General features: G+C 72.0%; 53 protein-coding genes (2 of these 53 cut by a window edge). 23 read left to right on the top strand and 30 right to left on the bottom strand.

Features of this window, described 5'->3' with window-relative positions; translation table 11 throughout:
* The 4 genes in view from AB0I81_RS14035 to AB0I81_RS14020 are tightly spaced (at most 5 nt apart) and all read left to right on the top strand, a layout consistent with a single transcriptional unit that may run on beyond the window.
* On the top strand, positions 1–463 hold the 3' end of the coding sequence (locus AB0I81_RS14035; protein WP_360655358.1) for an alpha-galactosidase. It extends 1,739 nt beyond the left edge of the window; 463 of the gene's 2,202 nt are visible here — the last part of the coding sequence; its start codon lies off the left edge, out of view; the stop codon is at positions 461–463.
* Positions 460–1,767: an ABC transporter substrate-binding protein gene (locus AB0I81_RS14030; RefSeq protein ID WP_360655355.1), complete on the top strand. Its 1,308-nt coding sequence runs from the start codon at positions 460–462 to the stop codon at positions 1,765–1,767. Before AB0I81_RS14035 ends, AB0I81_RS14030 begins: the two co-directional genes overlap by 4 nt.
* Positions 1,768–1,772: 5 nt before the next feature.
* Entirely contained in the window at positions 1,773–2,711 is a 939-nt protein-coding gene (locus AB0I81_RS14025) for a sugar ABC transporter permease (RefSeq protein ID WP_360655352.1), read from the top strand.
* Entirely contained in the window at positions 2,708–3,580 is an 873-nt protein-coding gene (locus tag AB0I81_RS14020; RefSeq protein WP_360655349.1) for a carbohydrate ABC transporter permease, read from the top strand. Before AB0I81_RS14025 ends, AB0I81_RS14020 begins: the two co-directional genes overlap by 4 nt.
* 14 nt (positions 3,581–3,594) lie before the next feature.
* On the opposite strand, the gene AB0I81_RS14015 is transcribed toward AB0I81_RS14020, so the two are convergent.
* From AB0I81_RS14015 to AB0I81_RS13995, 5 genes are all read right to left on the bottom strand, one after another.
* Entirely contained in the window at positions 3,595–5,178 is a 1,584-nt protein-coding gene (locus AB0I81_RS14015; protein ID WP_360655346.1) for an ABC-F family ATP-binding cassette domain-containing protein, read from the bottom strand.
* Positions 5,179–5,327: 149 nt separating this feature from the next.
* Positions 5,328–6,152 (bottom strand): hypothetical protein, encoded by an 825-nt coding sequence (locus tag AB0I81_RS14010; RefSeq protein ID WP_360655343.1) that lies wholly within the window; start codon positions 6,150–6,152, stop codon positions 5,328–5,330.
* A gap of 78 nt (positions 6,153–6,230) precedes the next feature.
* Positions 6,231–7,580, bottom strand: a complete 1,350-nt coding sequence (locus AB0I81_RS14005) for a M14 family zinc carboxypeptidase (RefSeq protein ID WP_360655530.1) — start codon at positions 7,578–7,580, stop codon at positions 6,231–6,233.
* A gap of 82 nt (positions 7,581–7,662) precedes the next feature.
* Positions 7,663–8,199 (bottom strand): hypothetical protein, encoded by a 537-nt coding sequence (locus AB0I81_RS14000; protein ID WP_360655340.1) that lies wholly within the window; start codon positions 8,197–8,199, stop codon positions 7,663–7,665.
* Between the two features lie 87 nt (positions 8,200–8,286).
* Positions 8,287–9,777 carry an FAD-dependent monooxygenase gene (locus AB0I81_RS13995; RefSeq protein WP_360655337.1) on the bottom strand — a complete coding sequence of 497 codons (1,491 nt, stop codon included), beginning with the start codon at positions 9,775–9,777 and terminating at the stop codon, positions 8,287–8,289.
* A gap of 295 nt (positions 9,778–10,072) precedes the next feature.
* Between AB0I81_RS13995 and AB0I81_RS13990 the strand changes: the two genes are divergently transcribed.
* Positions 10,073–10,630, top strand: coding sequence for an alpha/beta fold hydrolase (locus AB0I81_RS13990; RefSeq protein WP_360655334.1), 558 nt, complete (start codon positions 10,073–10,075; stop codon positions 10,628–10,630).
* A gap of 3 nt (positions 10,631–10,633) precedes the next feature.
* On the opposite strand, the gene AB0I81_RS13985 is transcribed toward AB0I81_RS13990, so the two are convergent.
* Positions 10,634–13,615: a LuxR family transcriptional regulator gene (locus AB0I81_RS13985; protein ID WP_360655331.1), complete on the bottom strand. Its 2,982-nt coding sequence runs from the start codon at positions 13,613–13,615 to the stop codon at positions 10,634–10,636.
* Between the two features lie 112 nt (positions 13,616–13,727).
* On the opposite strand from AB0I81_RS13985, the gene AB0I81_RS13980 reads away from it, so the two are divergent.
* Complete coding sequence (locus AB0I81_RS13980; RefSeq protein ID WP_360655328.1) at positions 13,728–14,543, top strand: methyltransferase domain-containing protein; 816 nt, start codon at positions 13,728–13,730, stop codon at positions 14,541–14,543.
* Positions 14,544–14,683: 140 nt separating this feature from the next.
* Here the strand turns inward: AB0I81_RS13980 and AB0I81_RS13975 are convergent, their stop codons facing one another.
* Positions 14,684–15,592 (bottom strand): SDR family NAD(P)-dependent oxidoreductase, encoded by a 909-nt coding sequence (locus AB0I81_RS13975; protein ID WP_360655325.1) that lies wholly within the window; start codon positions 15,590–15,592, stop codon positions 14,684–14,686.
* A gap of 36 nt (positions 15,593–15,628) precedes the next feature.
* On the opposite strand from AB0I81_RS13975, the gene AB0I81_RS13970 reads away from it, so the two are divergent.
* Both AB0I81_RS13970 and AB0I81_RS13965 read left to right on the top strand, forming a co-directional pair.
* Positions 15,629–16,237 carry a TetR family transcriptional regulator gene (locus AB0I81_RS13970; RefSeq protein ID WP_360655322.1) on the top strand — a complete coding sequence of 203 codons (609 nt, stop codon included), beginning with the start codon at positions 15,629–15,631 and terminating at the stop codon, positions 16,235–16,237.
* Positions 16,238–16,420: 183 nt separating this feature from the next.
* Positions 16,421–17,527 carry an acyltransferase gene (locus AB0I81_RS13965; RefSeq protein WP_360655319.1) on the top strand — a complete coding sequence of 369 codons (1,107 nt, stop codon included), beginning with the start codon at positions 16,421–16,423 and terminating at the stop codon, positions 17,525–17,527.
* 4 nt (positions 17,528–17,531) lie between these two features.
* Here the strand turns inward: AB0I81_RS13965 and AB0I81_RS13960 are convergent, their stop codons facing one another.
* Genes AB0I81_RS13960 through AB0I81_RS13925 form a run of 8 tightly spaced genes read right to left on the bottom strand, consistent with a single transcriptional unit; the run spans position 17,532 to position 24,792 of the window.
* A complete protein-coding gene (locus tag AB0I81_RS13960) occupies positions 17,532–18,188 on the bottom strand; it encodes a TetR/AcrR family transcriptional regulator (protein WP_360655316.1) in 657 nt (218 codons plus the stop codon).
* Positions 18,189–18,221: 33 nt separating this feature from the next.
* On the bottom strand, positions 18,222–19,424 hold the full coding sequence (gene pcaC / locus AB0I81_RS13955) for a 4-carboxymuconolactone decarboxylase (protein WP_360655313.1): 1,203 nt from the start codon (positions 19,422–19,424) through the stop codon (positions 18,222–18,224).
* Complete coding sequence (locus tag AB0I81_RS13950; protein WP_360655310.1) at positions 19,424–20,947, bottom strand: lyase family protein; 1,524 nt, start codon at positions 20,945–20,947, stop codon at positions 19,424–19,426. The genes pcaC and AB0I81_RS13950 overlap by 1 nt, the downstream gene beginning before the upstream one ends.
* The gene (gene pcaG, locus AB0I81_RS13945) at positions 20,934–21,458 is read right to left on the bottom strand and encodes a protocatechuate 3,4-dioxygenase subunit alpha (protein WP_360655307.1); all 525 of its coding nucleotides are present in this window, start codon (positions 21,456–21,458) and stop codon (positions 20,934–20,936) included. Before pcaG ends, AB0I81_RS13950 begins: the two co-directional genes overlap by 14 nt.
* Positions 21,455–22,195, bottom strand: coding sequence for a protocatechuate 3,4-dioxygenase subunit beta (pcaH, locus tag AB0I81_RS13940; RefSeq protein WP_360655304.1), 741 nt, complete (start codon positions 22,193–22,195; stop codon positions 21,455–21,457). Before pcaH ends, pcaG begins: the two co-directional genes overlap by 4 nt.
* Positions 22,196–22,200: 5 nt before the next feature.
* Positions 22,201–23,349 (bottom strand): thiolase family protein, encoded by a 1,149-nt coding sequence (locus AB0I81_RS13935; protein WP_360655301.1) that lies wholly within the window; start codon positions 23,347–23,349, stop codon positions 22,201–22,203.
* Positions 23,350–23,386: 37 nt separating this feature from the next.
* Entirely contained in the window at positions 23,387–24,016 is a 630-nt protein-coding gene (locus tag AB0I81_RS13930; protein WP_360655298.1) for a CoA transferase subunit B, read from the bottom strand.
* On the bottom strand, positions 24,013–24,792 hold the full coding sequence (locus tag AB0I81_RS13925; protein WP_360655295.1) for a CoA transferase subunit A: 780 nt from the start codon (positions 24,790–24,792) through the stop codon (positions 24,013–24,015). Before AB0I81_RS13925 ends, AB0I81_RS13930 begins: the two co-directional genes overlap by 4 nt.
* Before the next feature lie 112 nt (positions 24,793–24,904).
* On the opposite strand from AB0I81_RS13925, the gene AB0I81_RS13920 reads away from it, so the two are divergent.
* The 5 genes from AB0I81_RS13920 to AB0I81_RS13900 all read left to right on the top strand — a co-directional run bounded on the left by AB0I81_RS13920 (position 24,905) and on the right by AB0I81_RS13900 (position 30,773).
* Positions 24,905–26,506, top strand: coding sequence for an IclR family transcriptional regulator C-terminal domain-containing protein (locus AB0I81_RS13920; protein ID WP_360655292.1), 1,602 nt, complete (start codon positions 24,905–24,907; stop codon positions 26,504–26,506).
* A 9-nt stretch (positions 26,507–26,515) separates the two neighbouring features.
* Positions 26,516–27,484, top strand: coding sequence for an NAD(P)-dependent alcohol dehydrogenase (locus AB0I81_RS13915; RefSeq protein ID WP_360655289.1), 969 nt, complete (start codon positions 26,516–26,518; stop codon positions 27,482–27,484).
* A gap of 66 nt (positions 27,485–27,550) precedes the next feature.
* Positions 27,551–29,011, top strand: a complete 1,461-nt coding sequence (locus tag AB0I81_RS13910) for an alpha/beta fold hydrolase (RefSeq protein ID WP_360655286.1) — start codon at positions 27,551–27,553, stop codon at positions 29,009–29,011.
* Entirely contained in the window at positions 29,008–30,117 is a 1,110-nt protein-coding gene (locus tag AB0I81_RS13905) for a sensor histidine kinase (protein WP_360655283.1), read from the top strand. The genes AB0I81_RS13910 and AB0I81_RS13905 overlap by 4 nt, the downstream gene beginning before the upstream one ends.
* Entirely contained in the window at positions 30,114–30,773 is a 660-nt protein-coding gene (locus tag AB0I81_RS13900) for a response regulator transcription factor (protein ID WP_360655280.1), read from the top strand. The genes AB0I81_RS13905 and AB0I81_RS13900 overlap by 4 nt, the downstream gene beginning before the upstream one ends.
* Before the next feature lie 10 nt (positions 30,774–30,783).
* Here the strand turns inward: AB0I81_RS13900 and AB0I81_RS13895 are convergent, their stop codons facing one another.
* The 3 genes from AB0I81_RS13895 to AB0I81_RS13885 all read right to left on the bottom strand — a co-directional run bounded on the left by AB0I81_RS13895 (position 30,784) and on the right by AB0I81_RS13885 (position 34,086).
* Positions 30,784–31,563 (bottom strand): hypothetical protein, encoded by a 780-nt coding sequence (locus tag AB0I81_RS13895; RefSeq protein ID WP_360655277.1) that lies wholly within the window; start codon positions 31,561–31,563, stop codon positions 30,784–30,786.
* A complete protein-coding gene (locus AB0I81_RS13890) occupies positions 31,560–32,234 on the bottom strand; it encodes a hypothetical protein (RefSeq protein WP_360655274.1) in 675 nt (224 codons plus the stop codon). The genes AB0I81_RS13895 and AB0I81_RS13890 overlap by 4 nt, the downstream gene beginning before the upstream one ends.
* A 181-nt stretch (positions 32,235–32,415) precedes the next feature.
* Positions 32,416–34,086 (bottom strand): metallophosphoesterase family protein, encoded by a 1,671-nt coding sequence (locus tag AB0I81_RS13885; protein ID WP_360655271.1) that lies wholly within the window; start codon positions 34,084–34,086, stop codon positions 32,416–32,418.
* A 217-nt stretch (positions 34,087–34,303) separates the two neighbouring features.
* On the opposite strand from AB0I81_RS13885, the gene AB0I81_RS13880 reads away from it, so the two are divergent.
* Positions 34,304–34,774, top strand: a complete 471-nt coding sequence (locus AB0I81_RS13880) for a hypothetical protein (RefSeq protein WP_360655268.1) — start codon at positions 34,304–34,306, stop codon at positions 34,772–34,774.
* 36 nt (positions 34,775–34,810) lie between these two features.
* On the opposite strand, the gene AB0I81_RS13875 is transcribed toward AB0I81_RS13880, so the two are convergent.
* Positions 34,811–35,524, bottom strand: coding sequence for a winged helix-turn-helix domain-containing protein (locus tag AB0I81_RS13875; protein ID WP_360655265.1), 714 nt, complete (start codon positions 35,522–35,524; stop codon positions 34,811–34,813).
* A 251-nt stretch (positions 35,525–35,775) separates the two neighbouring features.
* On the opposite strand from AB0I81_RS13875, the gene AB0I81_RS13870 reads away from it, so the two are divergent.
* The gene (locus AB0I81_RS13870; RefSeq protein ID WP_360655262.1) at positions 35,776–37,416 is read left to right on the top strand and encodes a serine/threonine-protein kinase; all 1,641 of its coding nucleotides are present in this window, start codon (positions 35,776–35,778) and stop codon (positions 37,414–37,416) included.
* A gap of 24 nt (positions 37,417–37,440) precedes the next feature.
* On the opposite strand, the gene AB0I81_RS13865 is transcribed toward AB0I81_RS13870, so the two are convergent.
* Complete coding sequence (locus tag AB0I81_RS13865; RefSeq protein ID WP_360655259.1) at positions 37,441–37,935, bottom strand: MarR family transcriptional regulator; 495 nt, start codon at positions 37,933–37,935, stop codon at positions 37,441–37,443.
* A 118-nt stretch (positions 37,936–38,053) separates the two neighbouring features.
* Between AB0I81_RS13865 and AB0I81_RS13860 the strand changes: the two genes are divergently transcribed.
* Complete coding sequence (locus AB0I81_RS13860; RefSeq protein WP_360655256.1) at positions 38,054–38,398, top strand: STAS domain-containing protein; 345 nt, start codon at positions 38,054–38,056, stop codon at positions 38,396–38,398.
* Positions 38,399–38,414: 16 nt separating this feature from the next.
* On the opposite strand, the gene AB0I81_RS13855 is transcribed toward AB0I81_RS13860, so the two are convergent.
* From AB0I81_RS13855 to AB0I81_RS13845, 3 genes are all read right to left on the bottom strand, one after another.
* Positions 38,415–41,114 (bottom strand): S8 family serine peptidase, encoded by a 2,700-nt coding sequence (locus AB0I81_RS13855; RefSeq protein WP_360655253.1) that lies wholly within the window; start codon positions 41,112–41,114, stop codon positions 38,415–38,417.
* 94 nt (positions 41,115–41,208) lie between these two features.
* Positions 41,209–42,027 (bottom strand): SAM-dependent methyltransferase, encoded by an 819-nt coding sequence (locus AB0I81_RS13850; protein WP_360655250.1) that lies wholly within the window; start codon positions 42,025–42,027, stop codon positions 41,209–41,211.
* A gap of 64 nt (positions 42,028–42,091) precedes the next feature.
* On the bottom strand, positions 42,092–42,499 hold the full coding sequence (locus tag AB0I81_RS13845; protein WP_360655247.1) for an NUDIX domain-containing protein: 408 nt from the start codon (positions 42,497–42,499) through the stop codon (positions 42,092–42,094).
* 49 nt (positions 42,500–42,548) lie between these two features.
* Here AB0I81_RS13845 and AB0I81_RS13840 point away from each other — a divergent pair, with 49 nt between their 5' ends.
* Complete coding sequence (locus AB0I81_RS13840) at positions 42,549–42,983, top strand: MarR family winged helix-turn-helix transcriptional regulator (RefSeq protein ID WP_360655528.1); 435 nt, start codon at positions 42,549–42,551, stop codon at positions 42,981–42,983.
* A gap of 13 nt (positions 42,984–42,996) precedes the next feature.
* Here the strand turns inward: AB0I81_RS13840 and AB0I81_RS13835 are convergent, their stop codons facing one another.
* The gene (locus AB0I81_RS13835; RefSeq protein WP_360655244.1) at positions 42,997–43,599 is read right to left on the bottom strand and encodes a DJ-1/PfpI family protein; all 603 of its coding nucleotides are present in this window, start codon (positions 43,597–43,599) and stop codon (positions 42,997–42,999) included.
* Positions 43,596–44,579 (bottom strand): GlxA family transcriptional regulator, encoded by a 984-nt coding sequence (locus tag AB0I81_RS13830; RefSeq protein WP_360655241.1) that lies wholly within the window; start codon positions 44,577–44,579, stop codon positions 43,596–43,598. The genes AB0I81_RS13835 and AB0I81_RS13830 overlap by 4 nt, the downstream gene beginning before the upstream one ends.
* Before the next feature lie 135 nt (positions 44,580–44,714).
* On the opposite strand from AB0I81_RS13830, the gene AB0I81_RS13825 reads away from it, so the two are divergent.
* The 3 genes from AB0I81_RS13825 (at position 44,715) to AB0I81_RS13815 (ending at position 46,433) form a co-directional block, all read left to right on the top strand.
* On the top strand, positions 44,715–45,158 hold the full coding sequence (locus AB0I81_RS13825; RefSeq protein ID WP_360655238.1) for a hypothetical protein: 444 nt from the start codon (positions 44,715–44,717) through the stop codon (positions 45,156–45,158).
* Positions 45,155–45,421 (top strand): hypothetical protein, encoded by a 267-nt coding sequence (locus tag AB0I81_RS13820; protein ID WP_360655235.1) that lies wholly within the window; start codon positions 45,155–45,157, stop codon positions 45,419–45,421. The genes AB0I81_RS13825 and AB0I81_RS13820 overlap by 4 nt, the downstream gene beginning before the upstream one ends.
* Before the next feature lie 97 nt (positions 45,422–45,518).
* Complete coding sequence (locus AB0I81_RS13815) at positions 45,519–46,433, top strand: alpha/beta hydrolase (RefSeq protein ID WP_360655232.1); 915 nt, start codon at positions 45,519–45,521, stop codon at positions 46,431–46,433.
* 82 nt (positions 46,434–46,515) lie between these two features.
* On the opposite strand, the gene AB0I81_RS13810 is transcribed toward AB0I81_RS13815, so the two are convergent.
* Together AB0I81_RS13810 and AB0I81_RS13805 are read right to left on the bottom strand one after the other, a co-directional pair.
* On the bottom strand, positions 46,516–46,647 hold the full coding sequence (locus tag AB0I81_RS13810) for a hypothetical protein (protein ID WP_360655229.1): 132 nt from the start codon (positions 46,645–46,647) through the stop codon (positions 46,516–46,518).
* Positions 46,644–48,038: an OFA family MFS transporter gene (locus AB0I81_RS13805; RefSeq protein ID WP_360655226.1), complete on the bottom strand. Its 1,395-nt coding sequence runs from the start codon at positions 48,036–48,038 to the stop codon at positions 46,644–46,646. The genes AB0I81_RS13810 and AB0I81_RS13805 overlap by 4 nt, the downstream gene beginning before the upstream one ends.
* A 126-nt stretch (positions 48,039–48,164) precedes the next feature.
* Here AB0I81_RS13805 and AB0I81_RS13800 point away from each other — a divergent pair, with 126 nt between their 5' ends.
* On the top strand, positions 48,165–48,893 hold the full coding sequence (locus AB0I81_RS13800; protein ID WP_360655223.1) for a maleylpyruvate isomerase family mycothiol-dependent enzyme: 729 nt from the start codon (positions 48,165–48,167) through the stop codon (positions 48,891–48,893).
* A gap of 91 nt (positions 48,894–48,984) precedes the next feature.
* A complete protein-coding gene (locus tag AB0I81_RS13795; RefSeq protein WP_360655220.1) occupies positions 48,985–50,883 on the top strand; it encodes a S41 family peptidase in 1,899 nt (632 codons plus the stop codon).
* Between the two features lie 4 nt (positions 50,884–50,887).
* On the opposite strand, the gene AB0I81_RS13790 is transcribed toward AB0I81_RS13795, so the two are convergent.
* Positions 50,888–52,243 (bottom strand): hypothetical protein, encoded by a 1,356-nt coding sequence (locus AB0I81_RS13790; RefSeq protein WP_360655217.1) that lies wholly within the window; start codon positions 52,241–52,243, stop codon positions 50,888–50,890.
* Positions 52,244–52,389: 146 nt separating this feature from the next.
* Here AB0I81_RS13790 and AB0I81_RS13785 point away from each other — a divergent pair, with 146 nt between their 5' ends.
* Positions 52,390–53,874 (top strand): hypothetical protein, encoded by a 1,485-nt coding sequence (locus AB0I81_RS13785; protein WP_360655214.1) that lies wholly within the window; start codon positions 52,390–52,392, stop codon positions 53,872–53,874.
* Positions 53,875–53,877: 3 nt separating this feature from the next.
* On the opposite strand, the gene AB0I81_RS13780 is transcribed toward AB0I81_RS13785, so the two are convergent.
* Both AB0I81_RS13780 and egtE read right to left on the bottom strand, forming a co-directional pair.
* Positions 53,878–55,098 carry a sialidase family protein gene (locus AB0I81_RS13780; protein WP_360655211.1) on the bottom strand — a complete coding sequence of 407 codons (1,221 nt, stop codon included), beginning with the start codon at positions 55,096–55,098 and terminating at the stop codon, positions 53,878–53,880.
* Between the two features lie 102 nt (positions 55,099–55,200).
* On the bottom strand, positions 55,201–56,028 hold the 3' portion of the coding sequence (gene egtE / locus AB0I81_RS13775; RefSeq protein ID WP_360655208.1) for an ergothioneine biosynthesis PLP-dependent enzyme EgtE. It continues 474 nt past the right edge of the window; 828 of the gene's 1,302 nt are visible here — the last part of the coding sequence; its start codon lies beyond the right edge, outside the window — the gene reads right to left on this strand; its stop codon occupies positions 55,201–55,203.

Raw genomic sequence — 56,028 nt, 5'->3', positions numbered from 1 at the left:
GTTCACGATGTGCACCGGCATCCTGGGCCGCCTGTATCTGTCGGGCAACCTGCACCGGATGAACGACGGCCAGTTCGCCCTGGTCAAGGAGGGTGTCCTGGTCCACCGGGGCCTCCGTCATGACCTGCTGCGCGCCACGCCGTGCTGGCCGCTGGGCCTGCCCGGCCGGCAGGACCCGTGGCTCGCCCTCGGCCTGCGCGCCGGCCGGGACACCCACCTGGGCGTCTGGCGCAGGCCCGGAGCCGCCGAGACCACCGTGTTGTCCCTCCCCCACCTGGCCGGACACGACGACGTGAGCGTGGAGATCGCCTATCCCACGGCGGCGGACGGCTGGTCGTACGCGTGGGACCCCAGGACCGCGCGACTCACCGTCACCGCCACGACCCCCGCACCCACCGCCCGCATCCTGCGCATCAGCCCACTCCAAGAACCCCTCCGAACGACAAAGGACGCCGAACTGTGAAGATCGCACAGCGTGTCGCCGCCGCGTCGGCCCTCGTCCTGGCCGTGACGGCCTGCAGCGACCCTTCCGCCGGGCCCGCCGCCACCTCCGCCGACCCCGCCCAACCCACCGCCTGGCCTTCCCCCACCGCCCGCCTGGACGGGGTGACGCTCACGATCTGGGCCGCCCAGAACAGCAACACCGTGCCCAAGGCCGTCACGGACGCGTTCACGCGGGCCACGGGCGCCAAGGTCGAGATCACCACCATCCCGGACCCGTACGAGCAGGGTGTGCAGACCAAGGTGGCCACCGGCGACAAGCCGGACCTGGCCTTCTGGCAGCCCACCGCGTCCATGCTCACCGCGCTCAACGCCCGCACGAACCTGCAGCCCCTCGACGGCGCCCCGTGGATCGAGTCGTTGTCGCCCGAGCTGCGTGACATGACGGGCCTGCTGGACAAGACCCGCTACGCCGCGCTGATCACCAGCCCGGCCGTCGAGGGCGTCTACTACAACAAGCGGCACGTCAAGGAGCCGGCGAAGAACTTCGACGAGCTGGTCGAGGCCGCCCGCGCGCTCAAGGGCAAGGGCGTCACCCCGTTCTTCGAGATGGCCGGCGACAAGTGGGCCACCCAGTGGTGGGTGCAGGTCCAGCTCGCCGACGCGGCCGGGGACGGGTTGTGGGATCGGGTCAACACCGGCAAGGAGACGTTCGAGGACAGGACGATCCTGGACGCGATCAAGAAGTACAAGGCGCTGGTCGACGAGGGATTGTTCAACTCCGACATCAAGACGGCCACGTTCGAGGACCAGGGCGAGGCGCTGCTGTCGGGCAAGGCGGCGATGGCGATGCAGGTGAACTCGTTCTTCGGCCAGCTCCAGGCCAAGGCCGACACGGCCGAGCTGGATGAGAAGATCGGCTTCTTCCCGGTCTCGCCGTCGGGGAACGTGGGCACGTTCATCCCGGACCAGTCGAACGCCCTCGTCGCCTTCCGCACCGGTGACGCCAGGCGGGAGCAGGCCGCGCGGCAGTTGCTGGCGTACTGGATGGGTCCCGGCTACGCCGGTTTCGTGGCCGATCGCAAGACGGTGTCGCTGCGTACGGACGTGCCCACCCCCGACGGGGTGCCGCAGGCGCTGAAGGACGTGCACGCCTCACTCGGCGGGGCGGTCGGCTCCATGCAGGCGCTGGCCGTGGCCAACCCCGACCTGTACCTGAACCTGGCCGACATGATCACCGGCAGCCTGACGCCCGAGCAGGTGGCCGCCGCCACGCAGAAGCAGTTCGCCCAGCTCGCCAAGGCCGCCGGCGCCACCGGCTTCTGACCGTGATGACCTCTCAGGAGACTCTCACCCGCCGCACCCGCCGCGCCCCTGTCGTCCGGCCGGCGCCCGTCAGGATCACGCCCGGCCGTACGCACCCGATGTGGTTCCTCGTCCCGGCGTTCGCGATCCTGTTCGTCTTCTTCTTCCTGCCCACCGTGTTCAACTTCGTCTACGCCTTCACCGACTGGTCCAGTTTCAAGAGCGAGATCCGCTACGCCGGGTTCGACAACTTCGCCTACCTGCTGTCGGACGGCACGCTGTTCAGCGCCCTGCGCGTCACCGTGCTCTACGCGGTGCTGGTGGCGCTGTTCCAGAATCTGTTCGGCTTCGGCCTGGCGGTGCTGCTGGAGAAGGACACCTGGCTCAACCGCGCGGCCCGGCTGGCCTTCCTCATCCCGGTGCTGATGTCCGCGCTGGCCGTCGGCTACCTCTTCCAGGCCCTGCTCAAGCCGGACGGCAGCCTCAACGACCTGCTCTCGGCGCTGACCGGGCAGCAGGTCGGCGTCGCCTGGCTGGGCAGCACCACCTGGACGCTGGTGCTGGCCGCGGTGATTCACGCCTGGAAGTGGATGGGCCTGTCGATGCTCATCTACCTGGCCGGGCTCAAGACCGTCCCCGAGGACGTCAGCGAGGCCGCCCGCATCGACGGCGCCACCCCGTGGCAGGCGTTCTGGTCGGTACGTTTCCCGCTGCTCGCCCCGGCCGTCACCTTCAACGTGGCCACCGCGCTGCTCGGCTCGATGAACGGCTTCGACATCGTCCAGGCGCTCACCGGCGGCGGCCCGGCCCGCAGCACCGAGATCCTCAACATCTTCATCTACCGCACCTTCGGCCAGGGCCTGTTCGCCCAGGCCACGGCCATGAGCCTGGTGTTGTTCCTGATGGTGGCGGTGCTGGCCTTCCCCGTCATCCGCATCCTGCGCAAGAGGGAGGAGATCCTGTGACCGTCCCCGTCTTCGGCGCGGCCCAACGTCGTGTCCGGCCGCCGGTGGCGCGGGGCCTGGCCGCCCGGCTGCGGCCGTTCGCCGTCGTCGCGCTCGTCGTCCCCGTCATGGGCGTGCCGCTGTGGCTGGTCGTCGCCACCGCCGCCAAGTCCCAGGGCGAGGCCCTGTCGCCTGACCTGTCCCCGCCCGCCGACTGGCAGTTGTGGCAGAACCTGGCCCAGGTCTGGCAGCAGGGCGAGGTGCCGACGGCCTTCCTGGGCAGCCTGCTCGTGGTGGCCCCGTCGGTGGCGCTGGTGCTCACGTTCGGCTCGATGGCGTCCTGGATCCTCGCCCGGCGGGCGAGCAGGCTCAACGCCGTGCTGTACGCGCTGGCCATCAGCGGCATCGTGCTGCCGCCCGCCGTCGTCACCATCGTGCTCCTGCTGCGCCAGCTCGGCCTGGCCGGCAGCCCCACGGGAATGATCGGCGTGTACGTCGGCATCTACCTGTCCACGGTGATCTTCTTCGTCACCGGCTTCGTCCGCACGGTCCCTCTGTCGCTGGAGGAGGCCGCCCGCATGGACGGCGCGGGTCCTGTCCGGGTGTTCTTCTCGGTCATCCTGCCGTTGTTGCGCCCGGTGCTGGCCACCGCGACCATCCTCATCTGCCTGTACGTCTGGAACGACGTCTTCTACGCCTTCTTCGTCATCGGCGGGCGCCTGGACACCCTGCCGCTGAACCTGTTCCAGGTGGCCAACGCCGGACTCTACCTCAACAACTGGCACCTGATCTTCGCCTACATCATCCTGATGAGCCTCCCGCTGCTGATCGTCTTCGCGGTCGCGCAGCGGAAGATCATCTCCGGCATCACCGGCGGCGCCGTCAAATGACCGGCGCCACCGGCTCAGGCCAGCGTGACCAGGTCGGTGTACCCGTCGTGCCACAGGTCCTCGACCCCGTCGGGCAGCACCAGCACCCGGCCGGGCCGCAGCGCCTCGACGGTCTCCCGGTCGTGCGTGACCATCACCACCGCCCCCTCGTACGCCCCCACGGCCGCCAGCACCTCGGCCTTCGAGGCCGGGTCAAGGTTGTTGGTCGGCTCGTCGAGCAGCAGCACGTTGGCCCGGGAACTGACCAGCCCGGCCAGCGCCAGCCGGGTCTTCTCGCCGCCCGACAACACCCCGACGGGCTTGTCCACGTCGTCCCCGCCGAACAGGAACGACCCGAGCACCGCCCTGGCCTCGCCGTCGCTCAGGTGCGGGGCAGCCGAGGACAGATGGCCGCCGACGGTGCCGGCCGGGTCGAGGGTGTCGTGTTCCTGGGCGAAGTAGCCCAGGCGCAGGCCGTGCCCGTGCACGACCCGCCCCGAGTCCGGCCGTTCGTGGCCGGCCAGCAGCTTGAGCAGCGTGGTCTTGCCCGCGCCGTTGAGCCCGAGCACGACGAGCCTGCTGCCCCTGTCGATGGCCAGGTCCACGCCTGACAGGACCGGCAGGGACCCGTAGGACTTGGCCAGGCTGATCGCGCCGAGCGGCGTCCTGCCGCTGGGCGCGGGCTCGGGCAGCCGGATGCGCGCCACCTTGGCGGTGCGGCGTACGGGCTTGGCGCCGGCGAGCATGCGGTCGGCGCGGCGGGCCATGTCCCTGGCCCTGACGGCCGTGGCGGACCTGGCGCGCATACGGTCGGCCTGCGCGTGCAGCGTGGCGGCCTTGCGCTCGGCGGCGGCGCGCAGCCGCGTCCTGCGCCGGTCGTCGGCTTCCCGGTCGGCCAGGTAGGTCCGCCAGCCGGTGTTGTGCGTCTCCAGCTCGCCCTGCTCGACGTGCCAGACCCGGTTGACCACGTCGGCCAGCAGCCTGGTGTCGTGGCTGATCAGGACCAGCCCGCCCGGATACGCGGTCAGGAATGAGCGCAGCCAGGCGATGGAGTCGCCGTCCAGGTGGTTGGTCGGCTCGTCGAGCAGCAGCACGCCCTGCTCGCCGAAGAGCACGCGGGCCAGCTCGACGCGCCGCCGCTGACCGCCGGACAGGGTGCCCAGCGGCCGGTCGAGCACCCGGTCCGGCAGGCCGAGCCCGGCGGTGACCCGGGCGGCCCCGGCCTCGGCCGCGTAGCCGCCACGGGCCTGGAACTCGGCCTCGGCCCGCACGTAGCGGGCCATCGACCGCTCGTCGCCCGACTCGGCCAGTGCCGTCTCGGCCGTACGCAGGTCGTGCAGCGCCCGGTCCAGGTCACGCGCGGACAAGACGCGGTCGATGACCGACAGCTCCGGGTCCGCGGCGGCGGGATCCTGCGGCAGGTAGCCAACGTGGCCGGTGCGGACGATCTCGCCGACCGCGGGCTGGAGCCGGCCGGCCAGCACCCGCATGAGGGTGGTCTTGCCCGCGCCGTTGCGGCCGACCAGGCCGACGCGGTCGCCGGGGGCGACGTGCCCGGCGACGCCGGACATCAGGAGACGGGCGCCGATGAGCACGTCGACGCCACGGAAGGTAAGCATGGAAATACGCTCCGGATCAGATCAAGGGCACAAGGGTGGCGTGGAAGCTGGTCCTTGGCTAAGAGATCCGGGGCGTGGACATGCCCTCAGTGTAGGGAAGCGTCGCGCCGGCCCGCCATTCGATTTTCGCCGGCCGGCGCGCGGGCCCTTTAGTTCCAGATGCCGGGAACGCCGGCGGGCACGTCGTCCGCGACTTCCTTGCGGTCGATGACGTCGCCCTCCAGCGGGAGGTTCACGGTGACCTCACGGCCCCAGTCCGCGAATCGGGTGTCCGACTCGACCCGTACCGAGGTCTTGGCGTAGGACAGGGTGGCGTTGACCGCCACGCGGCGCGGCAGGCCCTTGTCGCCGAACCAGAGGGTGTAGGAGATCTTGCCGCTCTTGAAGGTCCTGCCGTAGCGGGCGGCGAAGGAGTCCGAGGCCGCGGCGAGCTTGGCGGGCTTGATGGCGCCCTTGAGTATGCCGTCCTTCCAGGACGTGCGGGCCGCGACCAGCGCCTTGAGCGTGGCCGGGTCCAGGGCCTCGATGAGCAGGTTGCTGAGCGGCAGCTTGACGCCCTTGTACCGCACCCAGCTCGTGTCCGCGGGCAGCGCCTCGTCCACCACGGGTCCCGCGGCGTAGGTGACGTCGCCGGCGGAGATGAGCCTGACGGGGCCGGCCTGCAGGCCCGCGGTCTCCCCGGGGTTCGACTTCTTCATCTCGCGCAGCAGCTTGTCGTTGTACTGCACGCTCTGGCCCAGGTCGGAGGCGGCGGGGCCGCGCGTGCCGAACCCGATCGTGCCGTCCAGGGAGGTGGTGGCCACCCGCTCGCCCGAGTAGGTGATCTTCGCCGTGGACGTCAGGTTGACGGCCCTGCCCGCTGCTAACTCCGACTGGAGCGCCTTGACCGGGTCGGTGGCGGCGGCCTGCGCGGGCATGGCGGTCAGCGCCACCATGCCCGCGACCACGGCGGCGCCGGCGATCGTTCGCTTCATGTGGTTTTCCTTGAGAAAGGTCAGAAAAGACGCGAACAATCTGGTGCATCTAAGATCGCCAGTCAAGCCGGGACGGATTCAGCGGGCGGCGTGCCCCGCTCCGGCCAGGATCGCGCCGTACTGGATGGCCACCAGGTGCCGGATCGGGATCGTCTGGTCCTCGATGGCCTCCGCCTGCGCGCACCACTCGTCGTACGTCTGCGCCAGCTCGCGGGCCCGCCCCCGGATCACCGGCGTGCCGTTGCCCACCGCCAGCTCGCCCTCCAGCGCCCGCAGCAACATGCCGCCGAACCGCAGCCGCATGCTGTGCACCGTGTCCCGGCAGGAGATGACCTCGGCGACCGTGGCGGGCCGCTCGTTCTCCGCGGCTCCGGCGCGGTTGCCGTGGGTCTCGGCCATTCCCGCCAGCATCGGGATGAAGCTGCGGCTGGCGCGCAGGAACGGCGACCGGGTGACCAGCTCGGGCGTGACCGCGGTCAGCACCCCGTCCAGCAGGTCGGAGGTGGCACGCAGGTCGGCGGCGTGGGCCAGCAGCAGGTCGCGGTAGACCTGCCCGGTGGGCGAGGTGTCGGCCGCGCCCGGGTCCGTCCAGTAGGGGATTTCGGCCGTCACGCCCAGCGTGCCGTGCTTCTTGATGTAAGAATCGCTGGCCGCGCCGCCGATGTGGTCGAGGGGGTCCTGACCGAGCGCCTCGATGTAGTCGTAGGCGTTCTCCATGGTGGGCGCGAGGTAGACGGCCTGTTCGAGCTGGATGACCGAGGGGTGCTCGGCCTCGCCGGCGTGCAGCGGGACGCCGTACCTGCCGGGCAGGGACTTCAGCAACGCCTGCAACTCGGGCTCGGCCCGGTTCAGGTAGTAAAAGACGCCGCCGCTCTCACCGTTGTGCAGGGTGGTCATGAACGCCGGCCGGGTGTCGTCGATGAGCCGCATCAGGGCGAGCGTCTCGGGCAGCACCCGATCGAAATAGGCCCTCTTGTACGCGAACGGGAACGTCCACTCCACCTGCTCGTCACCGGCCGGCCGGTAGAAGTGCCTGCCGTAGTGCGCCTTGGTGAACGGCCCGGCGAACCAGCCCTCGTTGAGCCTGGTCCCGTCCGGGTCGAGACAGCCCACGATGTGCCAGGTGTAACCGGTGGCGCGGCGCAACTCCGCGTCCTGGCACAGGCGGGTGGCCAGATGGGTGACGGTCAGGCCGCCGATGGGTTCGTTGGGATGCGGGCCCGCGGCGACGATGGCGTGCCGGGGGCCGTCGCCCACGGTGAGGCAGAGCATCGGGTCACCGAGGCGGGAGGTGCCGATGCGGCGCAGCGTGGCCACGCCGGGGTGGTCGTCGGCCAGCCGGGCGAGGCGGTCGTGCACCTCGTCCACGGTGGCGAAGGTCTTGTGGTCGGGGACGGTTTCGAGTTCTTCGGTGAGACGGTCGAGCACATCCAAGTGTGCACACATTTCGCACTGATTGTCCCGCCGCTGCGGGCGGGCCGGCCCTGACAGGCCGGCCCGCCCGCGGCGGTCATGCCGGGAAGTCCTTCGGGTTGACCGAGGTGGTGCGCGCCTTGCCCCCCTTGACCGGGTTGAGGGTCAGCGTCCAGATGGTCGAGGACCTGGAGGTGGTGCGGAACTTCAACCGGTCGTTGAAGCGCTGGTAGGCGGCGTCCCTGGCGAACCTGCCCTTCGAGACGCCGAAGCGGGAGCCGGTGGTGAAGTAGATCCGGTACGTGCCGTCCCTGACGTCGCGGATGGTCGCGGAGGACTTGGCGCGCACGTAGATGCTGATCGCCTTCTTGCCGCCCTTGACCAGGGCGACGACGCCGTCCCTGGAGGTGCCGTTCTTGATCTTCAGTTGGCCGAGGCCGCCGCTGATGCGGTCGTACAGGATCCTGCCGTTGCGCGGTCGCGCGGCGGCGGCGGCCGTCTCGGCCGTCAGCGTCACCGAGGTGACGGCCCGCTCACTGGTCGCGGTGGCGGCGCCGGCCGGGGAGGAGGTCAGCAGCCCGCCTGCCAGTGCCACGGCCGCGACGACGCTGGTGCCTTCAAGCAGTCTCTTCACTACGAACATCTCCTTTGTGACGCATGGTCACGGTAAAGATAGAAGAAACCGATCTCGCGCGACACCTGGTATTTCATAGGCGTACGGTCAGGTTCGCGGCCGGGCGGGCTGGGTACGCGCCGGAGCGCCGAACCACCGCCGCGCCGCCGCCACCGCCTGAGCAGGCAGTTCGTCGCCGTCTGTGCCCGCCCATGCCACGTAGCCGTCGGGCCTGACCAGAACCGCGCCCGGCAGCCCGGACACGGCGGGGCCCGAGTACCGCGCGACCTTGACGGTGCTCCCGCTGTCCCGCACGGCCTGTGCCACCGCTCCCGAACTCGTCGTGTCCACCAGTACGGGCCGGCCCTCGCGCAGCAGGTCGTACAGCCGCCCGCCGGAGCACCGCAGGTCGAGCACGCGCCGGCCGGTCCACTTGTGCTCGCGCCTGGTCGTGGCGGGGTAGCGGATGCCCAGCCCGGTCAGCCGCCCGGCCAGGAAGCCGCGGGTCAGGCGGTTGCCCAGCAGCGTCCGCATCGCCAAATTGCGCAGCGCGCGGCGGAACCCCGAGCGGCCGAGCACGAGGCGGTTGAAGCCGTCGGTCAGGGTCAGCACCTGCGCGCCCACGCGGTGCCGTTCCCGCTCGTAGCTGTCCAGCAGCCCGGCGGGGGCCTGCCCGCGCAGGTCGGCGACCAGCTTCCAGCCGAGGTTCATCGCGTCCTGGATGCCGGTGTTCATGCCCTGGGCGCCCAGCGGCGAATGCACGTGCGCGGAGTCGCCGGCCAGGAACACGCGACCGGCGCGGTAGCGGCGGGCCTGCTTGCGCTCGCTCAGGAACCTCGTGCTCCACCGCTGCTCGCTCATGCCGAAGTCGGTGCCGGCGATGCGGCGGAAGGCGTCGCGCATCTCCTCCATCGGCAGCGGCACGTCCAGGGGCACCTGCTCGCGCAGCCGGTCCCAGGCGATGGCGCGGAACCACCCGTCGCCGAACGGGATCATGAGCACCACGCCCTCGCTGCTCGTCTCGGCGAACAGGGCGTCGTGCGGCGGCTCGGCGAGGCGTACGTCGGCCAGCAGGATGTGCGTCTCGTACTGCTTGCCAGCGAAGTCGATGCCCACCAGGTTACGTATCGTGCTGTGCGCGCCGTCGCAGCCGACGACGTAGCTCGCCGACTCCGTACTGCCGTCGGCCAGCTCCAGCACCACCCGCTCGGCGTCCTGCCGCAGGCCGACGACCTCCGCGCCCCTTACGATCTCCACGCCCAGCTCGCGGGCGCGCTCCTCCAGCAGCAGTTCGGTGCCGCTCTGCGGGACGATCAGCACCATCGGGTACCTGGTACGCAGCGCGCTCAGGTCGAGGAGCGCGCCGGGGACCGGCTGGACCTGCCGTACGGGGACGCCCCGCTTCACCAGGTCGTCCGCCAGGCCCCTGGCGTCCAGGAGCTCCAGCGTACGGGCGTGCACGCCGAACGCCCGGGTGATGTTGGGCTGTTCCGTGCGCCGCTCCAGCAGCCGGCAGCGGACACCTGCCTGGGCCAGCTCGCACGCCAGCATGAGGCCGGTCGGTCCGGCGCCTACGACGATCACGTCGGTCGGGTTCATCAGGGCTCATCCCTTCGGGTTTCGATACCACCTACCTTGGGCCCGTACGGGGCCCGTCGAATCGGTGAAGTACACAGTCCGGACCACCGGTGCCAGGAGCCACGCGGGCGGTTGCTCCCGGCGAGAAGCCCTGTTGGCGGTGCGGTGGCCTTGGCGAGAAGCCCTGGCGGCGGTGCGGTGGCTCTTGGCGGCAAGCCCTGTCGGGGGGATGGCTCTTGGCGGAAAGCCCAAGGGGCGATGGCGGACTGGTGAAAGCACAGATGCGACGCCGCCGTGCGCGGCGCACAGTCGTCCGATGCGGCATGACGAGACGGTGCTCCCGGTGGCCGGCTCCCTGGTCCGGGTCTACCGCGCGGGTGCGGGCCCTGAGCTGGTGCTGTTGCACGGCGGTGGGGCCGACGACGCGCGGCGGGCGTGGGAGCCGGTGTGGACGGCCCTGACCGGGCACGCGCGGGTGACGGCGCCCGACCTGCCCGGGTACGGGGGCACGCCGCTGGGGACGACCGTGCCCACCATCGCCGGGTACTCTGCCTGGCTGGCCGCCTTCCTCGACAGTTGCGCCCACGGCCCGGCCGGGATCGCCGGGCTGTCACTGGGCGGCCGGATCGCGCTACGGGCGGCGCTGACGATGCCGGACAGGGTCACCCGCCTGGCACTGTGCGGCGTAAGCCCCCGCACACTCGCCCGCGCCGCCTTCCACGCCGGCCCCGGCACGTTCGCCCGTGCCTTCACTGCCGGTCCGCCGCCTCGGCTGGGCTGTCCGGTGCTGCTGCTGTTCGGCGGGTGCGGCGCGCGGGTCCGGCCGGCCGACGCGTGCGTGGCGCAGAAGCTGGTGACCTTCCTGACGACCTGACCATCACCCACGTCGCTCACCGGGCGCGCCCAGCAGGCCGGGATCCTCAAGGGAGAGCCGGACCAGTTCGGCCCGCGAGGACAGGCCCAGCTTCACGAAGATCTTGTGCAGGTGGTAGTCGACGGTACGCGGGCTCAGGAACAGGTGCGCCGCGATCTCCCTGTTGGTCCCGCCCTCGCTGACCAGCCGCGCGATCTGCAGCTCCTGCGGCGTGAGATCGGCGACCGTGCTGGGGTCACGCTTGCGGGCGGTCTCACCGGTCGCCTGCAGCTCCATGAGCGCGAGCCCGGCCCAGGGCGCCGCGTCCAGCCGTTCAAACGTCTCACGCGCCGCCCGCAGGTGACGCCGGGCCTCGGCCCGCCGCCTGCGCCTGCGCAGCCGCTCGCCGAACAACAACGCGGTCCTCGCCGTGTCGTACGGCCGCCCGGCCCGCGTGTGCAGGGCCAGCGCCTCGGTGAAGTGGGCCTCGCTGCCCTCGACCAGCCCCTGGCAGCGGGCCACCAGCGCCTGCGCCCAGGGGGCCCGAGCCGGTCCGGCCCAGCGCCGCAGCAGGTCCAGGGCCGCCGTCGCCCGTTCCATACGATCCGCGCGTACGGCGGCCTCGACGAGATCGGCGGCGGCGAAGATCTTCACGAGCGGATGCCCCTCGCCCGGGGCGGCGTCCGCCATCGCCGTCAGCCGGTCGAACGCCTCCGCCGTCCGGCCCTCGCCCAGGTCGAGCAGGGCCAGCGCCCACGCTGCGATCGACGCCGCCGGGCCGAGCCGCTGCCCGATGGCCTGGGCCAGCGCCGCGTCCGCCTCCGTACGGCATTCCTGCGCGCGGCCCTGCGCGGCGGCGATCCAGGCCAGCACCGCGCGGTGGTGTGCGGCCGGGTTGTCCTGCCCGGTGTCGAGTGCCAGCCGCAGCCCTTCGGTCGCGGTCGTGCGCGCGGCGGCGAAGCGCCCCGTCCACATCTGCAACGAGGCGAGCGGCGCGAGCACCATGGGCAACGTGCTGACCGCGCCGGCCGTGCGGGCACGTACCGCCGCCGCGGTGAACAGGTCGAGCGCCGCGTCATCCTCCCCGAGGAACATCGCCCCCGCCGCGGCCAGCACCATGTTCAGCGGATAAGCCCCATCCGGCGCCAAGCGGTGTGCCGGGTTCTGGGGAGTGGGTTCGTCGCGTGGCGGGGTGTGGGGCAGGCCCTGGGCCAGGGCGCGGCCTTCGCGCAGGCGTGGTGCGGCGCGTTCGGCGTCTCCCTCCAGCAGCGCGGCCAGGCCGACCAGCACCATGGCGCCCGCCGTGACGACGCCCGCCGCCGGTGGCAGGCTCTCCAGCCGCCGGCCGACCGTGATCAGCTTGGGCAGGTCGGCCACGGTCCAGGCCAGCCGTCCCGCCTCGGTCAGCATGCGCGCCGCCTGCCCGGGATCCAGCGTGGCGACGGGCTCGGCCGCGGCCACGAGCATCGCGTACGCGGCGTCCGGCCGGCCGCTCACGCCCTCGATCGACGCCCGCACGTACTCGCCCCTGGCCCGGAGCAGCGGGTCGGAGGTGTGCTCGGCGGCCTCGTCCAGCAGCGCTCGGGCGCGGTCCTGCTGGCCCGCCAGCCAGCCCGCCTCGGCGGCCAGGACGAGCCGCCGCGCCCGGGGTTCGGCGCCCGCGGTGAGCGCGGCGGCACGGCGCAGCGCGCTGGCGGCGGCCGCGTGACCGCCGCGCCTGGCGGCCCGGTCGGCGGACGCCTCCAGTTCGCCGGCCACCGCCTCGTCGGCGCCGGTCGCGGCGGCCGCCAGGTGCCAGGCCCGCCGGTCGGCATCCCCGTCCGTCAGCGCCGCCGCCAGCGCCTGCTCCACGGCCTGACGACGCAGGAACGTCGCGCCTCTGTAGACGGCCGAGCGTACGAGCGGGTGGCGGAAGGTCAGAACGCCCCCGTCCACCCGTACGAGACCGGCGCCCTCCGCCTCGTCGAGCACGTCGGGGGCCAGGTCCAGCAGCCGGGACGTGCGCAGGACGAGGCCGACGTCGCCGCTGTCCTCCGCCGCGGCGATCAGCAGCAGGGTCTGCGCCGAAGCCGTGAGCCGGCGTACCCGGGACAGGAAGACCTGCTCGACCACCTCACCGACGGGCAGCCGTTCCGGCAGCGGGCGCGTGCCCGCGAGTTGCTCGGCCGACAACGAGCCGGGCAGTTCGAGCAGGGCGAGGGGGTTGCCCGCGGTGGCGGACACGAGCAGGTCGGCGACCTCGGGCGCCGGTTCCACCGCCGCCCGCTCGACCAGCAGCGCACGCGCGGCCTCCGCGGCGAGACCGGGCAACCGCAGTTCGGGCAGTCCCGCAAGCACCCGAGCACCACCCGGCAACCCACGCGCTCCCGAACCCGCCCGGTCAGGCAACACCAGACCGGCTCGCTCAGGCACCCCCGAGCCCGCCCGGTCAGGCGCCCCCAAGCCCGCCCGGTCAGGCGTTCCCGTGCCCGTGCCCAGGCCCGTGCTCAAGGGGGTTCCGGTGCCGGTTTCCTCGTCGCGTACCGAGAAGAGCAGCACGATGCCCTCGGCCTCCAGCCGCCGTGCCACGAACGCCAGCGCGTCGGCGGAGGCCCCGTCCAGCCAGTGCGCGTCGTCGATCAGGCACAGCAGCGGCCCCTCCTCGGCCACCTCCGACAACAGGCTGAGCACCGCGAGCGAGACCAGGAAACGATCCCCCTCGACCGGGTCGCCCAGCCCGAACGCCCCCCGCAGCGCGGCGGCCTGCCCGGCCGGGATCGCCGCGAGCCGGTCCGCCACCGGCCGCAGGAGCTGGTGCGCGGCCGCGTACGGCAGCTCCGACTCCGACTCCACCCCGAAGCCGCGCAACACCCGCATCTCCCCCGCCCGCGCGGCGGCGAAGTCGAGCAGCGCGGACTTGCCGATGCCCGCCTCACCCCGCACGACCAGGACGCCGCTGCGCCGTTCGCGCGCATCGTCCAGCAGCCGCGCGAGGAGAGCGCGTTCCCGCTCCCGGCCATGCAGCATGCCCCGATCGTACGACCGCGGCTCGCCGCCGGAAGTATTCGCCGTCCGGGCACGGCACTCATACCGCCATGAAGGGTCTCGCGGACGAATGCCGACAAGAGGTGACATGGCGATGGCGCCACCACGCGACGCGATGCGATTCATCAACGAGCAGGACGAGGCGACCCTGCAGCGGTTCATCGAGCGGCTGGAGATACGCGGGGCGGACCCGAGGTTCACCGGCTACCGGGAGGACTACTTAAGGGAGCTGAAACTCGACGCGACCGTGCTGGAGATCGGCTGCGGGACCGGGGTGATCGCGCGGGCGGTGGCGCGCCGGCCTGGCCGTACCGGGCAGGTGACCGCCGTGGACCAGAGCCCGGTGCTGCTGGCGGCGGCCCAGCGGCTGGCCGCGGCGGAGGACCTGGGCGGGCGGATCGACTTCCGCACGGGCGACGCCAACGCCCTGGACCTGCCGGACGCGACCTTCGACGCCGTCATCGCGCACACCCTGATCAGCCACGTCGCCGACCCCGCCCAGGTGCTGGGCGAGGCCGCGCGGGTGGCCCGTCCCGGGGGCAAGGTCGTGATCTTCGACGGTGACTACGCCTCGCTGACGTTCGGCTGCTCGGACGGCGAGCTGGCCAGGGACATCGAGACGGCCTTCCAGGGCGTGATCGTCACCGGGCCCCGGGTCATGCGGGACCTGCCACGGCTGCTGCGACCGGCGGGGCTGGAGCTGGTCTGGGCGCGCGCGTACGTGACCGCGGACATCGGCACCAGCGACTTCTTCCTCGGCCTGGCCGAGGCGTACGCGCCGCTGATCGCCAAGCAGGGGCTGCTGCCCGCAGAACGGGTCGAGACCTGGCTCGCCGAGCAGCGCCGTACGCACGAGGAGGGCACGTTCTTCGCGGCGTGCGCCTACTACACCTACGTCGCCACCGGCTGAAGGTGGTGGCGCCCTGATGGGGTCCGGCGTGCCGCGCCCCAGCGGCGCCCTGATGGGCCCGGCGTGCCGTCCCCCAGCGGCGCCCTAAGGGCCCGGCGTGCCGTCCCTCAGCGGTGCCCTTATGGGCGGCGTGCCGTCCCTCAGCGGCCTTCTTCCGCGCCGCGCAGCACGGGCGTGCTCAGCTTGACGCACAGCTCCCAGACGGCGTTCTGAGCGGCCGGGTCCAGCGCCGAGGCGGGCAGCGGCCTGCGGCGGCAGCGGTCGTCCACGTACGCCCCGCTCACCCCTTCCAGCTCGGGGCTCGTGGCCGCGTACACGCTGGAGCGGGCGGACCTGGTGAGGTCGGACAGGAAGAGCGGGGCGATGACCTTCAGGACCAGCGGCGCGATCGGCCGGTAGACGATCGGGAACGCCCGGATCGGCGTGGACCTGTTCATCGGCGTGTAGCCGTGCCCGGGATAGACCACGTTCGCCGTCACGCCGGTGCCCCGGAGGTGCTCGGCGAGGCGGAGAGTCATCGCCATCGTCATGGTCTTGGTGTGGTTGTAGTGGGTGAACGTCCAGCCGACGTAGCGGCGTTCGCCCTGGAGGTCGCCGGGGTCGATGGGGCCGCCGGGGATGCCGCCGGTGAGGTTCACGACGCGGGCGGCGGGGGCGCGCCGCAGCAGGGGCAGGAGCAGGTGGGTGAGCGTGTACGGGGCCAGGACGTGGGCGGCGAACATCTTCTCCACGCCGTCGGAGGTGAGCACGCGGGCGGGCAGGTTCACGCCGACGTTGTTGACCAGCACGTCCAGCCGGTCGTGGCGGGCGGCGACCTCGGTGGCCAGCCGCCGCAGCCCGGCGAGCGCGGTGACGTCGGCGGCGATGGCGTGCACGCGATCGTGCCCGGCGCTGCCCTTGATGTCCCGTACGGCCTGCCGCCCCCGCTCGGGGTCGGTGCCGACGAGGATCACCGAGGCCCCGCGCCCGGCCAGCCCGCGGGCGGTCTCCAGGCCGATGCCGCCGGTGCCGCCGGTTACCAGGGCCACGTTTGTGTCATTCGATGCCATAAACGTCACTATATGCCTAGCAGTACACTCGGGCGCATGGCAGGGTTGAGAGAGCGGGCGAAGCGGGCGGTACGGGCCGAACTCGCGACGGTGGCGCTGGAGTTGTTCACCCGTCGGGGCTTCGACGAGGTCACGGTCGATGACATCGCGCACGCCGCGGGAGTGTCCAAGCGCAGCTTCTTCCGCTACTTCCCGGCGAAGGAGGACGCGGTTTTCGGCGGCGTACAGGTGATGGGCGACGACATCGCCGAGCAACTCACCGCCCGGCCCGCCGGGGAGGGGCCCTGGGAGTCGCTGCACGCGGTGCTGCGTGAGTGGGTCGCGCGGATCGACTCGGAGAGCCGGGCCGCGCTGCGACTGATCGAGAGCACGCCCACGCTGCGCGCCCGGTTCCAGCATCGGCGGGAGGAGGCGCGCGGGCACATCGCCGCGGCACTGGCCGCCCGTACCGGCCTGGACGCCTTCACCGTCGATCTGCTGACCTCGGCCGCCGGCGCCGCCATCGACTGCGCCTCACGCGAATGGCTGCGCGCGAGCACCCTCGACGGCTCCGGCCCAAGCCCTGACGAAGGCTCCGGCATCGACCACATGAGCCTCGTCGACGCCGCCTTCGAACAGCTCCGCCCAGCCTGCGCCCCCTCCTGACCGCCCCCTGACCGCCACCGCCCCTGACCGCCACCGCCCCTGACCGCCACCGTCCCTCCCGAACGCCACCGTCCCTCCCGAACGCCACCGTCCCTCCCGAACGCCACTCCGGGCCCCTGAGCCCGCTCCGGCGCCAGGTGCGCTGAAGTCGTGTTTTGTCGCTGATGGCCTAGACTGCGGCAGATGTTCCTGGCCCCCGCCCGGCTGGCCTGGCTGGACGCCCTGCGGGGGCCGGCAGCGCTGGCCGTCACCATGCACCACGCCGGCTGGACGTTCATCCCGGACGTCTGGGCGGAAGTGGATCGCCGCATCGACCTCGGCACGTGGGGCGTGTTCGTGTTCTTCCTGGTCAGCGGCTACATCATCCCCGCCTCCCTGGAACGCCGGGGCAACCTGCGCGCCTTCTGGACCGGCCGCGCCTTCCGCCTGCTCCCGCTGCTACTGACCGCCTGCTGCCTGGCGCTCCTGCTCGTCCTGGCCGGCGTGCTGCCCCTGCCTCCCGGGCTCGGCGATCGTCCGTGGCCGGTGGTGGTGCTCGGGAACGTGACGATGCTCCAGGAACTGCTCAACCTGCCCTCGGTCATCAGCGTGACGTGGACGCTCTCGTACGAGATGGCGTTCTACCTGATGAGCGTGGCGCTGTTCGCGGTGCGGCAGGCGCACAGGTCGGCGGGGATCGCGGTCGCGCTGGGGCTGGCCGCCGTGCCGCTGGGGCTGCTGCTGCCGAAGGCGTCGATCGGCGGCGGGGCCGACCTGGTGGCCGCGTTGCTCGGGCTGGCCGTCGTCGCGGCCATCGCGGTGACCGTGCTGGGGCGCGGCGGGACCCGTACGGCGGCGGCGGTCGCGGGCGGGCTGCTGGGGCTGGCGCTGGTGGTCCTGGGCAGCCGGGGCGGCACCTGGCAGGGCGTGATCATCCTGGCCACGATGTTCGCGGGAACGGCGGTGTACCGGGCCGAGCAGGGGACGATCTCCTGGCGGGCCGCCGGGACCGCCGTGGCGGTGGTGCTGGGCTGCGGGCTCTTCGCCAAGGACGATCCGGCCTGGATCCCGGCGATCGTGCTGGCGTTCGGGGTCTTCTGGCTGGCGTACGCGCTGCGCCGGCGGACGTTCCCGCGCTGGCTGGCGCGCCTCGGCGTGATCAGCTTCTCCGTCTACCTGCTGCACCCGATGCTGCTGTACGTGCTGCCCGACCTGCCGCTGTTCTTCCTCGTCCTGATCCCGCTCAGCTTCCTGACCTACCACCTGATCGAGGCCCCGGCCCAGCGGCTCGGCAAACGCCTGATGTCCTGACGGGTCAGGGGCGCGCGCCGCGCCCGCACAGGTAGCCGACGATCATCTCTCCGACCATCCGCCGCTGCCGGTCGCGGTGCTCGGCGGCGGTCATGTCGCGCCCGAACAACGCGCCGAACGTGTGCCGGTTGGCCACCCGGAAGCAGCAGAACGCACTGATCATCATGTGCACGTCGATCGCGTCGGCCTCGGTCACGAAGACGCCCGACTCCTGACCCGCGTCGAGGATGCGGGAGATGAGGTCGAGCACCGGCGTACCCAGGTTGGCCAGCACCTCCGACTTGCGGATGTGCTCGGCCCTGTGCACGTTCTCGATCGAGACGAGCTGGATGAACTCGCGGTGCGCGTCGTGGTGGTCGAAGGTCAGCTCGGCCAGCGTGCGGATGGCCTCGACCGGCGCCAGGTGATCGACGTCCACCGCGCGCTCGACCGCGCGCACCTCGGCGTAGGCCCCTTCGAGTACGGCGACGAACAGCCGCTCCTTGCTGCCGAAGTAGTAGTAGATCATGCGCTTGGTGGTGCGCATGCGGGCCGCGATCTCATCCACCCGCGCGCCCGCGTAACCGTGGCGCGCGAACTCCTGCCGCGCCACCTCCAGGATCTCCGCCCTGGTGCGGTCGGCGTCCCGACGGCGTTCTGCGGTGAGGGGCGGCGAGGTCATGGGCACATCATAGGCGGCCTCGGCCGCGTGGCCTCATGGGCGGTCGTCCTCCTGCGCGGTCTCCGCCAGCACCCGCTGGGCGACGGCGAAGGCGGCGTTCGCGGCCGGGACTCCGCAGTAGATCGCGCTCTGCAGCAGCACCTCGCCGATCTCGTCCGGGGTGAGGCCGTTGCGCAGCGCGGCGCGTACGTGCATGGCCAGCTCGTCCAGGTGTCCCCTGGCTACGAGCGCGGTGAGCGTGATGCAGCTTCTGGTACGGCGGTCCAGGCCGGGGCGGGTCCAGATCTCCCCCCACGCGTAGCGGGTGATGAGGTCCTGGAAGTCCCTGGTGAAGGCGGTGGTACGGGCCACGGCGCGGTCCACGTGGGCGTCACCGAGCACCTTCCGCCGCACCCGCATACCGGCCGCCGCAAGCCCTCCGGCAGGCTGCGCGGACCCGGCAGGTCCAGCGGACCCGGGCTCGGTGGACTCGGCGGGCTCGGTGGACTCGGTGGACTCGGTGGACTCGGCGGGCAGGTGGGCGAGCAGGGCCTGGGTGACGCGGGTGGGCTGGTCGGTGACGGCCAGGTGGGCGGCGGCCGGGAGCTCGACCAGGGTGGCGCCCGCGATGCCGTCGGCCAGTTCCCTGGCGTGCGCCGGGGGCGTCGCCGGGTCCTCGCGCCCGGCCACGACCAGGGTCGGGACGGCGATGCCCGCCAGCTCGCCGCGCAGGTCGTAGGCGGCCAGGGCGTCGCAGCAGGCGGCGTACCCGGCGCGGTCGGTGGCGGCCAGGTCGTCCAGCAGAGCCCGGTCCGGCGGGCCCGCGAACCAGCGCTGAGCGGTGGCCTCCAGCAGCGGCGCGGTGCCCCCGGAGCGGACCAGCTCGGCCCGGTCGTGCCAGGACTCCGGATCGCCGAACCTGGCGCTGGAGCAGATCATTGCCAGGGAGCGCAGGCGTCCCGGGTGACGGGCCGCCAGCGTGGCGCCGATCGCGCCGCCGATCGAGACGCCCGCGTAGTGGAAGTCGTCCATGCCTTCTTCGGCCGCCGCCTCCAGCACCAGGGCGGCCAGGTCCTCCATGGTTTCCGCCCGCTGCACGGGCGAGCCGCCGTGGCCCGGCAGGTCGAACCTGAGCACCCTGAACGTACGGGCCAGCGCCGGAAGCAGCGGCTCCCACAAACGCATCGAGGTCCCCAGGGAAGGGCCGAGAATCAGCGGCTGCCCATGCTCGGGACCATCCAGCCGGTAGTGCAACATCAGCGTGGTGCCTCGTCTTGGTAGGGGGCGGCGGTTCCACCGGTGGGCGGGTGGCCGGTGGGCGAAGAGGCCGCTTCGCCGGCGGGCTCGCGGTCCTGCGGGAGGGCGGTGGTGAGGGCGCGGTCCACGAGGGCGGGGGCCGGGCCGAGGTCGCCGGAGATGGCCAGGTTGGCGCGCATGCGGTCGGGATGTACCCGCAGGTCGGCGAGGAGTTCGGCGGCGTCCCTGGCGGCACCCGCCACCAGGCGCAACGCCTCGCGCAACGGCTGCCACTCGGCGTGCCACGCACCGGAGGGGCGCTCGTCCTCGGCTGCGAGCGAGCCGTACAGGATCGCGGCGAGCGCGGGCGTCTGGCGGGCGGCTGCCGCGATCATCGTGGCCCTGACCGGGTTGCGCTTGTGCGGCATGGACGACGACCCGCCGCCCACCCCCTCGGACAGCTCCCCGATCTCGGTACGCGACAGCACCAGCACGTCGGCCGCCACCTTGCCCAGCGCCCCCGCCGTGAACGCCAGCGCCCCGGCCAGGTCGGCGACGGGCGTACGCAACACGTGCCAAGGCAACCCGGGCTCGGCCAGCCCCAACTCGGCGGCGAACACACCAGGCAGCCGCAACGCCACCGCAACGGCCTCTCCTGGCACGTTCGAGCCGGTCTGCAATGCGGCGGTCGGTGCGTCCGGGTCCGGCGGGATCGCGGCGGTCTGGGCGTTCGGGGGTGGCGGAATCGCGGCGGTCTGGGCGTTCGGGGGTGGTTGGAAGGCGGCCAGGGTGCCGGCCGCGCCGCCGAGCTGGGCCGGGAGGGAGCGGTGGGCCGCGCCGAGCCGGGCGCGGGCGTCGGCGGCCATCTTGCGCCAGCCCGCCGCCTTCAGCCCGAACGTCGTGGGCACGGCCTGCTGCGTGAGCGTCCTGGCGGCCATCGGGGTGTCGCGGTGCTCGGCCGCCAGCGCGGTGAGCCTGGCGACCACCGCGTCGAGGTCGGCCAGCACGGGACCGAGCGTGCGGTGGGCGACCAGCATGAGCGCGGTGTCCAGGATGTCCTGACTGGTCGCGCCCCGATGCACGTGCTCGCCATACGGCGCTGCCGCCGCACGCAGGTCCTGCACCAGCGGAATCACCGGATTCCCGCCCGACCGGGCCCGCACCACCAGATCCGGCAGGCTGTACGCCGACGCCCGCGCGGCGGCCGCCGACACCGCCTCGGCCGCCTCGGGCGGAACGAGACCGAGCGCCGCCTGAGCCCGGGTCAACGCGGCCTCGGCATCCAGCATGGCCCGCAACACGGCGGCGTCCCCGGTCGCCCCGGCCGCACCGCGCATCGGCGACAGCAGCCCGAGATCGGCCTCCCCGTCCACGGGCTGCGAGCCGCCGACGGCCTCGGTGACGCTCGCGGACCGCGTACCGCCGAAAGCCTCCGTGGCGCTCGCGGACTGCGTGCCGCCGGAAGCCTCGGGGGCGCTCGCGGATGGCGAGCCGCCGGCAGCCGCCGTGCTGTCCGGGCGCGGTCCGGGTTCAGCCGAAGTCAAGGAAGACCGTCTCCTTGTCGCCCTGCAGATGGATGTCGAACCGGTAGACCCCTTCACGCTCCTCCGCCGCCACCAGCGTGTGCCGCCGCTCCGGCGGGAGCGAGTCGAGGAAGCCGTTCTGCCCCAGGTAGATGCGGGTGTAAAGGTGGTGCAGCAGCCCCCGGGCGAACACGCACACGCTGATGTACCCGTTCCCCGGCACGACCGTACGCAACGCCCAGTGCCCGTCCAGATCGGTGCCGACCCGCCCGAACCCCGTGAAGCGGACCCCGTCGCGGCCGAGAAAGGCTCCGTTGGTCGGGTCGCGCCGCATCGTGCCGGGTGACCCGCGCAGCGAGCCCTGCTCGTCGGCCTGCCAGAACTCCAGCAGCGCGTCCGGCACCGGATCGCCGGCGCCGTCGTAGACGTAGCCGTGCACGGCGATCCCGCCGGTCGCGAGGTCGCCGCCGCCGGGGAACGGCAGCGCGTACCCGTAGAACGGGCCGACGGTCTGCGAGGGCGTGGGGTTCAACGGCCTTCCTCCATCCAGGTCGCGGCGGGCCCGTCGAGCACGATGTCCCAGCGGTAGCCGAGCGAGAACTCGGGCTCGGACAGCTCGTGCGCGTAGGAGGCGACCAGCCGCTGCCTGGCGCGCTCGTCGGTCACCGACTGCATGATCGGGTCGTACGGGAACAGCGGGTCCCCGGGAAAGTACATCTGCGTGACGAGCCGCTGCGTGAAGGCGCTGCCGAACAACGAGAAGTGGATGTGCGCCGGCCGCCAGGCGTTGACGTGGTTGCGCCACGGGTAGGCGCCGGGCTTGATCGTGGTGAAGAGGTAGTTGCCGTCGTCGTCGGTGAGGCAGCGGCCCACGCCGGTGAAGTTGGGGTCGAGCGGCGCGGAGTGGTCGTCGCGCTGGTGCAGGTAGCGTCCCGAGGCGTTGGCCTGCCAGATCTCCACGAGCTGGTTGCGTACGGGACGGCCCTGCCGGTCGAGCACCCGCCCCCGCACGGTCATCCGCTCCCCCAGCGGCTCGCCCAGGTGCTGCCTGGTGAGATCGTTGTCCAGCGCTGTCACGTCACTGACGCCGAACGCCGGCCCGCTCAGCTCGGCCGCCTCCGGATCCTTGACCGCGACCAGTGGCTGCTTGGGGTGGCGCAGGAGCGTGCTGCGGTAGGGCGCGTAGTCGCGGGCCGGGTGGTCGCCGGGCCCGCCACTGAGTGCCGCTATCTCCTGGTCGATGTCGGCCTGCTTGAGGGGTTCGGACATCACTCTTACCTTTCGAGTACGACGGCCAGCCCTTGACCGACGCCGATGCAGAGACAGGCGAGACCGGTGCCCGAGCCGGCGGCGGCCAGCCGGTGCGCCACCGTACCGGTGACACGGGCGCCGGAGGCTCCGAGCGGATGGCCGATCGCGATCGCGCCGCCGTCGGGGTTGACGATCGCGGGGTCGAGGTCGGGCAGTTCGGCCAGGCAGCCCAGCACCTGGGCGGCGAACGCCTCGTTGAGCTCGGCGGTGGCCAGGTCGCCGAACCCCTTGCCCGCCTTGGCCAGCGCCTTCTTCGCGGCCTCGACCGGGCCCAGCCCGAAGTAGCGCGGCTCCAGCGCGCTGACGCCGCTGGCCACGATCCTGGCCAGGGGCTCGCGCCCGCGCAGGCCGTCCTCGTCGGTCAGCAGCAGCGCCGCCGCGCCGTCGTTGAGCGGGGAGGAGTTGCCCGCCGTGACGGTGCCGCCGTCCTTGCGGAAGACGGGCTTGAGCTTGGCCAGCGCCTCCAGGGAGGAGTCCGGGCGGATGCCCTCGTCGCGGGTGAGGCCGGCGACGGGCACGATCTCGCGTTCAAATGACGCCTTGGCCGCCTTCTGGTGGCTGGCCAGCGCGAACGCGTCCTGCTCCGCGCGGGTGACGCCGTGCTTGTCGGCGATCAGCTCGGCGCCCTCGCCGAGCGGCACGGTGTGCTCGGCGGGCATCTCCGGATTGACCAGCCGCCAGCCCAGCGTCGTGGAGACCAGCTCCTGGCCGCCTGCCGGGAACGCCTTGTCCGGTTTGGGCATGACCCAGGGCGCGCGGGTCATCGACTCGACGCCGCCCGCGATCACGGTGGAGGCGTCGCCGAGCGCGATGGCCCGGTAGGCGTGGATGACGGCCTCCATGCCGGAGCCGCACAGCCGGTTCACGGTGACGCCGGGCGTGGTGATCGGCAGCCCGGCCAGGATCGCGGCCATGCGGGCGACGTTGCGGTTCTCCTCGCCCGCGCCGTTGGCGTTGCCGAGCACGACCTCGTCGGCGGCGTCGAGGCCGTTGCGCTCGGCCAGCGCCGAGACGACGTGCGCGGCCAGGTCGTCGGGGCGCACCTTGGACAGGGCGCCGCCGTAACGGCCGAACGGGGTGCGTACGGCATCGACGATGTAGACGTCCCTCATGCGAGCACCTCCGCGCCGGTGCGGCGAGCGCTGTGAGTCATGCCAGAACCTCCGCGTCGGTACGGTCGCGCACCTGCTCCACACCCACTCCCGGCGCGCGTTCCACCAGCCTCAGCCCCTCCTCGGCGACGTCGAACACGCCGAGGTCGGTGATGATCCGGTGCACGCACTCCTGCCCCGTCAGCGGCAGCGTGCACTCCTTGACGACCTTCGGCGAGCCGTCCTTGGCGTTGTGATCCATGATCACGATGACCTTGCGGGCGCCGTGCACCAGGTCCATGGCCCCGCCCATGCCCTTGACGAGCTTGCCCGGCACCATCCAGTTGGCCAGGTCGCCGCGCGCCGAGACCTGCATCGCGCCGAGCACGGCCACGTCGATGTGACCGCCGCGGATCATGCCGAACGACAACGAGGAGTCGAAGAACGACGCCCCCGGCAGTACGGTCACCGTCTCCTTGCCCGCGTTGATCAGGTCGGGATCCACGTCGTCGGCCTTGGGGTAGGGGCCGACGCCGAGCACGCCGTTCTCCGAGTGCAGCACCACGTCCACGCCGGGCGGCAGGAAGGAGGGGATGCGGGTGGGCAGGCCGATGCCCAGGTTGACGTAGTCGCCGTCGCGCAGCTCGGCCGCCGCCCGCGCGACCATCTCGTCACGAGTCCAGCTCATTCGGTGATCGTCCTTTGTGCCGGAGGCGCAGAAATCGTACGCCGTTCGATGCCCTTGTCGGCGGCCTGCTCGGGGGTCAGGACGACCACGCGCTGCACGAAGACGCCGGGTAGGTGCACCTCTTCCGGGTCCAGCTCGGTCAGCTCCTCGACCTCGGCGACCGTGACGCGTCCCGCCATGGCGGCCAGCGGGTTGAAGTTCCTGCTGGACTTGTTGAAGACCAGGTTGCCGTGCCGGTCGCCCTTGGCGGCGCGGACCAGCGCGAAGTCGGTCCTGATCCCGTGCTCCAGTACGTACGGGCGGCCGTCGAACTCGCGCACCTCCTTCGGCGGCGAGGCGACCGCGATCGAGCCGTCGGGGTTGTGGCGCAGCGGCAGGCCGCCCTCGGCGACGGGCGTGCCGACGCCGGCCGGGGTGTAGAAGGCGGGGATGCCGCTGCCGCCCGCGCGCAACCGCTCGGCCAGGCTGCCCTGCGGGGTCAGCTCCACCTCCAGCTCGCCGGCCAGGTACTGGCGGGCGAACTCCTTGTTGTCGCCGATGTAGGAGGCGGTCACGCGGGCGATGCGCCCGGCCGCCAGCAGGACGCCCAGGCCGCCGCCGTCCACCCCGCAGTTGTTGGAAACGACGCCGAGGCCGGTCGCGCCGCTGTCGTAGAGGGCCTGGATCAGCACGTTGGGGATGCCGCTGAGGCCGAAACCGCCGACGGCGAACGACGCGCCGTCATGCACGTCGGCCAGTGCCTCCGCGGCCGTGGCGACCACCTTGTCTCTGCGCACGACGCTCCGTTCACGAGGTGTTCGCTCTGCGAACTTTAGTTCACTATTATGCCTTTCAGTATGTGTACGAGTGGTCGGGCTGTCAAAGGTGCCGCGCCTGGAGGAGGAGCCGATGGAAGCGGCCGGAACCCTTGAGCGCGGGCTCGCCGTGTTGCGCGCGCTGGCCGCCGATCCCGGGCGGTCGTCCCGCGCGACGGACCTGGTCCGCGCGACCGGCCTGGCCAGATCCACGGTGGACCGCGTGCTCGGCACCCTCGTGCACCTCGGCTACCTGCGGGCCGACGGCCGCGACGTGGTGCTCGCGCCGCGCCTGATGGAGCTGGGTGAGGCGTATCTCGCGGGCGGCGGGCTGCGTGACGCGCTCGCGCCGCTGGCGGGGCGGCTGGCCGAGGAGCTGGACGAGTCGGTGTCGCTGGCCGTGCGCGACGGGGACGAGGTGCGCTTCATCGTGCAGTTCACCCGCCGCCGTACCATGTCGGTCACGTTCCGGGTCGGCGACCTGCTGCCCGCCGGCCGCAGCGCCGCCGGGCTTGCCCTGCTCGACCCTGCCGCGCCGTGGGCGCAGGACGATCAGCTCATCGAGCCTGGGCTGATCGCGGTGGCGGTGCCCGTGACGGACGGGGACGGACGGGCCGTGTGCGCGGTCAGCGTCGTCAGCCACACCAGCAGGCACACCGTGGCCGAACTGCGCGAGCACTGCCTGCCCGCCCTGCGCGAGACGGTCGCGCAGATGGAGGCGGTCCTGGCAGGACGGCCGGCGGAAGGCACCCCAGCGGGACAGCACGCGAAAGGCACCCTGACGGGACGACAGGCGGAAAGCACCCCGGCGGGACGACAGGCGGAAAGCGCCCCGGCGGGACGTCAGGCGGAAAGCACTCTGGCGCGGCGGCAGGTCCTGTCTCAAGGGCCGGGATCCGGGGTCGATCCGTCCCGGGGTGCCAAGCAGGAGCTGGGGATGGGGTTCCTGCAGTCGCTGGCGCGCGGCCTGGCCGTCATGGTCGCGCTCGGGTCCGCACGTGGCGGCCTGTCCCTCGCCGACTGCGCCAAGGTCACAGGGCTGCCCCGGGCGAGCGTACGGCGTGCGGTCCAGACGCTGGAGCACCTCGGCTACGCCACCGCCGACGGCTCCCGCCACACCCTGCTCCCCCGGGTGCTGGAGCTGGGATACGCCCATCTGTCCGGGCTGACGTTCGGCGAGATCGTCCAGCCGCACCTGGCCGACCTGGTGGCCCGGGTACGCGAGTCGGCGTCGGTCGCGGTGTTGTCCGGCGACGACGTGCTCTACGTGGCCAGGGTCCAGACCGTCAGCCTCATGAGCATCAACCTCACGGTCGGCACCCGGCTGCCCGCGTACGCGACCTCCATGGGCCGGGTGCTGCTCGCCGAACTGCCCGAGGAGCGGCTGGCCTCGATCGAGCCGCGACGGCTGTCCGCCAGGACCGTGACCTCGCCCGCCGAACTGCGCGCCCTGCTGCGGCGGGCCGCCACGGACGGGTACGCCCTGGTCGACCAGGAACTGGAGGAGGGCCTGCGATCCATCGCGGTGCCGATCCGCGACCGCGCCGGCCGCACGGTGGCGGCGGTGAACGTGGCCACGCACGCCGGCCGCGCCTCCAACGCCATGTTGCTGGACGAGGTCCTGCCCGCGCTCAAGGAGACGGCGGCGCGAATGGAGGCCGATCTCGCGCACATAGACGCCACCGTCACTGGCTAGAATCCGGCCATGGAGGCCGCAGTGCGCGCCAGATATGGCCCGCCGGAAGTGGTAAGCATCGCTGAGGTCGAAAAGCCGGTCGTCAAGGACGGCGACGTGCTCGTCAATGTCCGCGCGACGACGGTCAACCGCACGGATTGTGCGATGCGGGCCGCCCAGCCCTTTCTCTGGAGATTCTTCACGGGGCTCGTCAGGCCGCGCATACCCGTTCTGGGCACGGAATTCGCCGGGGACGTCGAGGCGGTGGGCGGCGGCGTCACCGCGTTCAAGCCCGGCGACAAGGTGTTCGGTTACAACGACCCCATATTCGGGGCGCACGCCGAGTACCTGGTGATCCCCCACAGCGGCACGCTGGCGCTGATCCCCGACGGCCTGACGTACGAGGAGGCCGCCCCCAGCACCGAGGGCGCCCACTACGCGCTCTCGCTCATCAGGTCGGCGAAGGTGCGCGACGGGCAGGACGTGCTCGTCTACGGCGCGACCGGCGCCATCGGATCGGCGGCGGTGCAACTGCTGAAACACCTCGGCGCGAACGTGACCGCCGTCTGCGGCACCAAACATCTCGACCTGGTCGGCCGCCTGGGAGCGGACAAGACCGTGGATTACACGGCCACGGATTTCACCGTGGACGAGCAGAAATACGACGTCGTCATCGACGCGGTCGGCAAGAGCACGTTCGGGCGGTGCCGGCGGCTGCTGAAACCGCGCGGCAGCTATATCGCCTCCGACGTGGGCCCGATGTGGCAGAACCCGGTGCTGACGCTCGTCACGCCATTGTCCGGCGGCAGGCGGGTCAGATTCCCGTTACCCAAGCACGACGCGGAAATGGCCCGGCATTTCAGGGAACTCATCGAGACCGGCGCGTTCAAGCCCGTCATCGACCGGCATTATCCGCTGGCGGAGATCGTGGACGCCTACCGTTACGTGGAGACCGGTCAGAAGACCGGAAACGTGGTGATCACCGTCGGGGGTTCCTGAGGGTCGCCGCCCAAGATATGCCGGATGGCAGATGCCCGCCGGACGCCCCGGGGCGAGGCTCGTGCCATGAGAACAATCATGACCGCGGCATTGTCGGCCGTCGTGCTGACCGCCCTCTTCCAGGCTCCGGCCTCCGCCGCCCCGCAGCGCCGGGCACTCGACTGGAAGGCGTGCGGCGACGGCCTGGAGTGCGCCAAACTCACCGTCCCCATCGACTGGAAACGGCCGGACGGCCCCAAAACGCAGGTCGACACCGCGAAGCTGCCCGCCCGCGACCAGGCGCGTAAGCTCGGCTCCCTCGTGGTCAACACCGGCGGCGGCGCGACCATTCAGCCGGTACGCGCGACACCCGCCGTGGTGTCGGAGCTGACCACCTGGTTCGACGTGATCCTGTTCGACCCGCGCGGCTACGGCGACAAGGGCAGCGAGGCGATGAAGGAATGCCGGACCCCGCAGCCCAGCGTGGCGGGGCTGGTCCTGTCGCCGGGCGAGGCGGGCTGGCGGGCGCAGTCCAAGGCGAACGCCGCCTATGAGGCTTCCTGCCGCAAAGCCATGGGCGCCGAATACGCGGGCACGAACTCCTGGCAGGTGGCCCATGACGTGGAAGCGCTGCGCGGCGCGCTCGGCGAGCCGGAGCTGCGTTACCTCGGCAACTCCTACGGCACCGTGCACGGTCAGATGTACTTGAGCCTCTTCCCCGCCAAGGTCGGCCGGATGGTGCTCGACGGGATCCCCGACCACACCAGGACGTCGCTGGAGAAGTGGATGACGGCCTATGCTCGTACTCAGGAGCAGCAGCTCAAACGCTTTCGCGACTGGTGTGCGGACGGCTGCGCGCTGGGCGGCGACGACGCGATCGAGGTGTTCGACGACCTGCTCGCCCGCGTACGCGAGGCCCCGCTGCCGGCCGGCGATCAGAGCCTGAACGAACAGGAGTTCCTCGTCGCGGTCACCGAGCGTCTCTCCCAGCCGCCCACCTGGTCACGGCTGGCCGCCGCCCTGCGTAAGGCCGCCGACGGGGACGCGACGGAGCTGGCCGGGATGCGCCCGCTGCCGCCCGAGGACCCGGGATATCTCAATGGCGCCACGTTGTGCCATGACTTCATGCCCGGGACGCCGAGCTACCGCGACTTCCTGTCCATCGAGTCCCGGCTGCGCGAGGCCGCGCCGCGCATCGGCTGGGTCCAGGGCCGCTACCTGATGGGCCGCTGCGTGGGCATGAGCGGGAAGCCCGCCAACCCGCCGGCCCCGCTGCGGGTCAAGGACGTGGCTCCGGTGCTGATCTCCATCGGCGACCTCGACAGCACCACGCCCCGCCTCGGCGCCGAGCACCTGGCCGCCCAGGTTCCCGGGGCGCGCGTGGTCAGGCACGGCGACGGGCACGCCGCGTACCTCATGCAGGGCGCCGGCGGCCTCAACGGCACCTGCCTGCGCGAGCACGTCCACGAGTACCTGACCACCGGAGCCCTGCCACCGTCCGGGGCGCGCTGCCCCGGCGACCTGATGGCCAGGGTCCCCAGAGGATGATCCGAGTGTGGCGGGCGCTGCCGGTGCCGGCGCGGGACGGCGTGCTGGCGGCGCTCACGGCCGTGGCGATCGTGGTTTACACGACGCTGCGCGAGGGGAACTCCGGCGTGGTCACGCCCCTGTGGATCGTGCTGGTCTGCGCGGTGTGCGCACCGCTGACCGTACGCCGCCGGTTGCCGATGACGGCAGCGCTGCTGTCGGGCACGATCGTCCTGCTCGCCGCGACGCTCGGGCAGCCGGCCGTGGGCGCGGGAGTGGCGGTGACGGTGGCGGCGTTCGCCTCGGCCGCCTACCACGGTGAGCGCAGGCGCTGGCTGCCCGCCGTGGCCACGGCGGGCTGGCTGCTGGCGATGCAGCTGGCCTCCGGCGATCCCGCCGGCCTGTTCATGTCGGTGACCTCCGGGCTGGCCCCCGTGGCGTTCGCCCACATCCTGCGCCTGCGCCACGACCAAGCCCGGCAGACCGTACTGCTGGAGCGGGCGCAGGAGCGCACCCGGATCGCACGCGAGGTGCACGACGTGGTGGGCCACCACCTCAGCGCCATCCGGCTGCAGGCCGTGGGGGCGCGCCGGGGCACGCCCGCCGACGCGGCGCGGGCGCTGGAGACGATCTCCGAGGTCTCCGCCACCGCGCTCGCGGAGACCCGGCGGCTGCTCGGGCTGCTGCGCGACGGCGACCACGCCGACGCCGACCTCCGCTCGTTGCTGACCCGGCTGTCCCGGCAGGGATTGCGGGTACGGCTGGACGGCGACCCGCCGCACGAGGACGTGCCCTCATCGGTCAGGTACGCGCTGTACCGGATCGTGCAGGAGTCGCTGACCAACGTCATGCGGCACTCCGGCGTCACCCGCGCCACGCTGCGAATCCGCCACCGGAACGGCTCCGTGGCGGCCGTGGTGGAGGACGACGGGCACGCCCTGCCCGGCGCCGTCCCGCCTGAGGGCGCCGGACTGCCGGGCATGCGGGAACGGGTCGCGCAACTCGGCGGCACGTTCTGCGCCGGGCCTCGCACACCGCACGGCTGGCGGGTGAGCGTCCACTTCCCCCTCGGCGGCACGCGAGCACCCGACGAACCGCACGACCGGGCAGAAAGGAGTCTTCCGTGAACATCCGGGTGATCGTCGCCGACGACCAGGCGCCCACTCGCGAGGGACTGCGGCTGCTGCTGTCGTCGGAACCGGACCTGGAAGTCGTGGCGACGGCCTCGGACGGTTTCGAGGTCGTCGCGATGGCCCGGCGGCACAGGCCCGACGTGGTCCTGACCGACATCCGCATGCCGCGCATGGACGGCCTCGGCGCCATCCGCGAACTCCTGGCCCTGGACCCGGCCCCGGCCGTCGTCGCGCTGACCACGTTCAACCTGGACGAGTACCTCTTCGGCGCCCTTCAGGCCGGCGCGGTCGGTTTCCTGCTGAAGGAGAGCGACCCCAACCTGATCATCGACGCGGTACGGGTCGCGCACGACGGGCAGGGCCTGGTGGACCCGCAGGTGACCCCTCGCCTGCTGCGGCAGTTCGCCGCCACCTCACCGCGCCCGCCCACCAGCGAACTCGCCGCGCTGACCCCCCGCGAGACCGACGTCCTGCGCCACCTGGCCGCCGGGAACAGCAACGCCGAGATCGCCCGGATCCTGGTCATCTCACCCGGCACGGTCAAGGTGCACATCGAACGGCTGCTGGGCAAGCTCGGGCTGCGCACCCGCGTACAGGCAGCGGTCTACGCCCACCGGCACGGCCTGGTCACCTGGACCGATCCCCCCTGATCCGTGCTGGTCACGAGGCCAGGGCGGTGACGGCGGTGGCCAGGTAGAGGCAGCCGCCGATGGCCACGGCGACGCCCGCCAGCGCCGGCATCCAGCCCGCCGCCGCCCGCAACACCCGCAGGCGCGGCGTACGGCTGCTCAGGATCGCCGCACCTCGCACGGTCACGACGCCTACGGCGGTCAGCGTGACGGCCATCCCGGCTCCGAACGCCAGCACCAGCACCACCGCGCCGAACGAACGTCCGGTGAGCAGGCCGCTGACCAGCACGATGAAGGCCGAGGGCGACGGCACCAGGCCGCCGGAGAGCGCGAGCGCGGTGAGCCCCCGCGCCGACCACGGATCATCGGGCCCATCGTGCCCATGACCGTGCCCGTGGCCATGCCCATGACCGTGACCGTGCCCATGGCCGTGTCCGTGGCTGTGGGTCTTGCGGTGGCGGAGGTGGCGGTAGGTCAGGTGTGCGCCGACGCCGATCACCACCACGCCCGCGACCGCCTGCAACCAGGCCGTGACGGCCTCGGTGCCGACGGCGGCGGCGCTGCTCAGCCCCACCCAGGCCATCGCGAGCGCGAGCACCGAGACGGTGTGCATCAACGCCACGACCACGCCGAGCCGCAGCGCGTCCCGGTAACGCCCGTGCGTGCCGATCAGGTACGCGGCCGTCACGCTCTTGCCGTGCCCGGGCGCGACCGCGTGCAGCGCGCCCACCCCCAGCGCGACGACCAGCGCCAGCCAGAACGCGCCCGCCCCGTCGAACAGCGCGATCAGGTAGTTGTCGGGACCGGTCATGCGCGCACGTCCGCAGGCCGGCGCCGCCGTACGAGGAACGCGACCAGCACCCCGGCCACGGCCACCAGCGCGACGGCGGGCACCAGCAGCGGCGTGCCGCCCGTCGTGGCGTCGAAGCGCAGCCTGCGGGTGTCGGCCGCCGCCGTGAGCAGCGTCTGCTCGGGAGCGGCGGGCGTCTCGGCGGTGAGCACGGTCCGGTACGCCTCGTGCAGGTCCGCCAGCGCCGCGATCCGCACATCGACGTCCACGACCGGCTCCGGGCACTCGAAGCTGAACCGCGCGCCCTGAGCCAGAAGCCGCTCCAGCGGGGCGAGTTCGGCGGCGCACGGGCGACCGGCCTGCGTGACCGCCACGCGGGCCAGCAGGTAGTCGCGTACGGCGGCGGAGCGGGCCAGCTTCTGCTCACCGGTCAGGGTGGTGTCGGCGCCGGTGGCCGGATCCTCGAACGCGCCGACCGACTGGCCGAGCGCCACCCAGTCGTCCTCGGCGGGCAGCCAGGAGAGCGTCACCTGGTTACCGTCGGCGCCGATCCTGGCCATGGACGGCGGCCCGAACGGGTGCGCGGCGGCGGCCCGCGCGGGTGCCGCGACGATGGCGGCAACGGTGACGGCAACAATGACGGCGGCGATCAGCAGCACGCACACGCGGCGTGCGATCAACGGAAAGGTCAAGGCAGGCTCCTGTGAGGGGGCCCGAGTGGGACCACACGACCTGGCACGGCCCCGGCCACGCGACCCGGGCACGCGCAACCCCGCACCCCGGACGAGCGGCCGGCGCAACCCGGGCACGCGGAAGCGCGCCCAGTCCGGTGCCGGGCGTGCGTGAGGCGGGTGTGGTCCCACCCGGGCTGGATCACTTGGTCACGGTGATGGCGGGGCTGTTGATCTTCTGGTTCTGGCTGTCCAGATAGACCTCGTACACGCCGCCCTTCTTCACCAGCACAGGCACCCGGACGGTCTCCTCGACCCGCCCCAGCTCATCGGCCTTCTCGTAGCCGATCAGCGTGCCGCCGCGCCCACCCCGGGCGTCGTCGCCGCTGTCCTGACGCCACCAGATGGCCACCCGCTCCCCCGGGTCGTACCCGTAGGCGGACACCTTGACGGGCTCAAGCCGGCGCACCGAGGTCTTGTCGACGGTGACCTGCTCCCCGGAGGTGTTCTCGTCGGTGCGCAGGTCGTTGACGGTGCGCTCGCCCTTGTCGTTCTTGCGGATGACGAACCCGTCGTGGTGCTCGCCGTTGGCGTAGCGCGCCTCGAAGGTGATGGTGTCCTTGGCGACGTCGATGAGCTGGTAGAGCTGGGTGTTCTGGCTGGTGCTGCGCACTTCGGCGCCGTTGCCCGTCCAGTTCTCGCCGCCGTTGAGCGCGTACATCTTGCCGCCCGAGACCGACACCACGTACGGCACCCCGTTGTGCACGGCCGCCGACTTGCGGGCCGCCACCTGGTTGCCGCGCCCGTAGGAGTGGTCGTGACCCTGCAGCACCAGGTCCACACCGTACTTCTCGAACAGCGGCGCCCACTGCGCGCGCACGTTCGGGTTGTTGCGGGTGCCGGTGGTGGAGTAGACGGGGTGGTGGAAGGTCACCACGGTCCACTTGTTCGGGTTGTCCTTGAGCAGGCCCTCCAGCCAGGCCGTCTGGGCGGCCATCAGCGTGGCGTTGCTCTGGTAGTTGGTGTCCAGGCCGATGAACCGTACGCCCTGGTAGTCAAGGGTGTAGACGGTCTGCTTGAGCTCGGCGTTGCCCGGCCCGTTGTCCGGGTACGGGAACTGGGGCCGCCAGAAGGCCGACAGGCCGCCGCTGTACTCGTGGTTGCCCGGCACCGAGATGTTGTTGACCTGGCCGTCGATGAACCCGCCGGCCTTGAACCACTGGCCCCACTGCTCTTCGCTGTTGGCCGAGTCGATCAGGTCGCCCGCGTTGACGATGGCCTTGGCCTGCGGCCGGTCGGCGAACGCCTGCCGGAAGACGCGCGGCACCGCGGAGTCGAGGTAGTTCTGCGCGTCGCCGTAGTAGATGAACGAGAAGGGCTCGAAGCCCTCGGCGGCGGTGGTGAAGTCCGTCCAGGAGCTCCAGTTGGTCCCGTCGCCCACGCGGTAGGTGTAGCGGGTGTCCGGCTTCAGGCCGGTGAACTCGACGGTGTGGTACGTGGAGGCGTACCCGAGCGTGGTGTTGACCGGCGTGCTGGCCACGGCCTTGACGTTGGTCACCGCGCCCGCGGCCGGCTGGACCTGCCCGAGCGCGCGCGGCGCCTCGAGGATCTCGGCCTGGGCGGTGTCGGCGGTGGCCTCGGCGCGCCACGACACGCGCTGGCTGGTGGCCGGGGCGGTGGTGGGGATGAGGATGACGCGGTCCGGCATCGGGGTGGGCTTGTGCACCTCGGCGGCGGGGTAGACGGGCGGCGCGGCCGCACCGATCGCGGCCGGGCCGAACGCTAACCCGCCGACCAGCAGCACGCCGGCGCCTGCCGCCGCGAACTTCGTGTGCCGGGCCCCGAACGGGCGCGGCTTCGTGGGTTGATTCACTTCTGGTTCACTCCATCGAGAAGCGGTGTTCGCCCACCCGCGAGCGCGGGATGGACGCCAGCGCATTCACCCAGGTACCGCTGACACAAACTTGTCCCGGGCCTGTCCGTGAGATGAATTCACGATCGTCAATGTGCCGGTCATCGGGCGTTGGCCCGGCGTTTGCGGTCCGCGGCCTACGATCGGCGGCGCAGGCGCGATGGGTGGAGGTGAACGGATGGCGGCGACCCGCCGCTGGGGACTGCTGCCCGCCGTCGCCGCGCTCGGGACGCTGTTCGTGGTGCCGCCCGAGGCGCCGGTGACCAAGACCGACTCCTTCATCACGGCCGAGACCACGGGGATCCTGATGATCGAGGGCGGGGAGTGCTTCAGCGATCCGACGTTCTCGCCGGGGGCGGGCGAGCGGATCGTGCTCTACACGCCGTGCGCCGAGGGCGCGGACAACCAGTCCTACGGCTTCACCCACGTCCCCGACGGCCCGTACGACCGGGCGGCGCTGTCCGCGTTCGCCTGGAAGAGCTGCGGCGAGCGCCACGCCGAGTTGTGGAACCAGGATCAGGGCGACAACCTGCCCTACTACCCGATCATGCCGACCGCGGAGACCTGGGCGGACGGCGACCGCGACGTCATGTGCGCCGTCTACCGCCGCACCGGCCGCCTCACGGCCTCCGCGCTGCCCCCCGCCTGACCGTTGTGCCCGGTCAGGCTCCCCGGACAGTGGGGCTCAGCGTTTCGGTACGGGCAGCAGGGCGAGATGGTCGCTGGTCACCAGGTCGAACTTGAGCGCCAGGGACACCAGCGCGTGGCGCTGCCAGTCGGCCTTGCCCTCGCCGTCCTGCGGGGTCTTGACGTGCAGCTTCTTCTCGGCGAGATAGCCGATGTGAAACCCGATCGCGGTACGGCTCAGCCCCAGCCCCGACAGCCGTTCGATGATCTCGGGGATCGTCGGGATGCGCGGGGTCGAGGGGTCGCGCAGGCGCGGCTCGCAGAGCGCGACCAGGATGCGGAAATACTTGGCGTTCTGGTCGAGAGGGTAGGCGACCTGGGTGGCCGCGCCGCCGTCCACGCTGCCGGGCGGTACATGTACATGTTGCGGCGCGAACACCAGGAACGACACCGTCCCGTCCACGGCGGGCAGCGTCACCCGCGAGAACTCGAACGGGATCGGCGCCCCCATCCGCCCCGGCGGCACCTTCACGAACTCCCCGCCGCCCTCGGGGTTCTCCACGACGTACGTCTTGGAGGTGCTCAGATTCGACAGCAGCCAGTAGTCGCCCACCGCGACGACGGCGCCGGCCAGCCGGGAGACGGCCGGGTCGTCGAGCGCGAGGTCAACGGGCGCGCCGGTGGAGCCGCGCCCGAAGGTCGCCTGCTCGCCCGGCGCCAGCTCCAGCGAGTACGGCCGGTCGTCCGTGGGCGTGGCGGCCATCTGAATCAAGATCGTACTGTGCGGCATCGGGCGCGACCCTACTCGTGTGCGGTTGAAGATGTCCAGGTCGTACAGGCAACGGCCGTCCACCGGCGGGCCGGCCGTTTCCGCCCCCGCGGAAGCAGACCTCGAATCCTCATGCCGGTCCTCTCGATCTTTCGTGTCGCCGAGTCCATCGTGCTGTCCCGCGGCCGGTTCCGTAACCTGGCAGCTACCAGGGCGCTTGGACTAATCCCTGGTGATCGACCAAGATGAACGGAATGACGGCTCCATCCCACGCGGGGCGCCACCGGATCGAGCAGCTCATCGGCGTCGGGGGCTTCGCCTCCGTCTACCTCGCCCACGACGAGGAGTTGCGCTCGTCGGTGGCGGTCAAGATCCTCGCCGACAACTGGTCGCGGCAGCCCGGCGTGCGCGAGCGGTTCCTGCAGGAGGCGCGGCTGCTGCGCCGCGCCGACTCCCACCTGCTCGTACAGGTCTTCGACATCGGCGAGCTCGACGACGGCCGGCCCTACTTCGTGATGACGTACGCCGACCGCGGCACCCTGGAGGAACGCCTGCGGGGCGGGCCGCTCTCCCTGGAGGAGACGCTCGGCCTGATGGGCGAGATCTGCCAGGGTGTCGCCGTGCTGCACAGCATCGGGGTCGTGCACCGTGACCTGAAGCCGTCGAACGTGCTGTTCTGCTCGCGGCCCGAGGGCGGGGAGCGGGTGATGGTGGCCGACCTCGGCATCGCGCGCTCCACCGACCATCTGAGCGGGCTGACGCTGCCGGCCGGGTCGCCCGGGTACCGGGCTCCCGAGCAGCTCTACTTCGACGGGGCGCCGGACGCGCGGGCCGACGTGCACGGGCTGGGGGCGCTGACGTACCACATGCTCACGGGGCGGGTGGCGGCCAAGCCGGAGCTGCGGGTGCCGCCGAGCGAGCTGCGGCCCGAGGTGCCGGCTGCGGTCGACGCGGCGGTGCTGCGGGCGCTGCATCCCGACCGCGAGGAACGCTGGCCCGACGCCGCCGCCTACGCCGCCGCCCTGACAGGCCGCACTCCCCCACTCACACCGCAGCCCCCGCCCCCACCGCAGCCTCCGCAGAACGGACACGACGGGAAGCCGCAGAGCGGACGCGATGGGGAGTCGCCAGCTGGGAGTGGCGGGCAGTCGCGGGACGGAAGCGGCGGGCAGTCGCACGGCGAGAGTGGTGGGCAGTCGGGGAACGGGAATGGTGGGGAGTCGCGGGACGGCAGTGGCGGGCGGAGGCGGCGGGGGTTGGTCGTCGGTGCGGCGGCGGCCGTGGTGGCCGTGGTGGCCGGCACCGCCGTGGCCGTCACGCTCGCCCGGACGCCCGACGCCCCGCCCGGAACCGCCACGGGCACCGGCACCAGCACCGGCGCCACGACCGACGGCGGCACCGGCGCGCCCCGGACCCCGGCCGGCGACCAGACCGGCCGCTACTTGCGCGAGGACTCCGACATCCCGCGCGAGTACCGCGGCTGGATCGTGCAGGCGGGCACGTACTGCGAGGAGCCCGGCCTGAGCCCGGCCCTGATCGCCGCGATGCTCAAGGCGGAGTCGGGTTTCGACCCGCGGCTGTCCGACCCGGACAAGGACGAGTACGGCATCGCCAGGTGGACCCCCAAGGTGTTGTGGCACTGGCAGCCGGGCGGGCTGGACAAGCCGATGCCCGAGCCCCCGCTCAGCCCCGAACTGTCGATCGTCTCCATAGGACGGTTCATGTGCACGATGGGCCCCCGGGTCACGGGCCTGCCGGGCGATCCCGCGTTGAAGCTGGCCGCGCTCTACCGCAGCGGCGTCGATCCACTCACACGGGCGGGCGGCATCCCGGAGAAGTGGCGGCCCTACACGACCAAGGTCTCGCGCTACATGAACGACTACCGACCCGCCTGACCGGTCAACCGCCTGGATCAGGGGTCAGACTTCGGGCCAGCCGAGCGGGTGGCGTACGTTGACCGGGGGCTCGCCGCCCGCCTCTGTGAAGGCGTTCATGGCCGAGATGAGTGCCCGGCGCTCGGCGACCGACATCCGCGCCACGATCGCGCCGATCTCCTGCCTGCGGCGGGCCATCACCTGCTCCACGATGCGCCGGCCCTCGATGGTCAGGCGCATCAGGTTCTCGCGCCGGTTGTGCGGGTTGGCCTCCCGTACGATGAGGCCCGCGCCGGTGAGCCGGTCGGCCATCCGCATGGCCGTGGACGCCTGGACGCCGAGCAGCTCAGCCATCGTGACCAGTTTGGTCTCGCCGTGGCCCGCCAGCACCACGAGCATCCGGAACTGCGGCACGGTGATCTTGTCCTCGACCGCCGCCAGCGACCGCGCGGCGACGGCGACCAGGAGGCGGGAGCCGGTCAGGACGGCGGTGATGACCGCTGCCAGGTCCTCGCCGTCCACCTCGTCGACTTCGCCCATGGGAACTGTTGTACACGTTCAGGGGTGGACAAGGTCCTGGTTCCTCAGTTGTGGCTTTCCGGTTTTATTGCACTGTGCAAAGATAAAGGTGCGAACCGTTGCGAAGCGGAGTGGTGGAATGGGATACGCGGACCGTACCGGCTTCTCCTGGATAGTCACTCAGCGTGACGACGCCGCTGTGCTGAGTCCCCATGGGGACCTGGACCTGGCGTCGATGTCGGAGTTCCGCGATGGGCTGACACAGGCGATGGAGTGTCAGCGACCGCCGGAGGTGGTCGTCGATCTCCAAGGGGTGAGCTTCTGCGACTCCTCGGGGCTGAACACGCTGATCTGGGCCGCCAACACCGTGGAGGGCGCCGGTGGCCGGCTCCGGCTGGCCGGCGCGCAGCCCCGGGTGACCCGGCTGCTGCGCATGACCGGCCTGGACAAACGCTTCTCCCTCTGCGACAGCACCGCCGGCTAGCGGACGCGACGGCCGGTCAGCGGGGTCCGACGACCAGGCGGGGGTGCTGGTGCACGCGCCAGCCTCCCGCGTCGTAGCCGAAGTTCGCGATCTTCAGGTCGGGGTTCGCGAACGCCGCGCCCTTGCCGGTGTTGATCGAGACCCACGCGCCCGCGTAGCCGAACCCGAGGATGTCGGCCTGCTCGTCGCCGTTGAGGTCGGCGACGAAGCGTGGATGGCGCTCGACCCGCCAGCCGCCCGCGTCGTACCCGAAGTTGCCGACCACCAGCTGCGGCGCCTGGAAGGTGCCGTTGCCGTTGTTCAGCGCCACCCACGCGCCCGCGTATCCGAACCCGATGATGTCGGCCCGGCCGTCCCCCGTGAGATCGGCCAGGAAGCGCGGATGGCGCTCCACCCGCCAGCCGCCCGCCTCGTACCCGAAGTTGCCGACCACCAGCTGCGGCGCCTGGAAGGTGCCGTTGCCGTTGTTCAGCGACACCCAGACACCGCCGTCGCCGAAGCCCACGATATCGGCCCGCTTGTCCCCGGTGAGATCGGCCAGGAAGCGCGGATGACGCTCCACCCGCCAGCCGCCCGCGTCGTACCCGAAGTTGTTCACCACGAGCTGCGGCGCCTGGAACGTCCCGTTGCCGTTGTTGCGTGAGACCCACACGCCGCCGTCGCCGAAGCCCACGATGTCGGCGCGGCCGTCCCCGGTCACGTCGGCCAGGAAACGCGGGTGACGCTCGACCCGCCAGCCGCCCGCGTCGTACCCGAAGTTGTTCACCGCGAGCTTCAAGCCCTGGAAGGTGCCGTTGCCCTTGTTCAGTGCCACCCACGCGCCCGCGTAGCCGAAGCCGATGATGTCGGCGCGGCGGTCCCCCGTGAGATCGGCCAGGAAACGCGGGTGACGCTCGACCCGCCAGCCACCGGCGTCGTAGCCGAAGTTGTTCACCACGAGCTGCGGCGCCTGGAACGTGCCGTTGCCGTTGTTGCGCGACACCCACACGCCGCCGTCGCCGAAGCCGACCACGTCGGCCCGCCTGTCCCCGATGAGGTCGGCCAGGAAACGCGGGTGGCGCTCGACCCGCCAGCCGCCGGCGTCGTAGCCGAAGTTGGCGATCGCCAGGTTGGGCCCGTCGAAGTTGCCGTTGCCCAGGTTCCTGGAGACGTACACGCCGGCGTTGCCGAAGCCGACGACGTCGGCCTTCCTGTCGCCGGTCAGGTCGACGGTGTACTCGACGTGGGCGGGAAAGATCATCGGTGAGGTGACCGCCCCCATCGCGTTGAGCCGGCCGCCGCCCAGCATGCCGATGAAGCCGGCGTTGGCCGCGTCGATGTTGTCGCAGGAGCTCTCGACGATCCGGCGTACCTGCTCGCCCGTGAGGTTGCGGTTGCGCGACCAGACCAGCGCGGCGACCCCGGCCACGTGCGGCGCGGCCATCGACGTACCGTCGAGGAAGGAGTAGCCGCCGTTCGGGAAGGTGGACCAGATGTTGACGCCGGGCGCGGAGACGTCCACGTTCGTGCCGAAGTTGGAGAACGTGGCCTTGCGGTCGGCCTGGTCGAGCGCGGCGACCGCGATCACCTCGGGGTAGACGCCCGGGAACTGCGGGGTCACGTCGGTGTTGGTGTTGGCGTTGCCCGCGGCGAAGACCACGACGACGTTCGCGCCGACGGCGGTCTGGATCGCGGTGCGCACGCCCGCGTGGTCGCCGTTCATCCGCCAGCTGCAGTTGATGACGTAGCGGCGCTCGGCGTTGGCCTGCGCCTGGGCGGCCACGTAGTTGATCGCGTCCGCGCGGTTCTGGTTCATGCCGGTCGTCAGGTCCACGCGCAGCGGCATCACGCGGCACAGCGGCGCCACGCCGAGCACGCCGATGGTGTCGTTGACGGCGGCACACGTGCCGGAGACGTGCGAGCCGTGCCCGTCCTCGTCCTCGGGCGAGGGGTCGCCGGCGTCGGCGAAGTCCCAGTCCTCCGCGCCGCGCGGCAGGATGTTGGCCTGCAGGTCGGGATGGGTGAGCGCGGCCCCGGTGTCGATCACCGTGATGATCACCTCGGGATCGCCGCGGGTCAGCTCCCACGCCTCGGTGGCGTGGATGTCCGCGCCCGCCACGCCGGTCGTGCCGTTGACCACCTGCCCGGTGTTGCGCATGCCCCAGAGCCGGCCGAAGTCCGCGTCGCCGGGGATGAACAGCAGTTTACTGTTGAAGCCCACCTCGCTGGGCTCGGCGAACCTCACCTCCTCCAGCCCCGACATCTCGCGGATCATCTCGAACAGGCGGCGCCCGTCGGGCACGGCCAGCGTGTAGTAGCCCGGCGTGCGCTGCTTGACCAGGACGCGGCTGCCGTGCTGCCGGACGATCTCCTCGGCGCGGGCCTCGGCGACGTCCTGGCGGAACTGCACGGTGAACTCGTTCGGCAGGAAGTAGCGGGACGCGCCGTGCTCGTCGATCATCACCGGCAACGAGTTCGTCACGTCGTCCTGCGCGGACACGTCGTCCATGGCGGTCGGGCTGACGTACACGGCGGCGAAGCCACGCTCCAGGTTGTAACCCTGGCTGACCGACACCAGTGAGGGAGCCGAGACGATCCGGTTGAGCGTGTCCACCTCCCCCTGGCGCGCGAACGTCACCATCGCCTCATCGGGCTTGGCGGCGAACGAGGTGAGCTGGCCGTTGCTCTTGTCTACGTAGCTGTACTCGCTCTCTTCCGAACGCGGAGGAGTGGCCATGGTCCGGCACCTTCTTCACCAGAAACGGGATGAGAGGTGCCGACACTATGCAGCGGGCCGCGCACTGTCCTCAGGGGCCGACCTAGGGAATTCCCTAAGGAAGACGGCCGACCGCGCCCACGAGTTGCGGCACGGTCATGTCGATCTCCGCCTGCCGGTCAGGCTCGGACTCCGGCCGCCAGGACTTCACCGGGACGATCCCGGGCTCCAGCAGGGTCAGGCCGTCGAAGTAGGCGGCGATCTGCCCCTGCGAACGGGCGACCAGCGCGCCCGGCTTCGTCCCCTTGTACACCTGCTGGCCCGCCCTGACCTTGGGGTTGTCGGCGTCCGGCGCGTAGAAGTGGGAGATCAGCAGGTTGCTGCCCGGCACGAGCGGCCCGCGCAGCGTCTTGACGATGTCGCCGACCTGCTGGTCCCCGGGCACGAAGTGCAGCACCGCGGACATCAGCAGCCCGATGGGCCGCGCGAAGTCCAGGTGCGCGGTGATCTCGGGGTCGGCCAGGATCGCGGCGGGGTCGGTGATGTCGCCCCGTACGGCGATGATGTTGGAGTCGTCGGCCAGCAGGGCGCGGGCGTGCACCAGGACGATCGGGTCGTTGTCGACATAGGCCACCCGGGCGTCGGGCATGATCCGCTGCGCGACCTCGTGCACGTTCTCCTGGGTCGGCAGACCGGCGCCGATGTCGAGGAACTGGCGCACACCCTGCTCGGCCATGAACCGTACGGCCTTGCCGATGAAGGCCCGGTTGTCGCGCGCCGTCTCACGCACCTCGGGCACGATCGCGATGATCTTCTCCGCGGCCGCGCGGTCGGAGGGGAAGTTGTCCTTTCCGCCCAGGTAGTAGTCGTACATGCGGGCGACGCTGGGGACCGTGGGGTCGACGCCGGGCAGATTCGGCTCTGCAGCACTCACGCGAGGTCTCCCTGCACTGGGGGGTGGCGCCAGCCTAGCGATCAAGGGCCGTGCGGTGAAGGTCTCAGCGCAACAGGCCGCGCTCGTGCAGGGCGTCCAGGACCAGGCCGTCGACGTAGGAGACCCGGTGCCGGTCGGCGTACCCGAACCAGGCCTTCTCGGCGATCTCCATGGACGGCGTCAGCGGGCCCCGGTGGTCGGCGGTGTAGCAGATCATCCGGAAGGGGCCGTGCTCCGGGTGGCCTGCGGGGATCTCGAAGGTGTCGAAATGCACCATGGTGTTCGCGTCGATCACCGTCAGGAGCTCCTCGTCGATCTCCCTGACGAGGGTCTGGCCGTCGGACTCGCCGGGCTCGCGCATGCCGCCGGGGAAGTAGAACACCTCGCGGCCGTGGCTGCGGGTCATCAGCACCCGGTGGTCGCGGACCAGGACCCAGGCGACCTTCTCCCGCACGCCTTCGTCGTTCGTCATGGCCGGACCCTATCCGCGATCAAGGTGGCGCGTGCGGGAGACTTGGCGGGTGACCTTCGAGAACGGGCGGCCCGGTCCCCCGGTGACCAGCACCTCCATCGTGGTGCTCACGCTCGCGCGGCAGGTCGAGACCGAGCTCAACGCCGCTCTCGCGCCGCTCGACCTCACCGTGAGCAGGCTGGGGCTGCTCGGTCACATCTCGGCCGTGCCCGGGATCTCCTTCAGCGAGCTGGCGCGGATGTCGGGCATCACGGTGCAGAGCGTGCACGCGGGGGTGAAGGCGCTGGCCGGGGCGGGGCTGGTACGCGACAACACCGCCCGCGCCGGGTCCGCCTCGGCCATCGAGGTCACCTCCGACGGCGCGCGCCTGCTGGAACGGGCGCGCGCGGCGGTGGCGGAGGTGGACGAGCGCATGTTCGGCCAGGAGAGCGACCCGATCCGGCGACAGGTGGGCGACGCGGTGCGGGCCGCCTTCAGCTCCTGATCATAAGACGGGGTTACTGGACGGGTTCGTCCGCCAGGTACGGCGGGGCGGGGTCGTACTGCATGGATCTGCGCACGGTGCGGGAGTGGTCGCGGCCGTGGAGCCGGCCGATGAGCCACAGCGCCGCGTCGATCCCGGCCGAGACGCCCTGGCTGGTGATCAGGTTGCCGTCCACGACGTAGCGCGCGTCCCGCACGACGGTGACGTCGCCCAGGGATTCGAGCTCCTCCTCCGCGCTCCAGTGCGTGGCCACGCGCCGCCCCCGGGCCGGCCCGGCCGCGTGCAGCACGAAAGTGCCGGTGCAGACGCTGGCCACCCAACCGGCCTGGGTGGCCGTCTTGGCGACCCAGCCGGTGAGGACCTGGTTGTGCGTCTCGACCCGCCTGCCGTGCCCGCCCGGGACCAGCAGCACGTCCAGCGGCGGGTGGTCGTCGAGGGTGTGGTCGGGCAGCACGCGCATGCCCTTGGCGCAGCGCACGGGGTCGGCGTGCTCGGCGATCAGCACCACCTTGTCACCGCCGCCACGATTGGCCGCCGACATGGTGAAGACCTCCCAGGGGCCGACGAAGTCGAGTTCCTCCGCGCCGTTGTAGATGAGCAGTCCGTACGTGGTCATGAGTCGCCTCCCATGGCGGTGGTGTGGAATCGGTCGCGGTAGTCGGACGGCGCCACGCCCACGCGGCGGTGGAACGTGCGGCGCAGGGTCTCGGCGGTGCCGAAGCCGCAGCGGCGGGCGATGGCCTCGACGGGGTCGTCGCTCAGCGCGAGCGCGCGCTGGGCCGCCTCGACGCGGACGCGCTCGACGTACGAGCCGGGCGGGATGCCCAGTTCGGCGGCGAAGCGGCGCTGCAGGTGGCGGGGGCTGAGCCCGGCGTGCGCGGCGAGGTCGTGGATGTCGTGCCGCGCGCCGGGGTCGGCGTGGATGGCCGACACGGCGGCGCGGATCGGGTCGCTGGACGGCTGGGTGCTCCACAGCGGCACGCTGAACTGGGACTGGCTGCCCGGCCTGCGGACAAACATGACCAGTTGCCTGGCCACGGCGAGCGCGAGGTCGCCGCCGAGGTCTTCCTCGACGAGCGCGAGGGCGAGGTCCATGCCGGCGGTCACGCCGGCCGACGACCACACGTGCCCGTCCCTGATGAAGATCGGGTCGCTGTCCACCGTGACGCCGGGGTACTCCTCGGCCAGCCGTCCGGCGCGGGTCCAATGCGTGGTGACCCGGCGGCCGTCGAGCAGGCCGGTGGCGGCCAGCAGGAACGCGCCCGTGCACACCGAGGTCACCCGGCGGGCCGTGCCGCCGGCGGCGGCGACCCAGGCGGTCAGCTCCCGGTCGTTCCTGGCCTCGTAGACGCCGCTGCCGCCGGCCACGACGAGCGTGTCCACGCCTTCCGGTGACAACTCGCCGACCCCGTGCCCGGCGTGCACGGGCAGGCCGCTGCCCGCCCGTACGGGGCCGGGGCGCGCGGCCACGATCTGGCATTCGTAGCGGCCCGAGCGCCTGGCTGCCTGCTGGAACACCTCGTGCGGGCCGACCAGGTCGAGCGACTGGAAGCCGTCGTAGACGACGAAGACGATGCGGCGTAGGCGCTGCTTCACGTTCTTCAGCCTGCTGGTCGCGGGGGGATGGCGTCAACGACCCCCACCCCACACATCGCGCCATCCTGCCGTCCCCTTCAGGGACCCTGAAGGTTGAATGTTAGGCTTCAGGCCCCCTGAAGGTTTGGAGAACCGATGGAACCTCTGTTGTTGTCCATCCATGTGGTCGCCGGGATCGTGTTCGTGGGCGGCTCGGCCATCGCCACGAGCCTGTTCCCGCGGTACGTGCCCGTCTCGGGGGTGGACGAGGGGCGCAGCCGGGCCGTGGCCGCCGCGCTGCACCGCATCACCCGCGGCTACAGCCTGGCCGGAATCGTCGTGCCCGTGGTCGGCATCGTGCTGGCGTTCGTACAGGGCCGTGCCGGGGAGTTCTGGATCACCCTGGCCATGGTCCTCACCGCGGCGGCGGGCTTCCTGCTGGCCGCGCAGATCTACCCGCGCCAGCGCGACGCCCTCGCCACCCCGGGCGAGCGCGCGCCCCTGAAGCGGCTGACCATGCTCGCCGGGATCTACAACGTGTTGTGGACGGTGGTCGTCGTCCTGATGATCGTCCGTCCCGGCGCCTACGAAGGGGCGTGAGGCCGGTGCGCGCGCTGCACGTCGCGGTCGCCGTCGAGACCCTCTCGCTGGCCGCCCTGCTGGTCAACCTGTCTACCGCGCACGTCGAGGCGGTCTCCTCGCTCGTCGGCCCGCTGCACGGCGGGGCCTACCTCGCCGTCATCGCCCTCACCACGCTGGTCCCGGGCAGCGCGCGGGCTGGGGCCCGGTGGCGCGCCTGCGTCCCGGTGATCGGCGGGCTGCTCGCCGTACGGCGGCTCCGCACGGTGAATCCGGCCGCATGACGGTCGCCTCCTGTACACCCGTGGGCCCTCGACAAGCGCGGCCGCTGATTCTACGTTCGGGGACACGTAGATCACCCACCGGACGAGGTGACGTCCCATGGCTCTTGATCAGGCGACGACCGAATTACTCAAGCAACTCGCCGAGGCGGGCAGCAAGCCGCTGCACGAACAGAGCGTCGCGGAGGCGCGGGCCAACAGCGCCGCGCTCAACGAGCTGACGGGCGAAGGCCCGGAGATGGCCCGCGTGACGGAGGTGGAGATCCCGGCCGAGGACGGCGCCTCCTTCCCCGCCCGCGTGCTGACGCCGTCCGCGAGCCCGCGCGGCGTCATCGTGTACTACCACGGCGGCGGCTGGGTCATCGGCTCCATCGACGAGTACGACACGCTGGGCAGGGAGCTCGCCGCGCGTACGGACTGCGCCGTCGTGCTGGCGGGCTACCGGCGCGCTCCCGAGCACCGCTACCCGACGGCCCCCCGCGATGCCTACGCCGCGCTGTTGTGGGCCGCCACCGCCCTGCCCGGCCTGCCGATCGTCGTGGCGGGCGACAGCGCGGGCGGCAACCTCGCCGCGGTCGTCACCCAGCGCGCCAGGGACGAGGGCGGCCCGGCCATCGCGCTGCAGGTGCTGGTCTACCCCGCCACCGACTGCGACCTGGACCGGGACTCCTACTACGACCCGGAGAACCAGCTCCTGCTCACCCGCGACGCCATGGTCTGGTTCTGGGACCACTACGCGCCCGACCACATCCGGCGCACCGCACCCGACGCCTCTCCCCTGCGCGCCGACGACCTGTCGGGGCTGCCGCCCGCGCTGGTGCTGACCGCCGAGCACGACGTGCTGCGCGAGGAGGGCGAGACGTACGCGGAACTGCTGCGGCAGGCGGGCGTGCCGGTCGAGCAGCAGTGCTTCGAGGGCCAGATGCACATCTTCTTCTCCCTCGTGAACGTGCTGCCCGCCGGCGCCGCCGCGCTCACGACGGTCGCCGGGGCCGTGCGGCGGCGGCTCGGCTGAGACCGGGTCGGCTGAGACCGGGTCGGCTGAGACCGGGTCGGATGAAGCCAGCTCGGATGAAGCCGGCTCGGATGAGACCGGCTCAGCCGGCGAAGAGCTGGGTGAGCTTCAGGAACAGCTCGTACACCCCGTAGGCGAAGGGCACTCCCACCCACACCCAAGCCAGCACCATCAACCCGGTGTGCCGGCCGGCCGCCGGATCTTCGGCGTTCATATCGCCTGCCCCTTCTCCGTCACCTGTTCCTGCCGCCGCAGGGGCGGCTCGTGGTACTTCTCGTGCACCGGCCTGATCAGCTCGTTGGCGAGGAAGCCCACCGCGAGCAGCCCGATCATGATGAACAGCGAGGTCGTGTAGAGGTCGGGACCCGACCGCCCGGCGGCCTTCTGCGCGTCGGCGATGGCGTTGACGATCAGGGGGCCGAGCACGCCGGCCGTGGACCAGGCCGTGAGCAGGCGGCCGTGGATCGCCCCGACCTGGTAGGTGCCGAAGAGGTCCTTGAGGTAGGCGGGCACGGTCGCGAAGCCGCCGCCGTAGAAGGACAGGATGCCGAGCGCGGACAGGATGAACAGCGGCTTGGAGGCGTCGCCCGCCAGGGCGATGACGAGGTAGAGCAGCGCGCCGACGCCCAGGTAGACGCGGTACATGTTCTTGCGCCCGATGAGGTCGGAGGTGGAGGACCAGACGAAGCGGCCCGCCATGTTGGCCAGCGACAACAGCGCGACGAACCCGGCCGCCGCGCCCGCGACCACGGCGGCGGAGGTGCCCGCGAAGAAGTCGGTGATCATCGGCGCGGCCTTCTCCAGGATGCCGATGCCCGCGGTGACGTTGCAGCACAACACGACCCACAGGAAGTAGAACTGCGGTGTGCGGATGGCGTTGGACGCCGAGACGTCGGCCGTGGTGATCAGCGGGCGGGCCTGGGCGGCGGGCGGGTTCCAGCCCTTGGGCCGCCAGCCTTCCGGCGGCACGCGTACGAGCAGCACGCCCATCGACATGAAGACGGCGTAGACGATGCCGTGCACGAGGAACGTCGTGGCGATCCCGCTCGTGGTCTCGCCGAAGGAGGACAACATCTGCGCCGACCAGGGCGAGGCGATGAGCGCTCCCCCGCCGAACCCCATGATCGCGATTCCGGTGGCCATGCCGGGGCGGTCGGGGAACCACTTGATCAGCGTGGACACGGGTGAGATGTAGCCGATGCCGAGCCCGATCCCGCCGACGAAGCCGTAGCCGAGCACGACCAGCCAGTACTGGCGGGTGACGACGCCCAGCGCGGACAGCAGGAAACCGGAGGCGAAGCAGGTCATCGAGACGAACATGGCCCATCGCGGCCCGTTGCGCTCGACGAGCGTGCCGCCGAAGGCCGCCGACAGGCCGAGCATGACGATGCCGAGCTGGAACGGCAGCGCGCTCTGGGTGCCGGAAAGGCCGAGCGCGGATTCGAGCGGGGGTTTGAACACGCTCCACGCGTACGCCTGGCCGATGGCCAGATGCACCGAGAGCGCCGCGGGCGGCACGAGCCAACGGCTCCAGGTGGGCGCCGCCACGGTACGGGAACGACTGAGGAAACCTGTAGGACCGGCGAACCTCGTACTGTCTGCCACGCACCACGGCTATCACATACGGTATGCAGTATCTGGGATGCGGATGATCTCTTACGGCGAGCGGTCCGATCTTGTCGACGAACGGCCCCTGCAAAACCCGAATTTTGTTCTGTAGTGTGATGGGGCATGACGGACATCTTCGACGACCTCGCGGCCGAGTACGCGCAGTTGCACGCCGTCCTGGCCGCCCTCACCCCCGCACAGTGGTCGCACCCGTCGGCCGCCGCCGGCTGGACCGTCTCCGACGTGGTGCTCCACCTGGCCCAGACCGAGGAACTCGCGGCCGCCTCCATCGCGGGCACGCTGCCGGGCCCCCGGGCGCGCGGCGAGGTTGACGCCATGGCGGCCGACGCCGTGGCCGCCGAGCGCGACATCGCCCCGGCCGACCTGCTGGCCCGCTGGCGCGCGGCCGTCTCCCCCACCGCCGCCGCGCTGCGCGCCCATCCCAGGGGCAACCGCCTGACCTGGGTGGCCGGGACCCTGTCGCCGGCGACGCTGGCCACCACCCGGCTGGCCGAGCACTGGGCGCACGCCCTTGACATCGCGGTGCCGCTCGGCATCCCGTACCCCGACACCTCGCGGTTGTGGCACATCGCGTGGCTGGGGCACCGTACGCTGCCGTACGCGTTCGACGTGGAGGGGCTGGCGGGCGGGCCCGTGTACTGCGAGCTGACCTCGCCCGGCGGGGACCTCTGGCGGTTCGGCGACCCCGCCGCGCCCTCGTCCGTCACCGGCCCCGCCGCCGACTTCTGCCGCGTGGGCGCCCGGCGCCTGGCCGCCGCCGACTCGGCACTGAAGGCGACCGGCCCGCACGGCGCCGACGCCCTTGTGGTCCTGCGCAATTACGCCTTCTGACTAGGGAAAACCCTAGGTCGTCTCCCGTGGCGGCCCTTCCACCCCCGTGACAACGTCGCCGGTATCCGAACGACCGGGATGGGTGGATGAGATGACCGAGCCCTCAAGCGGGGTCGCAAAGCAGGAGCTCCAAGACTTCCTGCGCACGGCGGACAAACTCACTCTCGACGACAGGAGGTTGCTGGTCCAGCAGGCGCTGGTGCTCATCGAGCAGAACTACGTGCATCTGCCGCTGAAGGCCGCGATGCACGCCGCGAACCCGATCCAGCGGCTGCGACTGCTCGCCGTGCGCCTGAGCCGGCAGACCCCGCAGACCATGGGCCCGGAATGGCGCTTCCACGCGGAGATGTCGGAGATCTTCCACTCGGTACGCGACCTGCACACCAACTACGTGCTGCCCCTGCCGTTCTCCACCAAGATCGCCTTCCTGCCGTACCTCATCGAGGAGTTCTACGACGGCGAGGAGCGCCACTACATCGTCACCAAGACGCTGCAGGGCTTCACCGCCCAGGGGTTCGGTCCCGGCGTCGAGGTGACCCACTGGAACGGCATCCCGATCGACCGCGCCGTGGACCTGAACGCGGCCAGGTTCGCCGGCGGCAACCCGGCGGCCAGGCACGCGCGCGGCCTGCAGTCGCTGACCCTCCGCCCGCTGCGCCTGCACCTGCCGCCGGACGAGACCTGGGTCGTGCTCACCTACGTCGGCAAGGACGGCATCCGCCGCGAGCTGAGCGAGACCTGGCGTGTCAGCGACAACCAGCCGGTGTTCGTGGACGCCGACCAGCTCACCGTCGCCGCCGTGGCCCAGGGCCTCGACCTCGGCTCCGACGAGATCGGCCGGGCCCTGGCGATGTTGTACGTCCCCGAGGCCGTCACGCCCCAGGAGAGCGTCGGCGCCGCCGAACTGACCGCCGAACCCGCCGAGGCGGGCGCGGACCTGCCCACGTCCATGCCCCGCCTGTTCCGCGCCAGGAGCGTCGTCACGCCGTCCGGCACGTTCGGCCACCTGCGGATCTTCAGCTTCAACGTCAACAACCCCGACGCGTTCGTACGGGAGTTCCTCCGCCTCATCGCCCTGCTGCCACAGAACGGGCTCATCCTGGACGTACGCGACAACGGCGGCGGCCACATCTTCGCCAGCGAGTTCCTGCTGCAGACGCTCACCCCGCGCCCGATCGTGCCGGAGCCGACGCAGTTCATCACCGCGAACCTGAACCTGCGGATCTGCCGCCAGCACCAGGAGAACCCGACCGGCGAGATCGACCTCGGCGCGTGGTGCCCGTCCATGGAGCAGGCGCTGGAGACGGGCGCCGTCTTCTCCGGCGCGTTCCCCATCACCCCGCCCGGCGGGGCGAACGCGATCGGCCAGCGCTACTTCGGCCCGGTCGTGCTGGTCACCAACGCCCTGTGCTACTCGGCCACCGACATCTTCGCCGGCGGCTTCCAGGACCACAAGATCGGCAAGATCATCGGCACGGACGACAACACGGGCGCGGGCGGCGCCAACGTGTGGACCCACGAGCTGCTCAAGGTCCTGCTCGAACTGCCCTCGCCCGTGCCCGACAGCCCGTACAAGCCGCTGCCCGGCGGCGCGAACATGCGGGTGTCGATCCGGCGCACACTGCGGGTGCACGACCTGGCCGGCACGCCCGTCGAGGACCTCGGCGTGGTGCCCGACGTCCGCCACCGGATGACCAGGAAGGACGTGCTGGAGGACAACGCGGACCTGCTCGCCCGCGCGGGCGAGGTCCTGTCCGGGCAGCCGGTACGGCGGCTCGACGTGGGCATCTCCGGGACCGAGATGACGCTGACAACCACGCTCGTGGACCGGGCCGACATCTACCTGGACGGCCGGCCCGTGGCGACGGTGAACGTGACCCAAGAGACCACCACCGTGCAGGTGCCAGGGGTCGGGGACGCGCACGTCGTCCGGGTGGAGGGGTTCGACGGCGGAGACCTGGTCGCCGCCCGTACGATCCTGCAGACCTGACGGATCAGGCGGGGTCGTGGCCCGCCACGGCGTCGTCGGCCGCGGCGACCAGCGGGCTGGCGCGGTAACGCTGCCAGCCCGCCCGTAAGCGGTGCAGCTCGTCGCGTACCCGCGCCGAGGCGATCAGCCGCACGTCGTCGCCGAAGGCCAGTGCGGTGCCGGCGGCCTGCTCCGGGTCGCCGGCGCGCAGGTACGCGTGCGCCGCCCGCAACCCGATCAGCACCCGGGTACGCAGCTCGACGGGCCGGCGGGCCCGCATCGAGGCGGTGAAGTGGCGGGCGGCGGTGGCGTGGTCGCCGAGCCGGGTGAGGGTCAGGCCGATCTGGTGCTCCAGCGATTCGCGCCGGTAGTTGCCCGTCCACTCGGTCTCGGGCGGGGAGTCGGCGCGTTCGAGCTGGGTCTCGGTGCGGCGCAGCAGGTTCAGCGCGTCCCAGCGGGTGCCCGCCGCCGCGTTCGCCTCGGCGCGCATGCCGGTGATCCAGGCCAGCGTGCGCCGGGGGCCGCGCCCGCCGAGTGCGGAGGCGGCGGCGTCGGCCAGCGTCAGCGCCTCGCCGTCGTGGCCCAGTTCGGCGGCCTGCACGGCCATGCTGCGTAACGCCGTCGCGCGTAACACCAGGTCGCCGGCCTCGTCCGCGAGCCGTACCGTGCTGATGTAGTAGCGCTGCGCCAGGGCGTTCGCGCCCGCGTCCATGGCCATGTACGCGGCCAGGTAGCTCAGCTCGGCCGCGGCCGTGAACAGGTCGGGGCGGGTGCGGCCGGACGCCTCGCGCAGCAGGGGCGTGACCTCGTGCGAGAGGTAGGCGGCGACCGCGGCGCGGGCGTGGCCGCCGCCGTACTGGTCGTCGAGGTCGGCGAAGCAGGCGGTGGCGGCGCGGACCCGGGCCACGTCACCCGCGCCCACCCGGCCCCCGGATCCCCTCGCGCCGGACGCGGCCAGCGCGGTGGCGGACAGGGCCGCCGCGGACCTGGCGGTCGCCGAAAGCACGGAGAGCGCGGAGAGCGCGAACGTGCCCGCCGTCAGCACCATACGGCGGTTGAGCAGGTCATCCTGCCCCAGCGTGGCCAGCCTGGCCACCGGATCGCCCACCCACGGGTCGTCCACGCGCGGCTCCGGCGGCGCATCCGGCCAGCCGAGGTGCGCCGGGCCGAGCTCCGGCCGGTCCAGCCGCCTGCGGAACGCCTCCACGGCGGCGCGCACGGCCTCGGGGCGCGGCACGGTGCCGGTCAGCCAGTGCCCCACGGCGGAACGGTCGTAGTGAATCCGCTCCCCGCTCTCGGCGGCCACGGCGTTGACGTGCCGCGCGGTGACGGCGTGCGTCCAACCGGCCTGCTCGATCAGCGCGGCGAGTGCCCGGTTCACGACCGGACGGGTGCGCCGTGGCGGCATCGCAGCTTCACATCGCTTCACATCGCGGTGCCCTCGACGATGCGCCGTACACAGCGCACCGTCAAGAGAGCGGACGGTGACGTGGCGGCGTCGCCGCGAGCGGGCGAGAAGGAGAAGGAATGGCTGGGACCCTCATGGACGTATCACGCAAGAACGGCGCGTCGGCCGAGGTGGCCGGCGCCGAACTGCTGTCGGTGCTGGCGGGAAGGCCGCTGGTCGTCATCGACCGGTTCTGCGCCGCGCTGCGTACCGGCTACACCGGCCCGATGCCGATCGAAGCCCTGCGCCCCGCGCTGAGCATCGGCTGCTACCCGGCGTGGGACCCCGCGCTGCCCGGCATGGCCGTCGCCGCCGAGGACCACACCCGCGCCCGCTCGGTCGCCGAGCGGCGCGGCTGGCTGCGGCGGGTACGCCACGAGGCCGCGCGGCACCTGGTCAAGCTCGACCGCCCGCCCGTCATCCTGACCTCCCACGCCGGCTCCCGGCTGCAGGAGCTGGCGGGCCACGGCGGCACGGTGGCGGCGATCGACGCTGGCGTGCGCGCCACCATCGAGGCCAGGCACCTGTTCGACGACCTGCTGCGCGCGGCCGGGGTGCCCGCCGTGGCGCGCATCCGCAGCGTGCCGGTCGAGCGGCTGCCCGGCCTGGCCGAGCTGCGGCGCGCGGTCGGCAGCGAACGGGTCGTGGTGCAGGCGGGAGGCACGTTCGGCGGGGCCGGCACGGTGATCGTGTCGGACGAGGACGACATGGCCAGGGCTGCGCGGCTGCTGGGGCCGTACCGGGTGGCCGCTTATGTGGACGGCTGGCCGTGCGCCGTCACCGTGCTCAGCGTCCCGGACGGCGCGGGCGGCGTCAGCGTGTACGTGGACCGCCCCTCACACACCGCCACCGGCGTGCCCGAGCTGGGCGTGGGCCCGCTGCACGGCGCCGGCCACGACTGGTCGCGCCCCTGGCCGGTGCCGGCCGCCGCGCTGCTCATCGAGTGCGCGGAACGCATCGCCGTCTGGGGCTGGCGCCGCTACGGCGTCGCCGGGATGTTCAGCCTGCGCGCGCTGCTGACGCCGGGCGAGCGGGTCTACCTGTCGGCGATCAGGTGGCGCTGCGACGAGAGCACCGAGGTCTCCGCGGCCAACCAGCAGGCCGTCGGCGTGCCCCCGTTCATGCCGGCGCACCTGGTGGTGATGCTGGGCGGGCGGGTGCGCTGGTTGTCGGACGCGCAGGAGTTCAACCACCTCAGCCTGCTGCGCGCCACCGCGCGCGGCGGGCCGTTCACGATCAGGCTGCGGCTGAGCCAGGACTCACCGGTACGGGTCGCGGGCGGTCAGGGGCCCGGCGTCTACCGGCTGGACCCCGCCGACCGCCCGATCCTGTCGCGGCGCGCGGGCCACCCGTCGCAGGCCCGCGCCGACCGGGGCGAGTTCCTGCTCGCGGACCTGCCGGCGCCGGACGTGGTCTGCCATCCCGGCGCCGACCTGGCCACCATCGAGGCGGTGACGGACGGCGCCACCGAGCCCTTCCACGGCCCCGCCGCCGCCTCACCGTTCACGCGGCGGGTGGCGGCGGCCGTCGAGCAACTCTTCCTGCCCTGCGATCCTCCCGCTTAGCTCCTAACGCAGGCCGATCGCGCTTTCCCAGAACCAGTTCCACCGGATCTCGTCGCGGAAGCGGGCCGCGCCGGCCTCGTACAGGACGCCGATGGCGCCGTTGCCGATGAGCGTCATGTCGGAGTATCCCGCGTGGTCGGCGTCGATCCGTACCCCCGCGTTGTTGACGGTGTTGTTGTAGTTGCGCCAGGTCGCGCCCTCGTCGAAGGACGAGCGCACATTCATCCCCACGGCGTTGTTGTCCGTCTTGGGGGTGGCGGGCGCCGACAGCAGGATGCGGGTGTACGCGCCGTCGTCCCAGCGCTGGCGCAGCAGGGCGGGGTGGGTCGGCGGGGCGGTGGTGACGTTGTCGGCGCGGAAGTCGCCGTCGAAGGTCAGGCCGCCGTCCGAGCTCACGCCGCGCGCCAGGCCGTGCACGGAGGTCTCGTTGGGGACCACGCCGTTGCGGGCGATCACGAGGATGGCGCCGTCGGTCCGCTCGACCAGCGTCTGCTCGCCCAGCTTCAGCACCGACTTGTCGTACGTGGCGGTCGCGCCGATCTTCCAGGTGCCGCCGTGGTCGTCGCTGTAGATCAGCCGTACGCTCTGGAGGTTCCCCACGGCGAAGTAGACGGGCACCACCAGCCGGCCCGCGTGCTCGCCGCGGGTGAGCTGAATGCCGTGGCCTGGCCCGGTCGCGAACCAGTCCCCCGGCCCCGCCGGAGCCTTGATGACGTCACTGAGGTCCTGCGGGTCCGACCAGTTTTCCCCGTCGTCATGGCTGACCTGCACCTTCGGGGTGCGGGGCGTGGTCTGGGTGGGGGTCGGCTCCGAGGTCGTGAACAGGAACACCGGCCCGGTCGAGTCGGCCACCACGGTCGCGTTCCCCTGGAGCGCCGCCCCTGCCGTGCCGGCCAGGACGGTCTCGCTCGGGTCCCAGTTGCGGCCGTGGTCGGTGGAGCGGCGCATGACCACGTCGAACGGGCCGTGGTCGGCGCAGTTGTTCCTGTTGCGCCGCTCGGCGAAGGCCAGCAGCACGTTGCGGGCGGTCTTCACGACCGCCGGAAGGCGGAAACAGGTGGTGACCCGCGCGCCCGTGGCCGGGTCGGTGCTGGTGTACTGCTTCCACAGGGTCTGCTTGTGCCAGCTCAGGGTGGGCGGCTGGGCGGCCACGGCGGGCGACGCGGTGATCGCCACGGCCACGACGGCCGCGATCGCGGCGCCCAGGGTGCGTAATTTCCGCATGCTGCCTCCTTCTCGGGGGTATCGGATCATGATCCCCGCGGAGGCGCCGTGGTCAACTTGCGAGATCGTGAACCTACGGTGAAGCGTTCGTCATCGGCGGTGTCACGTCTGCCGTTCGGACAGAACGCGGGCCAGGGTGTGCAGGGTCTCCGTCCGGGTGCCCGGCGGCGGGGAGATGCGCAGTACGGGCTCGCGCAGGTGCAGCGGGGCGCGGGCCACCGGGACGACGCCGACCAGCAGGGATGCCTGTGCGGCTCGGGCTGCGGCGCGTTCGGCCGTGTCGTCCTTCGGCGGTCTGAGGGTGATGAGGGCCGAGGGCTCGTCGAGCGGCTCGGCCACCCGCCAGCCGCCGGTTCCGTCCAGCAGTTCGCGGGCCGTGCGGCCCAGGGCGGCCAGGTGGGCGTGGATGGCGGCCGGGCCGAACTCGTGTTGTTCGCGCGCCGCCACGCCGAGGCCGATCCGGGCCGCTATGGGCCCTTCCGAGCTCTCGTAACGCGCCGCCCCGTCCACCGGCTCACCGCCTCCCGGCTCGCGGTCCTCCGGCTCACCGTCCCCCGGCTCGCGGTCCTCCGGCTCACCGCCTCCCAGCTCACCGCCTCCCGGCTCACCGTTCGCCTGCGGCCGGTCGTTCCAGAGGTGGCCGCTGAGGGTGGGGGCGGGGGCGTCCATGGCGGGGGTCAGGCCGGGGACGATCAGGAAGCCGACGCCGCGCGGACCGGCCAGCCACTTGCGGGAGGTGCCCACGTAGGCGGTGGCTCCCGTGCCCCTGACCTCCACGTGTCCGAGTGACTGGCAGACGTCCAGCACGAACGGCACCCCGGCGGCCCGGCACAGGGCGCCGATCTCGGCCGCCGGTTGCACGACGCCGTGGTGGGAGCCGAGGTGCGACACGACCACCAGGTCCAGCCCTTTCGCCAGGCGGGCCCGTAC

The sequence above is a fragment of the Nonomuraea sp. NPDC050404 genome, from assembly GCF_040655495.1.
In the GTDB taxonomy this organism is placed as follows: Bacteria; Actinomycetota; Actinomycetes; order Streptosporangiales; family Streptosporangiaceae; genus Nonomuraea.
Note: the sequence above shows the minus strand (reverse complement) of the source record. Positions and strands in the feature narration are given on the sequence as shown.

Coding starts and splice junctions, on each gene's coding strand:
- pcaH (WP_360655304.1), bottom strand. CDS start 22,195: ATGTCCGAACCCCTCAAGCAGGCCGACATCGACCAGGAGATAGCGGCA.
- AB0I81_RS13780 (WP_360655211.1), bottom strand. CDS start 55,098: ATGCGGAAATTACGCACCCTGGGCGCCGCGATCGCGGCCGTCGTGGCC.
- AB0I81_RS13815 (WP_360655232.1), top strand. CDS start 45,519: ATGGCTCTTGATCAGGCGACGACCGAATTACTCAAGCAACTCGCCGAG.
- AB0I81_RS13785 (WP_360655214.1), top strand. CDS start 52,390: ATGGCTGGGACCCTCATGGACGTATCACGCAAGAACGGCGCGTCGGCC.
- AB0I81_RS13960 (WP_360655316.1), bottom strand. CDS start 18,188: ATGACCTCGCCGCCCCTCACCGCAGAACGCCGTCGGGACGCCGACCGC.
- AB0I81_RS13855 (WP_360655253.1), bottom strand. CDS start 41,114: ATGGCCACTCCTCCGCGTTCGGAAGAGAGCGAGTACAGCTACGTAGAC.
- AB0I81_RS13915 (WP_360655289.1), top strand. CDS start 26,516: ATGGAGGCCGCAGTGCGCGCCAGATATGGCCCGCCGGAAGTGGTAAGC.
- AB0I81_RS13865 (WP_360655259.1), bottom strand. CDS start 37,935: ATGGGCGAAGTCGACGAGGTGGACGGCGAGGACCTGGCAGCGGTCATC.
- AB0I81_RS13985 (WP_360655331.1), bottom strand. CDS start 13,615: ATGCTGCATGGCCGGGAGCGGGAACGCGCTCTCCTCGCGCGGCTGCTG.
- AB0I81_RS13870 (WP_360655262.1), top strand. CDS start 35,776: ATGACGGCTCCATCCCACGCGGGGCGCCACCGGATCGAGCAGCTCATC.
- AB0I81_RS14010 (WP_360655343.1), bottom strand. CDS start 6,152: ATGAAGCGAACGATCGCCGGCGCCGCCGTGGTCGCGGGCATGGTGGCG.
- pcaC (WP_360655313.1), bottom strand. CDS start 19,424: ATGTTGCACTACCGGCTGGATGGTCCCGAGCATGGGCAGCCGCTGATT.
- AB0I81_RS13800 (WP_360655223.1), top strand. CDS start 48,165: ATGACGGACATCTTCGACGACCTCGCGGCCGAGTACGCGCAGTTGCAC.
- AB0I81_RS13935 (WP_360655301.1), bottom strand. CDS start 23,349: ATGAGGGACGTCTACATCGTCGATGCCGTACGCACCCCGTTCGGCCGT.
- AB0I81_RS13910 (WP_360655286.1), top strand. CDS start 27,551: ATGAGAACAATCATGACCGCGGCATTGTCGGCCGTCGTGCTGACCGCC.
- AB0I81_RS13970 (WP_360655322.1), top strand. CDS start 15,629: ATGGCAGGGTTGAGAGAGCGGGCGAAGCGGGCGGTACGGGCCGAACTC.
- AB0I81_RS13975 (WP_360655325.1), bottom strand. CDS start 15,592: ATGGCATCGAATGACACAAACGTGGCCCTGGTAACCGGCGGCACCGGC.
- AB0I81_RS13895 (WP_360655277.1), bottom strand. CDS start 31,563: ATGACCGGTCCCGACAACTACCTGATCGCGCTGTTCGACGGGGCGGGC.
- AB0I81_RS13835 (WP_360655244.1), bottom strand. CDS start 43,599: ATGACCACGTACGGACTGCTCATCTACAACGGCGCGGAGGAACTCGAC.
- AB0I81_RS13845 (WP_360655247.1), bottom strand. CDS start 42,499: ATGACGAACGACGAAGGCGTGCGGGAGAAGGTCGCCTGGGTCCTGGTC.
- AB0I81_RS13990 (WP_360655334.1), top strand. CDS start 10,073: ATGCGGCATGACGAGACGGTGCTCCCGGTGGCCGGCTCCCTGGTCCGG.
- AB0I81_RS14015 (WP_360655346.1), bottom strand. CDS start 5,178: ATGCTTACCTTCCGTGGCGTCGACGTGCTCATCGGCGCCCGTCTCCTG.
- AB0I81_RS13965 (WP_360655319.1), top strand. CDS start 16,421: ATGTTCCTGGCCCCCGCCCGGCTGGCCTGGCTGGACGCCCTGCGGGGG.
- AB0I81_RS13880 (WP_360655268.1), top strand. CDS start 34,304: ATGGCGGCGACCCGCCGCTGGGGACTGCTGCCCGCCGTCGCCGCGCTC.
- AB0I81_RS14025 (WP_360655352.1), top strand. CDS start 1,773: ATGACCTCTCAGGAGACTCTCACCCGCCGCACCCGCCGCGCCCCTGTC.
- AB0I81_RS13905 (WP_360655283.1), top strand. CDS start 29,008: ATGATCCGAGTGTGGCGGGCGCTGCCGGTGCCGGCGCGGGACGGCGTG.
- AB0I81_RS13930 (WP_360655298.1), bottom strand. CDS start 24,016: ATGAGCTGGACTCGTGACGAGATGGTCGCGCGGGCGGCGGCCGAGCTG.
- AB0I81_RS13860 (WP_360655256.1), top strand. CDS start 38,054: ATGGGATACGCGGACCGTACCGGCTTCTCCTGGATAGTCACTCAGCGT.
- AB0I81_RS13825 (WP_360655238.1), top strand. CDS start 44,715: ATGGAACCTCTGTTGTTGTCCATCCATGTGGTCGCCGGGATCGTGTTC.
- AB0I81_RS13810 (WP_360655229.1), bottom strand. CDS start 46,647: ATGAACGCCGAAGATCCGGCGGCCGGCCGGCACACCGGGTTGATGGTG.
- AB0I81_RS13995 (WP_360655337.1), bottom strand. CDS start 9,777: ATGAACCCGACCGACGTGATCGTCGTAGGCGCCGGACCGACCGGCCTC.
- AB0I81_RS13795 (WP_360655220.1), top strand. CDS start 48,985: ATGACCGAGCCCTCAAGCGGGGTCGCAAAGCAGGAGCTCCAAGACTTC.
- AB0I81_RS13920 (WP_360655292.1), top strand. CDS start 24,905: ATGGAAGCGGCCGGAACCCTTGAGCGCGGGCTCGCCGTGTTGCGCGCG.
- AB0I81_RS13980 (WP_360655328.1), top strand. CDS start 13,728: ATGGCGCCACCACGCGACGCGATGCGATTCATCAACGAGCAGGACGAG.